General features: G+C 42.7%; 52 protein-coding genes, 1 tRNA gene and 1 pseudogene (1 of these 54 running past the window's edge). 25 read left to right on the top strand and 29 right to left on the bottom strand.

The window, feature by feature from the left end; genetic code table 11:
* Positions 1-756: the 5' end (the start) of a 1-deoxy-D-xylulose-5-phosphate synthase gene (gene dxs / locus UH38_RS02790; RefSeq protein WP_045053107.1), read on the bottom strand. 1155 nt of this gene lie to the left of the window's left edge; the window shows 756 of its 1911 coding nt (coding positions 1-756); the start codon lies at positions 754-756; the stop codon falls past the left edge of the window.
* 231 nt (positions 757-987) lie between these two features.
* Between dxs and UH38_RS02785 the strand changes: the two genes are divergently transcribed.
* Both UH38_RS02785 and UH38_RS02780 read left to right on the top strand, forming a co-directional pair.
* Entirely contained in the window at positions 988-2589 is a 1602-nt protein-coding gene (locus tag UH38_RS02785; protein WP_045053106.1) for a mucoidy inhibitor MuiA family protein, read from the top strand.
* 9 nt (positions 2590-2598) lie between these two features.
* The gene (locus tag UH38_RS02780) at positions 2599-3630 is read left to right on the top strand and encodes a cysteine hydrolase family protein (protein WP_045053105.1); all 1032 of its coding nucleotides are present in this window, start codon (positions 2599-2601) and stop codon (positions 3628-3630) included.
* 280 nt (positions 3631-3910) lie between these two features.
* Here UH38_RS02780 and UH38_RS02775 read toward each other — a convergent pair whose 3' ends face one another.
* Together UH38_RS02775 and UH38_RS28420 are read right to left on the bottom strand one after the other, a co-directional pair.
* Complete coding sequence (locus tag UH38_RS02775) at positions 3911-4858, bottom strand: glutathione S-transferase family protein (RefSeq protein WP_045053104.1); 948 nt, start codon at positions 4856-4858, stop codon at positions 3911-3913.
* A gap of 63 nt (positions 4859-4921) precedes the next feature.
* Positions 4922-5698: a hypothetical protein gene (locus UH38_RS28420; protein ID WP_045053103.1), complete on the bottom strand. Its 777-nt coding sequence runs from the start codon at positions 5696-5698 to the stop codon at positions 4922-4924.
* A gap of 832 nt (positions 5699-6530) precedes the next feature.
* Here UH38_RS28420 and UH38_RS24615 point away from each other — a divergent pair.
* The 14 genes and pseudogenes from UH38_RS24615 (at position 6531) to UH38_RS02700 (ending at position 21372) form a co-directional block, all read left to right on the top strand.
* Positions 6531-7427 (top strand): AraC family transcriptional regulator, encoded by an 897-nt coding sequence (locus UH38_RS24615; RefSeq protein ID WP_052672231.1) that lies wholly within the window; start codon positions 6531-6533, stop codon positions 7425-7427.
* 304 nt (positions 7428-7731) lie between these two features.
* Positions 7732-9720, top strand: a complete 1989-nt coding sequence (locus tag UH38_RS02760) for an AGE family epimerase/isomerase (protein WP_045053102.1) — start codon at positions 7732-7734, stop codon at positions 9718-9720.
* 1 nt (position 9721) lies between these two features.
* Positions 9722-10336 carry a DJ-1/PfpI family protein gene (locus UH38_RS02755; RefSeq protein ID WP_045053101.1) on the top strand — a complete coding sequence of 205 codons (615 nt, stop codon included), beginning with the start codon at positions 9722-9724 and terminating at the stop codon, positions 10334-10336.
* A gap of 174 nt (positions 10337-10510) precedes the next feature.
* On the top strand, positions 10511-10759 hold the full coding sequence (locus UH38_RS02750) for a DUF4278 domain-containing protein (protein ID WP_045053100.1): 249 nt from the start codon (positions 10511-10513) through the stop codon (positions 10757-10759).
* A 35-nt stretch (positions 10760-10794) separates the two neighbouring features.
* Complete coding sequence (locus tag UH38_RS02745) at positions 10795-11646, top strand: type 1 glutamine amidotransferase domain-containing protein (protein ID WP_045053099.1); 852 nt, start codon at positions 10795-10797, stop codon at positions 11644-11646.
* Positions 11647-11775: 129 nt separating this feature from the next.
* The gene (locus tag UH38_RS02740; protein ID WP_045053098.1) at positions 11776-13455 is read left to right on the top strand and encodes a thiamine pyrophosphate-binding protein; all 1680 of its coding nucleotides are present in this window, start codon (positions 11776-11778) and stop codon (positions 13453-13455) included.
* Positions 13456-13466: 11 nt separating this feature from the next.
* On the top strand, positions 13467-13895 hold the full coding sequence (locus UH38_RS02735) for a nuclear transport factor 2 family protein (RefSeq protein WP_045053097.1): 429 nt from the start codon (positions 13467-13469) through the stop codon (positions 13893-13895).
* A gap of 134 nt (positions 13896-14029) precedes the next feature.
* Complete coding sequence (locus UH38_RS02730; protein ID WP_052672230.1) at positions 14030-14665, top strand: nuclear transport factor 2 family protein; 636 nt, start codon at positions 14030-14032, stop codon at positions 14663-14665.
* Between the two features lie 133 nt (positions 14666-14798).
* Positions 14799-15835, top strand: a pseudogene (locus UH38_RS28060) (aldo/keto reductase).
* 5 nt (positions 15836-15840) lie between these two features.
* Complete coding sequence (locus UH38_RS02720) at positions 15841-16284, top strand: hypothetical protein (RefSeq protein ID WP_045053096.1); 444 nt, start codon at positions 15841-15843, stop codon at positions 16282-16284.
* A gap of 12 nt (positions 16285-16296) precedes the next feature.
* On the top strand, positions 16297-16677 hold the full coding sequence (locus UH38_RS02715) for a nuclear transport factor 2 family protein (RefSeq protein WP_045053095.1): 381 nt from the start codon (positions 16297-16299) through the stop codon (positions 16675-16677).
* Positions 16678-16778: 101 nt separating this feature from the next.
* Positions 16779-18299: a GMC family oxidoreductase gene (locus UH38_RS02710; RefSeq protein WP_045053315.1), complete on the top strand. Its 1521-nt coding sequence runs from the start codon at positions 16779-16781 to the stop codon at positions 18297-18299.
* A gap of 67 nt (positions 18300-18366) precedes the next feature.
* Positions 18367-18840: a VOC family protein gene (locus UH38_RS02705; protein WP_045053094.1), complete on the top strand. Its 474-nt coding sequence runs from the start codon at positions 18367-18369 to the stop codon at positions 18838-18840.
* Between the two features lie 99 nt (positions 18841-18939).
* A complete protein-coding gene (locus UH38_RS02700; RefSeq protein ID WP_045053093.1) occupies positions 18940-21372 on the top strand; it encodes an alpha-amylase family glycosyl hydrolase in 2433 nt (810 codons plus the stop codon).
* A gap of 39 nt (positions 21373-21411) precedes the next feature.
* Here the strand turns inward: UH38_RS02700 and UH38_RS02695 are convergent, their stop codons facing one another.
* Positions 21412-23016: a flavin monoamine oxidase family protein gene (locus UH38_RS02695; protein ID WP_045053092.1), complete on the bottom strand. Its 1605-nt coding sequence runs from the start codon at positions 23014-23016 to the stop codon at positions 21412-21414.
* 578 nt (positions 23017-23594) lie between these two features.
* Between UH38_RS02695 and ctpB the strand changes: the two genes are divergently transcribed.
* Positions 23595-24899 (top strand): carboxyl-terminal processing protease CtpB, encoded by a 1305-nt coding sequence (ctpB, locus tag UH38_RS02690; protein WP_045053091.1) that lies wholly within the window; start codon positions 23595-23597, stop codon positions 24897-24899.
* A 12-nt stretch (positions 24900-24911) separates the two neighbouring features.
* On the opposite strand, the gene UH38_RS02685 is transcribed toward ctpB, so the two are convergent.
* The 5 genes from UH38_RS02685 to purN all read right to left on the bottom strand — a co-directional run bounded on the left by UH38_RS02685 (position 24912) and on the right by purN (position 29586).
* Positions 24912-26246, bottom strand: coding sequence for a four-carbon acid sugar kinase family protein (locus UH38_RS02685; RefSeq protein ID WP_045053090.1), 1335 nt, complete (start codon positions 26244-26246; stop codon positions 24912-24914).
* A 278-nt stretch (positions 26247-26524) separates the two neighbouring features.
* Positions 26525-26881, bottom strand: a complete 357-nt coding sequence (locus tag UH38_RS02680; protein ID WP_045053089.1) for a hypothetical protein — start codon at positions 26879-26881, stop codon at positions 26525-26527.
* 77 nt (positions 26882-26958) lie between these two features.
* Positions 26959-28074 (bottom strand): saccharopine dehydrogenase family protein, encoded by a 1116-nt coding sequence (locus UH38_RS02675; protein ID WP_045053088.1) that lies wholly within the window; start codon positions 28072-28074, stop codon positions 26959-26961.
* 110 nt (positions 28075-28184) lie between these two features.
* Positions 28185-28904: a Uma2 family endonuclease gene (locus tag UH38_RS02670; protein WP_045053087.1), complete on the bottom strand. Its 720-nt coding sequence runs from the start codon at positions 28902-28904 to the stop codon at positions 28185-28187.
* A 34-nt stretch (positions 28905-28938) separates the two neighbouring features.
* A complete protein-coding gene (gene purN / locus UH38_RS02665) occupies positions 28939-29586 on the bottom strand; it encodes a phosphoribosylglycinamide formyltransferase (protein WP_045053086.1) in 648 nt (215 codons plus the stop codon).
* 18 nt (positions 29587-29604) lie between these two features.
* Here purN and UH38_RS02660 point away from each other — a divergent pair, with 18 nt between their 5' ends.
* On the top strand, positions 29605-30489 hold the full coding sequence (locus UH38_RS02660; RefSeq protein ID WP_045053085.1) for a carbohydrate ABC transporter permease: 885 nt from the start codon (positions 29605-29607) through the stop codon (positions 30487-30489).
* Here UH38_RS02660 and UH38_RS02655 read toward each other — a convergent pair.
* The 11 genes from UH38_RS02655 to UH38_RS02605 form a co-directional block, all read right to left on the bottom strand.
* Positions 30486-31196, bottom strand: coding sequence for a bacteriorhodopsin (locus tag UH38_RS02655; protein WP_045053084.1), 711 nt, complete (start codon positions 31194-31196; stop codon positions 30486-30488). The two genes, UH38_RS02660 and UH38_RS02655, sit on opposite strands and share 4 nt — an antisense overlap.
* A 68-nt stretch (positions 31197-31264) precedes the next feature.
* Positions 31265-31636 carry a hypothetical protein gene (locus UH38_RS02650; RefSeq protein WP_045053083.1) on the bottom strand — a complete coding sequence of 124 codons (372 nt, stop codon included), beginning with the start codon at positions 31634-31636 and terminating at the stop codon, positions 31265-31267.
* Position 31637: 1 nt separating this feature from the next.
* Positions 31638-32795 carry an ABC transporter permease DevC gene (gene devC, locus UH38_RS02645; protein WP_045053082.1) on the bottom strand — a complete coding sequence of 386 codons (1158 nt, stop codon included), beginning with the start codon at positions 32793-32795 and terminating at the stop codon, positions 31638-31640.
* Positions 32796-32797: 2 nt separating this feature from the next.
* Complete coding sequence (locus UH38_RS02640; RefSeq protein ID WP_045053081.1) at positions 32798-33421, bottom strand: GNAT family N-acetyltransferase; 624 nt, start codon at positions 33419-33421, stop codon at positions 32798-32800.
* Positions 33422-33427: 6 nt separating this feature from the next.
* Positions 33428-33625, bottom strand: coding sequence for a hypothetical protein (locus UH38_RS02635; protein WP_045053080.1), 198 nt, complete (start codon positions 33623-33625; stop codon positions 33428-33430).
* 19 nt (positions 33626-33644) lie between these two features.
* A complete protein-coding gene (locus UH38_RS02630) occupies positions 33645-33977 on the bottom strand; it encodes a DUF2834 domain-containing protein (protein ID WP_045053079.1) in 333 nt (110 codons plus the stop codon).
* Between the two features lie 74 nt (positions 33978-34051).
* On the bottom strand, positions 34052-34744 hold the full coding sequence (locus tag UH38_RS02625; protein WP_045053078.1) for a class I SAM-dependent methyltransferase: 693 nt from the start codon (positions 34742-34744) through the stop codon (positions 34052-34054).
* A gap of 39 nt (positions 34745-34783) precedes the next feature.
* Positions 34784-35959, bottom strand: a complete 1176-nt coding sequence (locus UH38_RS02620; protein WP_045053077.1) for an ABC exporter membrane fusion protein — start codon at positions 35957-35959, stop codon at positions 34784-34786.
* Positions 35956-36528 (bottom strand): TetR/AcrR family transcriptional regulator, encoded by a 573-nt coding sequence (locus UH38_RS02615; RefSeq protein WP_045053076.1) that lies wholly within the window; start codon positions 36526-36528, stop codon positions 35956-35958. The genes UH38_RS02620 and UH38_RS02615 overlap by 4 nt, the downstream gene beginning before the upstream one ends.
* A gap of 92 nt (positions 36529-36620) precedes the next feature.
* Positions 36621-37400: an ABC transporter permease gene (locus UH38_RS02610; RefSeq protein WP_045053075.1), complete on the bottom strand. Its 780-nt coding sequence runs from the start codon at positions 37398-37400 to the stop codon at positions 36621-36623.
* A 146-nt stretch (positions 37401-37546) separates the two neighbouring features.
* Positions 37547-38257 (bottom strand): hypothetical protein, encoded by a 711-nt coding sequence (locus UH38_RS02605; RefSeq protein ID WP_045053074.1) that lies wholly within the window; start codon positions 38255-38257, stop codon positions 37547-37549.
* A 194-nt stretch (positions 38258-38451) separates the two neighbouring features.
* On the opposite strand from UH38_RS02605, the gene UH38_RS02600 reads away from it, so the two are divergent.
* Positions 38452-38524, top strand: a tRNA-Ile gene (locus UH38_RS02600).
* 64 nt (positions 38525-38588) lie between these two features.
* On the opposite strand, the gene UH38_RS02595 is transcribed toward UH38_RS02600, so the two are convergent.
* A complete protein-coding gene (locus tag UH38_RS02595; RefSeq protein ID WP_045053073.1) occupies positions 38589-39008 on the bottom strand; it encodes a hypothetical protein in 420 nt (139 codons plus the stop codon).
* A 95-nt stretch (positions 39009-39103) separates the two neighbouring features.
* Between UH38_RS02595 and pyrE the strand changes: the two genes are divergently transcribed.
* Entirely contained in the window at positions 39104-39727 is a 624-nt protein-coding gene (gene pyrE, locus UH38_RS02590) for an orotate phosphoribosyltransferase (RefSeq protein ID WP_045053072.1), read from the top strand.
* 1 nt (position 39728) lies between these two features.
* Entirely contained in the window at positions 39729-40892 is a 1164-nt protein-coding gene (locus UH38_RS02585; RefSeq protein ID WP_045053071.1) for a hypothetical protein, read from the top strand.
* On the opposite strand, the gene UH38_RS02580 is transcribed toward UH38_RS02585, so the two are convergent.
* Positions 40889-41506, bottom strand: coding sequence for a hypothetical protein (locus tag UH38_RS02580; RefSeq protein ID WP_200892259.1), 618 nt, complete (start codon positions 41504-41506; stop codon positions 40889-40891). The two genes, UH38_RS02585 and UH38_RS02580, sit on opposite strands and share 4 nt — an antisense overlap.
* Positions 41507-41524: 18 nt before the next feature.
* Complete coding sequence (locus tag UH38_RS02575; protein WP_045053070.1) at positions 41525-42733, bottom strand: urease accessory protein UreH domain-containing protein; 1209 nt, start codon at positions 42731-42733, stop codon at positions 41525-41527.
* A gap of 116 nt (positions 42734-42849) precedes the next feature.
* On the opposite strand from UH38_RS02575, the gene UH38_RS02570 reads away from it, so the two are divergent.
* The gene (locus UH38_RS02570) at positions 42850-43827 is read left to right on the top strand and encodes a M20/M25/M40 family metallo-hydrolase (RefSeq protein WP_045053069.1); all 978 of its coding nucleotides are present in this window, start codon (positions 42850-42852) and stop codon (positions 43825-43827) included.
* Between the two features lie 88 nt (positions 43828-43915).
* On the opposite strand, the gene murD is transcribed toward UH38_RS02570, so the two are convergent.
* From murD to UH38_RS02555, 3 genes are all read right to left on the bottom strand, one after another.
* Entirely contained in the window at positions 43916-45274 is a 1359-nt protein-coding gene (murD, locus tag UH38_RS02565; protein WP_045053068.1) for a UDP-N-acetylmuramoyl-L-alanine--D-glutamate ligase, read from the bottom strand.
* Positions 45275-45333: 59 nt separating this feature from the next.
* Entirely contained in the window at positions 45334-47517 is a 2184-nt protein-coding gene (gene glyS, locus UH38_RS02560) for a glycine--tRNA ligase subunit beta (protein WP_045053067.1), read from the bottom strand.
* A 197-nt stretch (positions 47518-47714) separates the two neighbouring features.
* Entirely contained in the window at positions 47715-48038 is a 324-nt protein-coding gene (locus tag UH38_RS02555; protein WP_045053313.1) for a HigA family addiction module antitoxin, read from the bottom strand.
* A 97-nt stretch (positions 48039-48135) separates the two neighbouring features.
* Between UH38_RS02555 and UH38_RS02550 the strand changes: the two genes are divergently transcribed.
* The 3 genes from UH38_RS02550 (at position 48136) to UH38_RS02540 (ending at position 51544) form a co-directional block, all read left to right on the top strand.
* A complete protein-coding gene (locus tag UH38_RS02550; RefSeq protein ID WP_045053066.1) occupies positions 48136-49446 on the top strand; it encodes a HEAT repeat domain-containing protein in 1311 nt (436 codons plus the stop codon).
* A gap of 76 nt (positions 49447-49522) precedes the next feature.
* The gene (locus tag UH38_RS02545; RefSeq protein ID WP_045053312.1) at positions 49523-50455 is read left to right on the top strand and encodes a LysR family transcriptional regulator; all 933 of its coding nucleotides are present in this window, start codon (positions 49523-49525) and stop codon (positions 50453-50455) included.
* Between the two features lie 30 nt (positions 50456-50485).
* The gene (locus tag UH38_RS02540; protein WP_045053065.1) at positions 50486-51544 is read left to right on the top strand and encodes an anthranilate phosphoribosyltransferase family protein; all 1059 of its coding nucleotides are present in this window, start codon (positions 50486-50488) and stop codon (positions 51542-51544) included.
* 14 nt (positions 51545-51558) lie between these two features.
* Here UH38_RS02540 and UH38_RS02535 read toward each other — a convergent pair whose 3' ends face one another.
* The 3 genes from UH38_RS02535 to UH38_RS02525 form a co-directional block, all read right to left on the bottom strand.
* Positions 51559-52386, bottom strand: coding sequence for a carbonic anhydrase (locus UH38_RS02535; RefSeq protein WP_045053064.1), 828 nt, complete (start codon positions 52384-52386; stop codon positions 51559-51561).
* 104 nt (positions 52387-52490) lie between these two features.
* Positions 52491-55124: a CHAT domain-containing protein gene (locus UH38_RS02530; RefSeq protein ID WP_200892258.1), complete on the bottom strand. Its 2634-nt coding sequence runs from the start codon at positions 55122-55124 to the stop codon at positions 52491-52493.
* A 317-nt stretch (positions 55125-55441) separates the two neighbouring features.
* Complete coding sequence (locus UH38_RS02525) at positions 55442-56944, bottom strand: multicopper oxidase family protein (protein ID WP_045053063.1); 1503 nt, start codon at positions 56942-56944, stop codon at positions 55442-55444.
* Between the last annotated feature and the right edge of the window lie 727 nt (positions 56945-57671).

Genomic DNA, 57671 nt, shown 5'->3' with positions numbered 1-57671 from the left:
TGGTCCAATATAGGTAAAGCCGAGTTCTTCAAACACAGCCCCTACTTTCGGCACTGCCAGGCGCTTCATGCCTTCTCTCAAGCGTCCTAATTCTGGAGATAATGAATCGCCAACAAAAGGTAGTTGCTTGACTTGCTCTTTGATATTGTCAGAAATAAACTGTACTGGAGGACTGAGGCGCATTTTATTTAAGTGCCGAGAAATTGCCCCTACATTGGGTGAAATTGACATTTCGTTGTCATTTAGCACCACCAGCAAATTAGTTTTGGGCAAATGTCCGGCATGATTAATTGCTTCTAATGCCATGCCTCCGGTTAAAGCGCCATCGCCGATTACAGCTACAGCTTTAAACTTTTCGCCCTTCATATCTCGCGCTAATGCCATACCTAAAGCCGCTGAGATGCTTGTAGAGGCGTGTCCGGCTCCAAAATGGTCAAATTTGCTTTCGCAGCGCTTCAAATAGCCTGCAACGCCGTCTTTTTGCCGTAAAGTGTTGAAGTTGTGATAGCGATCGGTAATTAGTTTATGGGGATAGGCTTGATGACCCACATCCCAAATAACTTTATCGCAATCTAGATCCAAAGTCTGGTAAAGCGCTAGAGTCAATTCCACCACACCTAAACCTGGACCTAAATGCCCGCCGCTTGTTGCTACAGTTTGTAAATGCTTTTCGCGGATTTGACTGGCAATTTGCTGCAACTGGCGGATAGATAAACCGTGTAATTGGTTAGGATGGGTGATTTCACTCAGGTGCATATTGGGGGTACTCTCGCTCTTAGTGTCTGTTTGTTTCCCCTTGAAATCTCAATCCAAGTGAATTTGGATGAGGTCTTTGAGGCAATTATATTTACATTCCCCACTGTAAAAGATTTTGCGTTCCATCTGTTAGGGGGAAGAGGTGAGGATTACTACATAACTTAACGCCCAGTAATAATGCTTAACAGTTACCTATTACCAGTGAGAGTGTTAAATAGTAATAAACAGCCCATGAATTCAGCAACACCACCGTCAGGTAAACGTACAACTGTAAATACTCAAATTGACGCTGTTACAGTCTACACCGATCGCGCTTTAGTAACGCGGCGCGGTAAGGTGACGCTAACAGGACAAGAACAGGAACTAGAACTTACTTTACCTGCTAGCATTCAAACTGAATCTGTACGAGCTAGCGGTAAAGGAGCAATGCTTGTTAAGTTGCTAGGAGTTAGTACAGAGCGCCTATATGCCAAAGAACCTGTAGAAGAGCGCGTAGCTAATCTAGAGCAGCAATTGCAGCAATTAGAAACCCAAAAACGCAGCGTTCAAGATACATTACAAGCCGCGCAATTGCAGCGTAGTTATGTGCAAAGTATCAGCGAGAAATCGGTAGAACGCCTTGCTCGACATCCGGTAAATTTAGACGATACTACACAATTACTTAATTTTATCGGACAACAGTACAGTCAATTATCAAATGCGATCGCCCAGCAAGAAGAACAACGCCTAGAATTAGATAAGCAGTTAATCGCGTTGCGTAAGCAATTGCAGCAACTAAATAACCCCAAACCCAAAGAAAGATTTAGCGTCATTGTGGGTATAGAATCTCAAGGTGAGGGAGATTTTGAATTAGAAGTATCATATATCGTCAATCGCGCAAGTTGGATTCCCCTGTATGATATGCGCGTCAATCGCAGCAATTTGGTTAATCTCAGCTACTTAGCAGAAGTACAGCAAAGCAGTGGCGAAGATTGGCAAAATGTCGCCCTTACGCTTTCTACTGCAAAACCAGGATTAGGAACTCTACCGCCTAAACTTCACCCTTGGTATATTGACGTGCGATCGCCTCAATATAATACCCGAAAACGCGCTAGGAGGTCTGCTGATACACCGTCGCTAGCAGAAGATGATTTTGATGAAATGGTGATGATGGCAGCAGCACCAGCAGGAGGAGCATTAATCGAGGCGGAAAATGTCGAAACAGCAGTATCTAGAGAGGGTGGTGTAGTTACATTCCAAGTTAGCGGTGGTAGTAATATTCCCAGCGACGGCGCACCGCACAAAATTACTATTTTTAGCGACAATTACCCGTGTCAGCTTCAGTATATTGCAATGCCGCGTTTGGTCAGTTTTGCTTATTTGCAAGCAAAAGTTACTAACAGCGCTACAGGTGCAATCCTACCAGGTAAAGCTAATATTTTCCGTGACAATATGTTTGTCGGCACAACGCAATTAGAAAATATTGCTCCTAACCAAGAATTTGAGCTAAATCTAGGTATAGACGAAGGCTTAAAAATCGAGCGCGATTTAATCGAGCGTCAGGTAGATAAAAAGTTGTTAGTCAATCAACGCCGAATTACTTATGCCTACAGGCTAAAAGTGACAAATTTACTAGAACGAGAAGCAAAGTTAAAATTAATAGAACAACTACCAGTTAGTCGCAACGAGCAGGTTAAAATCCGCCTTAACCGCAGCAATCCCCAAATTCAAATAGGGGAAATGGGCGTGGTAGAATGGGCGATCGCTCTTCCACCTCAAGCACAGCAAGAATTTACATACCAATTTACTATAGAGCATCCGCCAGAAATAACGGTTATTGGTTTAGATATTTAAAACAAGCTTATGAATACACAAACAACAACCCAGCTAACAATTCCTCCCCACTTCCAAGCAGAAAAAGTAGGTGAAGTCTGGCGCGTACCTTATCAAGAAATTGCCGATTTAGCGAGAGATTGGGCAAAAAAACACAATATTTCACCCGCGTCTAAAGATAAAGAGCGCGTTTGTCTGTTACTGATAGACGTGCAAAATACTTTTTGTATTCCTGGCTTTGAATTATTTGTCGGCGGACAATCGGGAAATGGTGCTGTAGATGATAATAAACGGTTGTGTGAGTTTATTTATCGCAACTTAGGGGTAATAAGTGCGATTGTGCCGACATTAGACACGCACACTGCTATGCAGATTTTTCATCCAATATTTTGGCTAAATGCTGATGGCGAACACCCAACTCCCGCAGCTACTAATATCACACCTAGCGATATCGAACAAGGAATTTGGCAAGTTAATCCTGCTGTTGCTGCTAGTTTGAAAGTAGACTACGAAACTTTGCAAAAACACGCTTTGCACTATGTCAATCAATTAAGCCAACATGGGAAATATCCATTGACAGTCTGGTTTTATCATTCCATGCTGGGCGGTATCGGTCATGCTTTAGTTTCTGCTGTAGAAGAATCTGTATTTTTTCATTGCATCGCACGCGACAGCCAAACTCAATTTGAGATTAAGGGTAATAACCCCTTAACGGAAAATTACTCAGTATTGCGCCCTGAAGTATTGGATAGTGTAGGTGGAGCGATCGCTCAAAAAAACTCGCGTTTAATTAGTCAACTGCTAGAATTTGATAAAGTCATTATCGCCGGACAAGCAAAAAGCCATTGTGTAGCTTGGACAATTGACGATTTACTTACAGAAATTCAGCAGATAGATTCAAGTCTTGCTTGTAAAATACACATCCTCGAAGATTGCACTTCGCCTGTAGTTGTGCCAGGAATTGTAGACTATACAGAACAAGCTGATGCAGCTTTTGAAAGATTTACCAAAGCAGGAATGCATCTAATAAATTCAAAATCTTTTGCACTCGATAAGCTATAAATTCTTAAATAGTGGTAAATGGGTAGGGTGCGTTGCAAGTCAACGCACCCTACTTTATGTACTTGCCAACGGCGGCGTTAATGGTTGATTTTTATTGCCATCTCCACAAAAAAAACTGATAAGGCGCAAGCTTCGCGTCAAGCTATGTTGACAACAATGAAACAAACGCCTTCACCCCGCGATTGGGCAGGATTTGGATTAATTGGAGTCTGTTAATAGAGCGATCGCTTCGTTCGCTTTTTTTGGCAATAACAGTAAGAATTTTACCTCAGCGATGCTCCTAGTTCCGTTCTTCAAAATCGATAGCTGGACCTTTCGGGACAATTCGAGTCGGATTAATCTCAGTCATACTCATGTAATAGCTGCGCTTAATATAGTCCAGATTGCACGTCGCTTTAAACTGTGGGTTCTGGTATAGCTGCTTGAGATAATTCCAAAGGTGGGGATAATCGATAATTCGCCGCAAATTGCACTTAAAATGACTGTAATACACGCAGTCGAAACGATATAGCGTTACAAACATACAAATATCAGCTTCGGTGAGGCGATCGCCACATAAGTAGTGCTGCTCGCCTAAAACAGTTTCCCATCGCTCTAAATGCTCGAATAGTTCAGTCACCGCTTCCTCGTAGGCTGCTTGCGAAGTCGCAAAACCAGCGCGATATACACCAACGTTAATTGGCAGATAAATCGCTTCAATCGTTTCATCAATCTGCTGTTGTAAATCTTGCGGGTATAAATCTATTTTCTGGGTTGCTAAGGCAGCAAACTCAACATCAAACATCCGCATAATTTCGCGAGATTCGTTGTTGACGATGGTTGAAGATTGCTTATCCCACAATACCGGAACTGTTACTCGCCCTGTATATTTGGGATCGGCTTTTAAATATATCTCTTGCAGATATTGAGCATGATTCACCCAGTCAGGGCTAGCTCCTTCTACTGGAGCAAACATCCAGCCCTTGTCGCTCATAATCGGAGCAACGATTGAAACTGAGATTGCATCTTGCAGCCTTTTGAGTTCGCGCATAATTAGGGTACGATGCGCCCAAGGACACGCTAAAGAGACATAGAGATGATAGCGTCCTGCTTCTGCTTTAAACCCGCTTTTGCCATCAATAGTCACGCGATCGCGGAATGTAGTCGGTGTCTCGTTAAACTTACCCTCGGAATTTGATTGATTCTTGTTTGTTATCCATTTGCCTGCGAGCATTATTCCTGATGTCATAATTACCTCCTAATCTTGGGGCTTGTCTGCAAACTATGAAATTTATGATTCAAAACTTTTGACTTATATAGGTTTTATGGCGCTCATTTCTGAGTTAGCAGTAGGAAAAAGCCTATTTTGAACGGGATGAAGCTTCGCATAGGTCAACATTTCATCTAACCAAGCTGCGAACAAGTCAAAAACACGCTCGACAACATCCAATGCCTGTTGTTTCATCTCTGCACTTAAGGTAATAGCTCCCAGTTGCACCTCAGCATCGTCATCTTTAACAGCATGACCTGTTTCCACAGCCAAATGAAACTTGCCAAAGTAAATATATTCCTGCTTGGTGATGCTTTCTAACTCTTGAGCAACTTGGGTAGTGTAGCCAAATAAAATATTGCCTGTAGCTTCAACTGCTTCAATGGCTGCCAGCTTAACAATTGGCTCGGCATTTAGGGTATAAGCAGAGAGTCGATAGGATAATTGTCTGGTGATGCAAGTTTCGTTGCTCCACAGCGATCGCAAGGTATCTACGAAGCTTTGAGAACAGTCAAAACCCAATATCTGCAAGTCGCGCAGAAACCAATGCCAATGATGGTCATCTTCATAGGTATGCTTGTCGATCGCACTCTGAATTAGATCGGTGCTAGATTCGTCACGAAATACGTATTTATTTAGATCCCCAAAACTCATGATGAAATGGGCGATACAGGGGGCAAATCCTAGTCGCTGTAGCGGCGAGATGCTACTATCTTGCATAAATTGAAATAGGGAAGCTTGAGCGAACTGAGCCTTTTTGCTGTCAATAACGTTCAAAATATCCTGAAAGGATGCAACTTCAATAACAGGGGGAGACATAAGGGTATGTATTTAGTTTCAAGACTACTTATTTGCTCCTTCTTGTTGATGGCTGTTAGGAGCTAATTGCCTACAATTGCTAAAGTAATTGCAGAAAAGCGTATTTGTCATTACAGAAAATATCTGGATTTAGCATTAAGGTTAGTTGGCAACCCTCAGTTTGACTGCTCTCACCTTCTCTGTTGCGTTATTACTGACATTGGGAAGATTGATACTATCTCTTTACCTCTGGAAATCTCAGGAAATTCTACGCATAGCCAGATATGAAGCATAAAATAGATTTTGAGCCAACTTTTAAAGTATTTAATCCTTTATTGTTTACCTACTTCAGTAGACATTTAACAGATGTGGAAGCGGTAATTTGCTCAAACTCTCTTTTTTAAAGCAAATTACCGCAGCTATTGGCTTAGTTTCCCAAAATTTTAGTCGAGTAGAATCTACCATCGCTCTCAAGTTTTTTGCGGCTTACATCTTGGCTAACTGTGCGAGCAAATGAGAACTTGATGTCATAAAGCCAATAAATCAAGGTAAAAATTGCTCAGAAAGTCTATCTTAGTGAGGATTTATAGAGCATTATTTTACTCACATTTTCAATAAACTAGATATATGCGATCGCGTTCAATCTGCGCTTCGATTGCCACAAAATATACTGCGGATCGACATAATTTTCCTGAGTTTCTATGTATTGACAGCCAATCTTCATAAATGATATGTGTTTTTTATTACACAATATTTAAAAATTGACAAACTTAATAAAAGATTTAGCTAAAAATCCGTAAAGTTACGGTTGTAATGCGTAGAAAGTAAATGTGACTGCATTCATGGAGATTTTATGCAGAAAGCTATCGCTCTTAATCCTACTATATTAAATCTTACTTCTTCATGCCCTGAAACTCCGCGTTTGTCTGTTTTACACATTAAAGGTACGGAGGCTAAACAATCATCACGTCCTCACGCACACAATTTTTTTGAGTTATTTTTTGTGGAAGATGGTGAAGGTTGGTATCGCATGGGCGATCGCCAAATTTGGGCAAAGGCTGGCGATTTATTTGCACTTTCACCTGGTGAAACTCACGATCCAAGTGGTTTAGACAATGCTAATAAATGGATTATTGCTTTTGGGGCTGATGCTTTGAATCCAGCAAGAACCGATGCAGATTTATTTCTCATGCCACCTAATGAATTGTTTTTACTTTCCTTATTTAAAGATCGAGATTTTTCATCTAAGCATTTACATATTCCTTTAGAAAATCGCCAACGTTGGTTAACACAAGTTCAGCAGCTTAAAATGGAGCTAGAAAATAAATATTTAGGTTTTACAGAGGCAGCACGAGCGTTATTGATCTTGTTACTAATTGATACGACAAGACTTGCAGAACCTCAATTAAAAAAACGTCCTGTGGAAAAATCGCCTTTACTAACAAAAGTTTTTAGTTTCATTGAAACTCAATACTGCAACCCAATTAGTTTGCATGAAGTAGCAAAGGCTGTTAACCTTTCTCCGGCATATCTTACCGATTTGGTTAGACGCGAAACAGGTAGAACTGTAAATCGTTGGATTGTAGAACATCGAATCGCCCGCGCCCGTACGTTACTATTAGAAAGCGATCGCTCAGTTGCGGAAATTGCTGAAACAGTAGGCTATTTAGATGCAGGGCATTTTATTCGCTTGTTTCGACGAGTTAACGGTACAACTCCGCAAGCATGGCGACTTCTGCAACGTAATTAAGTAAAACTCCATATTTTGGGATGCATCTTTACTAACTCAAGTTATCAATTTTTAATTAGTAATATCTGTTTGTCTTAATATCAATAAAATCCTCTTCTTTTAAGAATTTAACTGCTCTCTATGTTCTTGCTTGCAAGTTACTAGAGAGCTTTGTTTTATGTGAATAGATAGTTGAACCCAGATCGAAAACTAAAAAATGACCAATGTTACAGAAAAATCATCCCTTGAAGGCAAATATTTTTATAACTAAACTAATAACAACAGTAGAAAAGCGTATGTCAACACAAATTTAAAGGAGAAATAGATGAGGCGATTTACATTAAACACAACTTTGACAGGAAAAGTAGTTAATGAAAATCAAAACGCAAACGAATTTACAATTGAATGTCGCAGTGGCGATGAGTTTCTAGTTTCTGTAGGTAGAGAAACGCAGTTTGGTTTTGTCCAAAATTTAGATGGAGTAAATCGCGATCGCATCCCAAATCCTGAAGGTTTTGCAGGAACGCCACAACAATTAATTGCTAAGTATATCCAGCCAAATCGCTTAGTAATTTTACAAGGTGTTTATTTAGAAGATGGCGAAAAAAAGCGTTTTGATGCGCGAAATGTTAACTTGCTTCAATCAGCAGATGGAGAGTTTTTATTTGAAGAAACTCATTGGTGGTTAACCCAGATTTCTCGGTTTGCTGATACTTGGTTAGGTTTTTTATTTCCCAACAAACAAACTTACGAAATTGATGATTATGCCCTCTACCAAACTAATTTAAATATTATTGGTTTGCCAGCAGACGATAACATTCAAGAATGTGCAACTTTATCTAGATTAATATACGGACTTTCCTCAGCTTATTTATTAACTGGATGCGAACGTTACCTTTCCGCCGCGCGTGCTGGAGTACAGTACCAACGCGAAACTTTTCGCAGCTTGACGCATGATGGCAAGCATTGTTTTTGGGCTTTTGGCAAGCGTAAAACCAAGTTTAGCTATCAATTGTATATGCGATCGCTCAATGAAGATGACCGCGATACAATTCCCCTATACGAACAAATTTATGCTTTAGCAGGACTAACTCAATACTACCGAATTACGCTAGATTGGGAAGTTTTGGATGATATTAAACGGACAGTTTGCGCCTTTAATGATTTCTTTTTAGATCGCGAATCAGAGTATGGCGTAAACGCCTTTGGAGATTATTTCTCGCATCTTGATTATGCCACAATGACTCCAGATAGCAGCGCATTAGGTCATAACCAGGCGCGTAAAAATTGGAACTCGATTGGCGATCATATTCCGGCTTATCTAGTTAACTTAATTTTGGCTTTAGAACCATTGCCGAAAAAAGATGGTGGGTATGAGGAAATTAATGAATTTCTAGAAACTTGTAAAGTAATTCTTTATAACACATCGAGAATTATTTTAGAAAAGTTCCCCGATCCCGATCCCAGCGTTCCTTTTGTGAATGAGAAGTTCTTTAAAGATTGGAAACCAGATAAAAACTGGCGCTGGCAACAAGATCGGGCTGTAGTCGGACACAATTTGAAAATTTCTTGGAATTTGACTCGCGTTGCTAACTATTATTATTCGCAATCTAATGATGAATTAAAGCAGTTAGGCGATCGCTTGATGCAGCTAGCAGATAAATTAGGCAATTCGATGGTAGAGACAGGAATAGATTTATTCCGAGGCGGGCTATTTGATGCCGTAGAACGCAACCCCAAAAACGATATGCCGATAGAATTTCCTTGGAATAATACCAAAGACTTTTGGCAACAGGAGCAAGCAATTTTAGCTTACTTTATCCTCTACGGCTGTACCAATGAAGATAAAGACCAAAAGAACGAGTATTTACAATTGGCAAGAGAAACAGCCTCATTCTGGAACTTATTTTTCCTAGATCGAGAAAACAAAGGTATTTATTTCCGAGTTACAGACTCAGGCGTACCTGTAGTTCAAGGCGAATATGGCAATAAAGGCAGTCACTCAATTTCAGGCTACCATTCCTTTGAACTGAATTACTTGGCTCACGTTTATATCAGTTCTTATGTAACCAAAGAACCTTTCTGCTTATACTTCAAGCCGAATGCAAACTGTCGTCAGCGCTCAATTAACGTGCTACCAGACTTTGTAAAACCAGGTACTTTGGAAGTTACCAGAGTCAGTATAGATGGAAGCGATCGCACTACTCTAGATCCAGATAATTTCCGCATCGAATTAAGCGAAGAAGAACTAAAACTCGGTTCCGAAGCAGAAATCATCGTCCAATTTACTCCTGTAAGTGGAAAGGATAAATAAGATGGTACTACCGCTAGCAGGCAAAAAAATCGCCGTACTCGTAGAAACTGAGTACATTCCCGAAGAAATTGTAGCTTATCAAACAAAATTCCCCGAATTAGGCGCAACAGTGCATTTAATGTCGCGGCTGTGGAACCAACCAAGCGCCCGTTTTGTCAGCGATGTCGATGAAGTAGGCAAAGAACTCCAATATTTAGATGTAAATATGGACTTCCAAAATGCAGACATCAACGAATATGCAGCGGTAATTATGGCGGCTAACTACACCAGCGTACGTCTGCGTTACTTTCAACCGCCAGAGGGACAAGCAATTAGCCCCCAGCAGACGCAAACCGCCCCAGCAGTGCAGTTGTTCGCTAAAGCAATGCACAACCCCCAAATTATCAAAGGTTTCTTGTGTCATGGCTTGTGGATACTCACACCAATCCCAGACTTGCTTAAAGGACGCAAAGTTATTTGTCATGAAGTAGTGCTTGCAGACATCGCTAACGCCGGAGCAATTTACACGCCATCAGCATCAGGAATAGTTGTAGACGGCGATGTAGTAACAGGTAGATCCGGTGCAGATGTAGATAAATTTATTGAAGCGATCGCTCATCTAATTGTCGCTCAATAGCCGCAAGCAAGTATTTCCACTATTTCCTAAATAGGCACATCCAACAAACACGGAGTAGGCAATAACCTACTTAGCAATCCCTCTTTGTCCATTCAAACTTTTCAATCCCAATGGCAGATTCTCATAATTAGGCTGTTTCTTCGCCAAATGACAATAACCTACAAGGAGTAAAAGATGAAACTCTCATATCGCGGCATTGCTTACGAACCCGCCCCCACACGCAGAATCTTGGAAAGCGAAACAACAGCAAAATATCGCGGCGTAGAATACACAATTCAACAATTCGGGCAAGTTCTACCCGCACCCGAACCTAAGTTGAAATATCGCGGCGCGAACTACCGCAATTGCTTAACTGCAACACAAGTCAAATCAAGGTGTTTTCCTGCAACTAACCTGACAGACTCAGATTTTTTCGTTGAATAAGCGATCGCATTTAACAAACCACAGGAGATGAAGTCATGAAAAAAGTTTTAATTATCCTTTCAGAATGGGGTTACTGGGGAGAAGAACTAATTGGTCCTTTAGAAACCTTCGATAACGCCGGATACCAAGTTGATTTTGCCACTCCTACAGGTAAAAGACCAGTAGCTATCTCTGTCAGCATGGACGCTACATACATCGATCCGCCATTAGGACGAACTGTAGTTTCTCAAGATATGGCAGACAAAGTAAAAGCAATAGACGACCCCAACAACCCACGCCTAGATAATCCCAAAAACCTGCGCGAATGGTTGCCAGAACGCCCTTATTGGAGTTCGCCCAAATTCATCCGCGAAATGGAAGAGTATTATCGCCAGCTCGACGGGTTGAAAGCAACAGACTTGCAACAATACGACACGATGTTGATTGTCGGCGGTGCAGGTCCGATGGTGGATTTAGTCAATAACTTTAGAGTCCACGATCTGATTTTGTGCTTTTATCAGATGGGCAAGCCCATCGCTGCAGAGTGTTACGGCGTACCAGCTCTAGCCTTTGCGCGGGATATAGGCGATCGCCAGAGCATTATTTGGGGCAAGCACGTCACAGGTCATTGCTTGGAATACGACTACAAAGACGGGACGGGATTTATGGGCGAAAACATCAATCCCAGTTTAGGCAGCATTAACTTCGGTCCCCCGTTCTATCCCTTAGAGTACATCTTGCGCGATGCTACAGGACCAGAAGGAGGCTATCACGGCAATGTGGGCAAAGAAACATCAGTAATTGTTGATTACCCATTTATCACAGGTCGCTCAACTCCAGATTCTTACATGACTGGGCAAAAGGTTGTGGAAGTTTTAGAGCAAGGGTTGAGACGCTACGGCTGGTAGTAGTTTTGAGTTTTAAGTTTTGAGTTTTGAGTTACGAATGTTTGCTCGATGGTGAGTAGTTTTGAGTCAGTAAGTTAAGAATGCGCAGATCAAGTTAATACTACTTTTTCTGATTAGGATTTAGGAGTTATGGCTGTTAAGACTGGACGGTTTGCGATTATTGAGCAGCTTTTGGCTGATGGCATTAAGTATATGTTTGGCAACCCTGGAACGGTTGAACAGGGATTCCTTGATGCTTTAAGCAATTACCCAGATTTTAAATATATCTTTGCCTTGCAAGAAACGATCGCTGTAGCTTTGGCTGATGGTTATGCCCGCGTTACGAAAAAACCTACTGTTGTGCAACTGCATAGTGGTGTTGGTTTGGGTAATGGCATTGGCATGATGTATCAAGCAATGCGCGGTCATGCACCTTTAGTTGTCATCGCTGGTGAGGCGGGTATCCGGTACGATGCGATGGACTCGCAGATGGCGGCAGATTTAGTAGGCATGGCAAAGCCTGTAACTAAATGGGCGACGCGAGTTGTCGATAGTGCTTCTTTACTGCGGGTACTAAGACGGGCGATTAAGATTGCAGCTACCCCACCAATGGGACCTGTATTTATCTCTTTGCCTGAAGATATCCTAGATGCGCCGATTACGGAAGAAATTGTACCTACTTCTTTGCCGATGACGCAGGTTGCACCATCTGATAGTGCGATCGCCCAAGTTGCAACTATGCTAGCTAATGCTACTAAACCGCTAATTATTGTCGGCGATGGCATAGCGTTTTCCAATGCCCAAGCAGAAGTAACTCGCGTTGCGGAACTGCTTGGCGCACAAGTTTGGGGCGCTGACTTCTCAGAACCAAATATGGATGCTACTCATCCTTTGTTTGGTGGCTTGTTGGGGCATATGTTTGGTAGCAGTAGCCGCCGGATTACATCCCCAGCAGATGTAGTTTTAATCTGCGGTACTTATGTTTTTCCTGAAGTATTTCCAGCTTTGTCGGATGTATTTGCTATTGGTGCAAAAGTAATTCACATTGACTTGAATGCCTATGAAATAGCGAAAAATTTCCCTGTGGATTTGGGATTAGTTAGCGATCCTAAACTCACCTTAGCCAAGGTGGCTGAAGAATTAGAACATAGCATGACATTTGGGCAGCAAACAGCAGCAAGCGAGCGAGTAGTTGAACTGACAGGTGCTAAAAAACAGCAACTTGCCAATCAACTTGCCGCAGATAAAAGAGTCATGGGTTCTGTACCTCTGCATTTATCGCAGTTTGCCCAGGAACTCGCAAGCCAACTACCCTACGATGCGATCGTATTTGATGAAGCGATTACTCATTCCGAAGAACTGTGTCGCTATATTCCGCCCACAACTATCGGACATTACTTTCAGACGCGGGGCGGTTCATTGGGTGTAGGTATTCCTGGCGCAATTGGTATCAAGTTAGCCCAGCCCGATAAGACTGTAATTGGCTTTACAGGCGATGGCGGAGCTATGTACACCATCCAAGCACTGTGGACGGCGGCGCATCACAAGATTAATGCCAAGTTTGTGATTTGCAACAATCGCAGCTATCGCATCTTGAAGATGAATATTTTACAGTTTTGGCGCGATCGCCAAATTCCCGCTCATACTTTTCCCGATTCTTTTGACCTGCATAATCCAGATATCCGTTTTGACAAATTAGCCCAAGCGATGGGAGTGCAAGCGTTGCGCGTGGAAACTCCCGAACAAATTCGCCCAGCTATAGCTTTAGCACTGTCTCACAACGGACCCTTTTTGATCGATTTAGTAATTTCTAACGAACTACCCAATTAAGGAGCAAAACAATGGCAAGCCCTAACGTAGAAATCGTCCAAAGAATGTACGAATGTTTCAATCGCGGCGATATGGATACAATTCGTCAAGAAATCTTTGCCCCAGACTTAGTTTGGCGTTTACCTGGACGACACCCGCTAGCAGGGGTAAAAAACGGCGCAGAAGAAGTAATTGCCTTTTTTACTCAGTTAAATAAAGCAGGTATCCAAGTCGATTTAATTGGTATCGAACCTTTTGGTGCAGACAGCGTTGTTGAAGTCCATCGAGGACACGGACAAACCAACGGCGCAGTTTTAGATGCCAATAATTGCACCCATTACCAAATCCGCGACGGCAAAATTGCCAACGTCCAAGTTTATATCAGCGATCAGCATAGCGTCGATAACTTCTTTTCGGCAGTTTACGCCCTCAAACCTATTCCCGACCGTTTAGCTAGTTAAAAGACCTGTTGCATAAGTCAGTAGTTTGATGGACAAGGGAGAAAGAAATACAGATTGCCAATTTTGGGTTCTATTGCCTACTTTTGCAACAAGTTTAATTTATACGCTTCATTAATTAACAAGGAGAAATTCAAATGCCAGTTATCAGAGTTACCCTTTTAGAAGGCTTCGCCAGTGCAGATCAAAAAGGTGAAATTGCCCAGGAATTGAGTAATAGTTTAGCCTCTGTATTAGGGGATATTGTCCGTCCCTATACCTACGCCCTAGTCGATGAAGTGCAATCAGGCGCTTGGAGTATTCAAGGCGGACAGCTAATGACCGAAGAAATGATGAGGTCAGGAATAGCTACATCCGAAAGACAGCGCAGCCTGCGCGTGAACGAAGACCGCCTCAGAAAAGCCTACGACGCTTTAGCAACTGGTGACAGAAACGTTATTGCCGAATATTGGGCTGAAGACATGGCGTGGCTTGTACCAGGACACAACCAGCTATCCGGTTGGAAAAGAGGCTTAGATGAGTTCCTAACTTTCATGGAAAAAGTAGGCATTCTCACCGACAACAGCTTTCAAATGTCCTGGGAAGGAGTAATTATCACCGGAGACTTATCCGCAGACATCAGACACAACACTGGACACCGCGCTGGAGATCGAAACAAACGCCTAGACATAGACGTAGTTCACATCCTCCGCTGGCGCGACGGCAAAGTAGTAGAAGGTAGAGGAGTCATTTCGGGCGATGGTACAGCCCAATTCGATGAATTTTGGAGTTAGACATAACTAGGGAAGCGATCGCTAAAAACAGCTTCACCCAAAAATCCCAGATTTTTAATTACAAATGCGCGAATTCCCTCACAAATTCCAGCTTTTTTAATTACGAATTACGAATTAATACAAGGTGCAACCAATGCAAGAACTAAATCAATTTCGTTTGCTAGGTAACAGCGGACTGCGCGTTTCGCCACTTTGCTTAGGTACTATGACTTTCGGTACTGATTGGATAATTGGCGCAGATAAAGCAGAAAGCCGCAAAATGTTCGATTTATACATCGAACGCGGCGGTAACTTTATCGACACGGCAAATAACTACGCCAACGGTACAAGCGAAACTTTTTTAGGAGAGTTTATCGGCGATAAAAGAGAGCAATTAGTATTAGCAACTAAGTACAGCTTAAATACGCGCCCAGGCGATCCCAATGCAGGCGGAAATCATCGCAAGAACTTGATTCAATCTGTAGAAGCAAGTTTAAAAAGGTTGCGAACAGATTATATCGATTTGTATTGGTTACACTGTTGGGAATTTCGCACGCCCATCGAAGAAGTAATGCGGGCTTTAGACGACTTAGTTAGAGCCGGAAAAATCCTTTATTTAGGTATTTCTGATACACCTGCTGGAAAATTTCTCAAGCAAATACTCTAGCTAAATTGAGCGGCTGGACACCTTTTGTCGCCCTGCAAACTGAGTACAACTTAGTCGAACGTACTCCCGAAAAAGATTTATTGCCAATGGCAAGAGAGTTCGATATTGCGATTATGCCTTGGTCGCCATTAGCTAGCGGTTTACTAACTGGAAAACATAGTAAAAATCAGCAAACAGAAGTAGATAGCGGACGCGCTATGATGGTTGCATACAAGCAAAGCGATCGCAACACAACTATCAGTCAAGCCGTAGAAAAGGTTGCCCAAGAAATAGGCAAGTCACCTGCCCAAGTTGCCCTAAATTGGCTGCTGCAAAAACCTGGTACTCTAATTCCTATTATCGGCGCTAGAACTATTGGGCAACTTGAAGATAATTTAGGCTGTTTAGACTTTATTCTCACGCCCGAACAAATGGCGTATCTAGATTTAGTCAGTCAAATCGATTTAGGTTTTCCTCATACTTTCATCAGCAGCGATATGGTCAAAAACCTTATCAGTGGCGGAACTACTATCAGGACTAAGTAAATACAATGACTACTTTAACCCGAATTTCTGAAGCAGAAGTTAGGCAATTAGTAACCGATTGGTTTGTAAAACTAGATGTTCATGCACCAGTTGAGGAAATGTTACCTCTACTAGCACCTGAGAATCTAGAAATGCAATTACCAGAAGTAACTTTGCATGGTTTAGATGAATTTAGATCGTGGTATGACGGCGTAATTCACATATTTTTTGACGAAGTGCATACAATGCAGTCTTTAGACATTAATACTGCATCGCAGCAAGCCGAAGTTCAGTTAGTAGTACGTTGGGAAGCTAGCCGTTGGAATGCACCAGCAGCAAATAGCGAACGGTTAGCTTTTGATGCAGCGCAAAGATGGGTAATTAAGCGATCGCCCGACACGCAAAATTTAGTTATCAGCACATATATTGTTGATGCTTTGACACCCCTAGAAGGTTTTCCTAATCTGTAAACAGGAGTTGACATGAACGCTAAAGATGTAATTGAAAAATACTACGAATCTGCTAATGCAGGTGATTGGAATACTTGGCTATCATTGTTTGACAAAAACATAGTTATGGACGAACAACTTGCAGGTCATGTAGAAGGCATTAGCATCTTAGAAGGCGCAATTGGTGGTATAGAAAGAGGTTATTCTAAGTTTCAAAATAATCCTCAACATATTGTCATTAATGGTGATGAAGCTTGCGTTGTTTCGCATATTTCAGCCGCCAATGCTAGTGGCGTACCCATAGAAGCAAATGTTGCTAATTACTTCCGATTTAAAGATGGCAAGATTGCCTATATGGCTAACTTTCACGACACTAGACCTTTCGATCCCTTTGTAAATCAAAGTTTAGGCTAATTATTACTTACCTCTCCCTGCAGGGAGAGGAGTCAAACATGACTATTTCTCATCAATACAACTTCAAAAAAAAACTTTCAAATCGCCCTTATAGAGGCTTTATGAATCAGTATGATTATATAATTGTCGGCGCAGGTTCAGCAGGGTCAGTTGTTGCCAACCGCCTCAGCGAAAACCCCGACTGCAAGGTGTTAGTATTAGAAGCTGGCGGCGCAAATATTCCCCCTACTGTCGATAATCCTTCTGCTTGGTTTAGCCTTCTTGGTTCCAACGTCGATTGGAACTATACCAGCGTCGCCCAACCAGGCTTAGATGGTCGCATTACCCACGAACCACGCGGCAAAATCCCTGGCGGTAGCAGCAACTTGTACATCATGATGCACATTCGCGGGCATACCTCAGACTACGATAACTGGGCATATAACGGTTGTCCTGGCTGGGCGTATACAGATGTTTTGCCCTACTTCCAAAAACTAGAAGACCAAGAAGATGATACCAGTCCTTGGGCGGGTAAAGGCGGAATGTTGCACGTAGCTAATGCCAAATTGCACAACCCCAACCCCACATCATCCGCATTTATCGATGCTTGTTTAGAACTAGGCTATCCTTACACGCCAGACTTTAACGGTCCTACTATGGAAGGTGTGGGCTGGCATCATGTCAACATTAAAGACGGTAAGCGTCATAGCATGGCAGTTGCTTATCTATTTCCCGCCTTACCACGTCCGAATCTAACTTTAAGTACCAACTCTCAAGCGACCAAGATTTTATTTAAAGGCGATCGCGCGATCGGCATAGAATACATCCAAGATGGCACAGCTAAAACCACCTACGCCAACTGTGAGGTCATAGTCTGCGCTGGGGCGCTAGAATCACCCAAACTACTATTACTCTCTGGTATCGGCAACCCCAACTATCTCAAAGAATTCAACATTCCCATCGTTGCAGACGTGCCAGGTGTCGGCGAAAACTTCCACAACCACGTACTTACAGGTGTAATCTGCGAAGCATCCCAACCAGTACCGCCACCAAACTTAAACTTGTCAGAAAGCGCCCTATTTTGCAAGTCAGCACCAGGCTGGATAGGACCAGACCTACAAATTGCCTTTGTCCACGTCCCCTTTGACATCATTGTTGGTCAAGGATATCCCAACTCCGTGAGTATCTTACCTGGAGTTGTGCGCCCCATGTCACGCGGCTGGATTAAGTTAGCTAGCAACAACCCCCTAGACAAGCCATTAGTTAACCCCAACTACCTCAGCGAACAAGCAGATGTAGAAAGACTAATTCAAGGCGTAGAAATTGCCCAGGACATCTTTGCAACCAAAGCTTTCTCTAAGTGGATTAAGCAAGAACTAATCCCTGGACCAAGCGTAAAAACTCACGCACAACTGACAGAATTTGTCAAGCAAAGAGCCGATTCCTACCATCACCAAGCTGGTTCATGCAAAATGGGACAAGATGCGATGGCAGTAGTAGACCCACAATTGCGCGTTTATGGAGTTGAGGGATTGAGAGTAGCTGATGCCAGTGTAATGCCTGTTGTGCCTTCAGGAAACTGCCATACAGGCATAGTCATGATTGGCGAAAAAGTCTCAGACCTAATCAAACAGCGATCGTAAATGCGTTCTCTGCGACTTAGCAGTTCGTTCAAAAAATACAAACACCTTAGATATCACACAAACTCAAATGGGATTACTAACATTCTCACACATAGCGATTAGCTGCACTGATGCGATCGCCACAGAAAAGTTTTACACCAAATATTTCGGCTTTACCAGAGCCAGAGTCGTACCATTAGGCGACCAACAAATAGTATTTATCAAACTAGGACAAATGTACCTAGAACTATTCCAAGCCAGCGCCGAATCTCCTGTTCCTCCACCAACAAATGACGGTCCTCAATATCCTGCATGGCGGCATTTAGCATTTCAAGTTGACAACGTTGATGCCAAACTAGCCGAAATGAAAGACGAAGCAAAAATCGCATTAGGACCGCTCAACTTCGACGACTTTATCCCAGGATGGCGCACAGTCTGGGTAGCAGACCCCAACGGCAACATCGTAGAAATCAGTCAAGGATACGTAGACCAAGAAAACCCGCCGCAACTAGAAGATGCAGACATCAACAGTCGCATCCCCGAAGCCGCAAACGCTCCCTAGCTACAAATTTTCCCCTACCTTTAATTGAGATTTGAGAGACAAGGGGATCTTCCTATTCCAATACGCAAATTACGAATTACGAATTACGAATTAAAAACAATGGCTCTTATTACCGTCCAATTTACCTACATTACAGGACTAAGCAGAAACATCTTTCGCAACGTCCGCTTGACCGGAAGTTGGGATACAAACAACCGCTACTCCAACCAGTGGTCATCTATTCCCATGCAACAAATTACAGGCGCAGATGGTTGTCCTTGCTTCACTGCCACAGTACAGTTAGATGACTCGCAAATAGGCTGGTTATTTCGTTGGGGCGTTATCTTAGACAACGATGTGGGTACTAATGTCTGGGGAATCGTCACAGAAATCGACGACCAAAATTCTCTAGAATGCTACCGTAGCTTTGAGTTAAGAACTCCCAGCACTCAACCCCAGCAAGAAACTTATTATTTAACTCATTGTCGCCGACTAGGCGCTCAAAAATACTATCCTGCTAGCACAACTCAACCAGAAATTCGCTTTACCCTCTGGTCGCCAAATGCAGAAAATGTAGAAGTCGTATTTGGTAACGGTAGCGGATATATTGCTGATGATGGTAATGGAATAGTTACTTCGCCAGCAACTCTACCAATGGCTAGGCAAAGCGGGGGAATTTGGCAAACCAATGGCACAGGAGATTTTACTAATTTCAACCGCGCACCCTATATGTATCGAATCACCAAGCCAGGGGGAAGAGTAGCTTACCGCACCGATTTATACTCCCGCTGCCAAATGGGTAGAGGTAACACAAACCCGCGAGGAAATAGCTATACAGGAAGCTACACCGAGCTTGACGGATCTGTAAGCTGTTCTGTAGTCATCGATTTTGAGCAAGTATCTAGAGACTTTGCCGAACAGGGATGGAATCAAAACCAGTTTATCCCAGAAGCAGAATTTTGGCGTAATGAGTATAGAAGCGATCGCCCAATTCCCACCCGCGTTGAAGATTTAGTCATCTACGAACTACATATCGGCGCTCTTGGTAATGGCAATAATAGACCAGGAAACTTTGCCGATGCAATGGAGTTGCTGCCTTATTTAGTAGATTTGGGCATCAACGCCGTTGAACTACTACCAATGGCAGAATTTCGCGACGAGCAAAATTGGGGCTACGAAACTTCCCACTATTTTGCCTTAGAATACAGCGCTGGCGGTCGAGATCAACTCAAACATTTTGTTAGAGAATGTCACCGCAACGGTATTGCAGTAATTTTAGATGTAGTTTACAACCATTATTCCCCAGATGCCGAACGGGCAGAATGGCTGTACGATGCTGATAATCCGCAGCAAAATATCTATTACTGGTACGAAGGCAACTCTAGTAATTATCCGCAGCCAGACGGCGGCTATGTCGACAATATGTCTACAGGTTTTGCCCCCCGCTTTCACGAACAAATGGTGCGGCAGATGTTTATTAGCAGTGCTGCCGAACTTGTAGAAGAGTTCCACATTGACGGCTTTAGAGTCGATCAAACTACTTCTATGCATTTATACAACGTGCTACACGCCGATGGTAGACCGTTAGGTAATGTCAATGCTTTTGGCGCTAAATTTTTAAGAGAATGGACGCGGACTTTAAAGTTAATCAAACCGTCTGTAATGCTGATGGCTGAAGATCATTCCGATTGGGAGCGAGTTACCCAATCTCCCGATGTCGGTGGATTGGGTTTTGATGCAACTTGGTACTCTAATTTTTACCATCATTTGATCGGCGATGCTAGGCAAGGAAATGAATACGCGAAACTTATTCCTACTGCTGGTTACGGACAAGACCAACCTTTAGCAATGGATTATTTTGCTGGAGCGTTGGCAGCATCCGGTCACAACAAAGTGGTATATCATGAATCCCACGATGAGGCTGGTAATTCATACTACAACGAGGCAGGAAATCGAGTGGAGTCTAGACGGACGATCGCATCAGCTGTAAATTCTGCCCCCTTAATTGGTGAAACCCGCCGCGTAGCTGAATCTCGTTGTCGTTTTGCTGTTGGTATGTCTGTGCTGTCGGCTGGTACGCCGATGTTCTTGATGGGTGAGGAAATTGGCGCGCAAAGGCAATATCGCTACGGTGACTTTATCAACAACCGCGAAAACTTGCAGCAGGAACGGGCTACTAATAGCGCTCGATTGTTTATATTTTATCAAGATTTGATTCAGTTTCGGCTCAATCATTCTGCCGTGAAGTCGCACCAAATCGATATTGTCCACGTCCACAACGCTAATCGAGTTATTGCTTTTAGGCGTTGGGATGATACAGAAGAGTTGCTAGTTGTTGCTAGTCTTAACAACTACTATTTTGGTGACGGTTATACGATTTGGGCTTCGCATATACCGACAGCTAGGTGGCGAGAAGTTTTTAACAGCGACGCACAAATCTACGGCGGTAACAATATCGGTAATTCTGGCGCAACTATTTCTGCTAGCAACGGCAATATTCGGGTTATTATTCCTGCCAACGGATTTATCGTCTTGCAAAGAACTTTTAGCTAACTTGCGGCGATCGCTTCTCAATATAGCGATCGCTCTATCCTATACTTTTGCGCTAATCTTCCTGACTACTAATTCAGCCGCTAGCCGACCAGTTTGTGCAGCACCATTCATGAATCCATAGAATTCATCGCTCAAATGTTCGCCAGCAAACACCAAATTACCTACATTGACATCTTGGCGCTCTTGAGGGTCGTCTGATTCAATATACAGAAATTCTCCAAATTCTGTAAGCTGTCCTGGTTTGAAATTAGTGTATGCCCCCTTGATAAAGGGATCTTTGTACCATTGTGTCAGTAGAAATTTATTATTAGCGGCGTTTTTTGCTCCTGGGATAATGCTATCAAATTGGTTAACAAACTCCTTGCCTACAGATTGAGGACTCCTTGACCTAATGGCTTTGACTCGATCGCCACCGCATAAGAATGTCAGCGCACCATCGGTTCTATCTGTTTGCCTTTGGGTTTCGTCCCAAGCTTCAGAAAATTCTAGATCTGTCCAAATTTCTGCAACAAACCCTGTTGCTTGTCGCCAGATTTTCTTATCAAAACCTGATATAAGCTTTTCATTCGAGCCAAGATTGACTTCATTGATAAAACGTCTGAATTTTGGCTTTAAGTTTACTTGCAAATCCACATTGCGGAGAACCTGGAAAGGAATGGCAATAATTACGTAATCTGCATTGACTTCATAATTGTTGTTAAAGGTTAAGCAAAAGCCTCTAGATTGCGATTGAATCTTGGTAAGTTTCTTTGCAGTGTAAATGCGATCGCTAAGAGTTGATGCTAATTGGTCGATAATCTTGCCACTACCCTCCTGGAACACGAATGCTTCATCGCTATTCCCTAAAACTTCTACTTGTTGTCCATCGACAGTAGGCAAGTTAAATAGCAGTTGCAACAAGGAAGAATCTTTTGCTTCAACACCGTATTCGGTACGAATCGAGGCTTCAATCAATTCGCGAATATAGGGTTCGGGAATTTTGTCAGCGTGCTTGTCTAGATACTGAGCAACCGATAGGCGATCGAACTTGGGTGCAAAACGCTCGAAATCTTCGTCTATTAGAGCGGCATCTTGACTAATTTGTTGGGCAAGCGATCGCAGTAAATTGGCAATTTCGCCTTCAGAGCGAATCTTACCATCAAAAAAGTATCCCACTGCAGGAAATGGCGATCGCTCTGCATCTTGATTGCGATCGAATAATTTCAGCCCAAATTCTCTAGCTAGGGTAAGTATATCTTCATGTTCGCTATTAATCAGCGAACCGCCCAAATCTGTCACTAAACCCGTACCAACAACTCCTGTAAATGACTGGATGCGTCCTCCCAATCGCCCGCTAGCTTCATAAACGGTTGCTTTTATCCCAGCTTTTTTCAGTTGGTATGCAGCATTAAGTCCAGCAATCCCGCCACCGACGATCGCAATAGTAGGCTGACGACTTTTATTTTGCGCTCCTGCGGCACGAGATAATGTACTGGTAGCAACAGCAGCACCTCCAGCTAAGGTTGCGTAGCGGAGCAAGCGCCGTCGCGTCCATTTATACTGCTCTTTTGTCAGTGGTAGGGGTTTGCCTTCCGCTTTGAGGTTTTCCCGGCGCGCTTGCTGCAGCGCATAGATCAGTTTTTGAAACAGTAAAGTACGTGGCATATTGTTTTGTTAAGCTTTAGAAGCCAGAATTGTAGATGTTGCTCATGGGCAAACTGCTTAAATTACTGCTCTTTTTAGTTAACGAGCTTATTGTTGCGCGATCGCCAGTAGAATATGTTTTACTTTACACCTTCACCTCACACTATCCTTTTTCCAGGTAGCGCTGGAAAAACTTCTAACATGAGCGATCGCTTGCTGCAAAAGAAACCTTAAATCTTGTCTCGATATTAAGTTTTGTAAAAATATTAATAGTGAATTCTACCGTTGCGCTCTTGACAGTTGAGCCAACATAGTGTGCGATAGCTGCAGTTAAGGCATCAAACCTAGATGCAGTAGTAGAGACAGATAGTTGTGTAGGACTAGAGAGGACAAAAAACTGCCATGAAATACAATTTCTCAGACAAAAAGCGAGATTATAGTAATAGAGATTTCGCGGTTAAAATAGAGCGTAAACTCTGTTTACCCCCACAAAACCGTTAGTCGGGTGTATATTCGATCCAATTACTACCACATTTTTAAAGTGGTAGTTATGCCTGAGTGAATTAGCTTTTAACCAATCCTTCCAAAAGCCAATCTCAATGCTGCAATCCTCAAGACGCTTCTCACCATTCCAAATTGCCCTAGTTAGTGGAGCGATCGCTACTACTGCTACTTTGTCCGTATATGCTCCAGTTTCCAGTCGCTCCATTCGCACTTCATTACAAGACAATAGCCCGAAAATTTTAGTCGATGAAGTCTGGCAACTCGTAAACACAGAGTACGTAGACGGCACGTTCAACAAAATTAACTGGCAAACAGTTAGACAAGACTTATTGAGCCGAAACTACACGTCAAAAGAACAAGCTTATACAGCAGTCAAACAAGCTTTAGAAAAGCTGAACGATCCCTATACGCGCTTTCTCGATCCCAAACAGTTTGAAGCGCTTACAGATCAAACATCAGGTGAACTCTCTGGTGTAGGAATTCGTTTGGAACTCAACGAAAAAACCAATAAACTTACTGTTGTAGAAGCGATCGCCAATTCTCCGGCGCTGGCTGCTGGAATTAAAGCTGGTGATGAGATTTTAGCTATCAATGGCAAACCAACTAGAGGGCTAGACGTACAACAAGCATCTAGTCTGATTCGCGGTAAGGCTGGAACGTTAATTACTTTAAGAATTGGACGTTCGGGCAAAACTACTGACTTGAGGTTGACACGCGCCACAATTGAAGTGCCAACAGTTCGATACACTCTCAAGCAAGAAGGCAAAAGGCGGGTTGGCTATATTAGCTTAAGAGAATTTAGTTCTCATGCTGCCGAGCAAATGCAAAGAGCAATTCAAGACTTAAATCGCCAACAAGTTGATGCGTACGTGCTAGATTTGCGTGGTAATCCAGGCGGATTATTGCAGGCAAGTATTGAGATTGCGCGGATGTGGATGGAAAACGGTGCTATTGTCAAGACAGTAGATCGAGCAGGTGCTAGCGACCAATCTATTGCCAATCGCACATCTTTAACTAATCGTCCTTTAGCTGTATTGGTAGATGGCAATTCAGCTAGTGCCAGCGAGATTTTAGCTGGGGCGTTGCAAGACAACAATCGAGCCGTAATTGTTGGCAGTCAAACTTTTGGCAAAGCTTTAGTACAGTCGGTACATTCACTTTCTGACGGTTCTGGTTTAGCAGTGACAATTGCTCACTACTACACCCCCAAAGGTACTGACATTAGCCACAAGGGAATTACACCCAACATCAAACTCGATTTAACAGAAGCACAAGCACAGACATTAAGTTCTAACCCCGCATTGGTCGCAACTCCCAACGATCCGCAGTACGCTAGAGCGATCGCGGCTTTATCGACTAACTCGTTTGCGTCATCATCGCCCAATCAATCGTTCAAGTAGCAGATAATTGAGCTACTTGTCTAACTCACGATTGCTGCTGAGGCGATTGTAAACCGTTACCAAAGCCTCAGCATCGCCTACATTTCCTGGAAATAATACTACAGGTAAATTGGGAAAACGCGGATGGTCGGCGGGAGTGCGAACCATCGAGCAACCAGCTAGAATTTGCCCTAACAACCGCGCTGAAGTCAAAGCTAGTCCTGTACTCAGGACATCATTGGAGGTAATACCACCTTTACTGACTAAATATCCCAACTCAGGAGGCAAACCGCGCACGATATCCATCAGCAAAGCTGAAACATCTGCGCCAAACTGCAACCGCGCTTGCACATCTGCAAATACTAATTCTTGGCGGCTGGTATAAACTACAGGAGTTCTACCAGCTTTTATTACTTGCTGTATTTGTTCGAGAATTTGCGTTAGTAAAGAAGGCGGTTGGATAGAATCATCAAGTAATTGGGCAACATCTACCTCAATGCCGACTATACCAGGCGCTTGCAGCAATTGTTGCAACTGTTCGGTAGTTTTTTTGACGTGAGAACCGACAATAAACGCCCCTGGTTTACCACCGCGCACGTATTGAGACATTTCTGCGGCTGCTATAGGTTGGGGCGGTAAAGCTGCTAAAGCAGTTAAAATACTAGCAGCGCTGCGAAACAAAAAGCGTTTTCCTCTACTAGCTGCGGTGAGAATATCTTGAGCAAAGCGATTCAAATCCTCTTGATTTTCGCCATCAACAGCGACGCATTTATTCCCTGACAGCGCTAGCAAACGATCTAAAGTAGCATTCCCGCCACGAATATCTGCTAATAAAAATCTTTCCACATCATTAGCCGCAATGCGTCCTTGAGTCTTTTCGGCTACATAGTCGGGTAAGTAGCTATGACTGTAACTAAACACTGAATCGCGGGCAAATTCTGTCTCGTGGACTGGTGTAGGTACGCCATCCACAATTAAATAATGGATGCTATCACGAGTAAATCGTCCGCCTTCAAAGAAAGCTGGAACCAGAAAATGAGCGTCAAAAGGTCCTAACTCTTGGGCAATTACGTCTGTTTCGATGGGATAATGTCCGCGCAAAGTAGAGTCGGAACGACTGACGATTAAAAAATCTTGGATGTTTTCTGCAGCTATAGCTGCTTTTAGATTGTGGCAAACTTCTCTAGTAACTTTTGTAGCCTGCGCGGGAGTAAGCGATCGCGTATTTGTCAAAATAAAAAATATTGGCGATTCATCTTGCAAACCTAGCCGGAGAGTATCTACATCCCACAGAGTTAGCAGCAAACAGCTATGCACAGTTTGGGAACCTGTAGGATCGTCGTCTAGGACAATAATTTTAGGTTTCATCTTGAATATCTCTCCTGCTCTATCTTATTAGTACAGGCAAGTGGCAAAGACTACAAGAAGGTAGCGAACGCAGATACACGAGGCAGTACGCTCAAAGCAGCTTTGCCGACTTGTAGCACCTGCCGTGCGGATAAACGCAGATGAAAGCCTGGTTTTCTTTGCTACAGGTGAGGAAAATGAAAATATATTAACTTGTGGAAAAATTTTATAAGTCCGCGTAGGCGGACTTTGTCTATGGAGGCGCGAATAGAATTCGCCCCATACTACACCACCAAGGCTTATTTATTACCCGTTACTTTTTCTAGCAACTCTTTACCTTGCTCTACTAAACTTTTTTCAGAGTCAGTAGCTTGAGACTCTTTTACGCTTTTCAAATTTGCTTTGTCTTCAGGCTTAAAAATTTGGTTAGCACTGGGTGAATCTTGTTTTTCCTCTTCTAAAACACCCGTACCTACCCTATATTGATAAGCGCGATCGATCTTGTCTTCGCTCTTAAGCTTATCTCTAGAAGAAGTTACTGCAAAACTAGGATCTGCAACTACAAATAAGCCAGATAAAACAAGCAACAGCATCAACCCTAAAGCCATAACTTTGCGAGTAAATGTTTGTCCTAAACTAAATAAATTTCTGGGCATAAATATGTATCTCAATTAACAGTACCAGAGGAATCCTACTTTTACAGCTATATCTGTGCCTTCTGCCGCAGGATATATTAGTCTTGTTGTTCGAGCCATTCTTGATGCAGAGTTATGCCGCGACTGATTAAAGTTTGCTCGAATAAATCGGTAGGTAATGCTTGCTCTTGCGCCCAAACGCCAGGTTTTTTAAACTTACCTTCTAACAACAATTGAGCAATACTACCAGTACCGCAGCCAGATGCGATCGCTGTATTGTCATGTACTAAGGTCGAGCAAAAGCCAGCTTTTTGCCCTTGTTTGCGCCCTGTAACTTCCGAACGTATTGCTACCCCAATGCCGCTAAAAGGATTGGTTACATCGGTCATCAAGTGGCTGACACGCGCTAAAAATTCCACACTATTGCGGTTTTGTATCAACCGTTTGGGAAACCAATGAGCGGCAATCCAAGTTAAATGATTGTAAAAGTCGGGAACAGAACCAAATTTAGTAATTACTGTCTTGACTGGGAAAGTATCGGGGAGGGTAAAAGCTTCTGGCATATCAAACCAGTAAACGCCCGCACGACCGTATGGTGGAGGAAACTGGATGACTTCGCGATCGCTATACGGCTCGATCTTTTGCCATTTGCCATCAATTAAAGCCTCAAAAGGGTGTTGCAAGCCTAAAAATGTCGTCCGCATCACCGTTAAACCCGCACCACCAGAACCCGATACCAAATAGCTGAGGTGGATACGTTCTGGCTCGTCTAGTTGTTCTACGCCTTGGCGCACCATACTATTGGAAATACCAGGAAAAATCCCTGTATTTACAATTGCCGTCACGCCTGCACTTTGGGCTTGGGAACTATACGCCAATGCTTTGCGCGTAAAAGATGGGTGATCGCTAACATCAAGATAATTTACGCCTTGCTCGATACATAGTTGCAGTACACTCGCATCGCGGTAGTGGAAAGGACCTGCACAATGGATGACAAGATTGGTACGAGCGATCGCATCTTCTAGCTTGCCAACATCTGCCAAATCCAAAGCCAAAAACTGAACTTGAGGTCCGAGTTGGTCGCTTACAGCCATTCCCGCAGCAGGTTTTCTACTGGTGATGGTAATTTGTGCTTGTGTATGGGTAGCTATATCTTGGGCAACACTGCTGCCAATCCGCCCCCGACCTCCAAGAATTAAAACCTGGTCTGTCATTGCTTAGAATTGGTAACGCTTACTTAATAGTCCACCAGTTTTTAGTGGCTTACGTCCTCAGTAGCAGGTATGACATTCTGCTTATATTTGGGCAGAATTTAGCGCAGAAGTTATAAATTATCTGTATCTATACCTTGGGCTTTTAACTTAGCAACTAAATTTTGTAGCTGTTGTTCGGCTAGATCTGCTCTTTGACGTTCCTGCTGTGCTAATTCTTCTGGAGTAAGATATCTATTTCCTTGTTCGTCGTACCAATACAAAACTTCACGTTCTAAACCACCACTCCAGCTTGTAGCGCGTCCAATTCCTAGCCCTATTTCGCTCATCCAAAATGGTTCGCCACTTTGCAACTGATATTTCCCATCTACTAAAAGGTAAACTTCAAACGGCTGGTGTTTGTCTCGCTGATAAAAGAAGGGGTTGTAAATTACGTAATATAAAACTCCTAATTTGGCATAAATTGCCATTTTGGTAGTATATTCGCCGCCTGGAGTCTGCGATACAGTTTCTATAACAAAAATAGGTGGGGTATAGTTTTCCTCCCACATCACATAACTATTGCGGGACTTATTCCCTGGCTTGCGGCGTTCTACTCCTATACTCAAAAAGCCGTCAGGTATTACAGGAATGGAGGGACTAACGCCTGTTGTATGATATAAACCCATATCAACTGCAAAAAACCAGTCTTGACGCTCTGCCCAAATAAACTCTAATAAAAATAGTAAAAAGTTGGGAATAAAGTTTTGATTTTCGTTATCCACAGGAGCATCGTCCGAACATGGCAGTTCATCACTACTTGGTAAGTTGAGCTTGGCATCAAATTTTACCATTGGTTTTCCCGTATAACTTGCTTTAATTTTAGCTTTAAACTAGATTTGCACTCGCAAGAGCGATCGCTTGGGGCAAAATCCGGTGTTCTTGAACTTGAATGCGATCGTGCAATGTTTCAACTGTATCGTTTGCTAATACTGGTACGGCAGCTTGCAGCAAAATCTTTCCCGTGTCTACTTCTTCACACACCACATGAACGGTACAACCAGTTATTTTCACACCCGCAGCTAACGCTTGTTCTACTGCTTTTGCACCCCGAAAACTAGGCAACAAGCTAGGGTGAATATTGATGATTTTGTCAGGAAAAGCATCGATCAAAACTGGCGTTACTATTCGCATCCAACCAGCCATAATTACCCAATCGACACTATATTGCTGCAACGAGTGGATAATTTGCGTGTCTAACTCTTCACGGCTATTAAAATCGCGGTGATTGTATAGAACTGCGGGTACATTCCATTTAGCAGCACGTTCTACAACTTTTGCTTGGGGATTGTTGTAAATTAATACCTGTAATTGAGCATTTAGTTGTCCATTTTCGATAGATTTAGCGATCGCCTCAAAATTGCTACCGCTACCAGAAGCTAGAATTCCTAATTTTAAGGGTGAGTTTTGAGTTGAGATCGGTGCAAGACTAGGAGAAACTAGACTAGGGGTAGAATCATCTAAAGGCAGCGTCATATAGGAAAACGACTATACATGGCAAAACTCTATAGTAAGATGTGGCTGGATAATGAGGAAGTCGCAGCTTGGATCTTTTTGACTCCAGCATTTATCTTTCTAGGTGTCTTCCTGCTTTACCCGATCGCTTACCTGTTTTACCTCAGCTTTACTGCTGGTAGTTTTACCTCGACTGGGGTTGAGTGGATAGGTTTTCGCAACTATTGGCGCTTGCTATTCAACCCTGATTTTTGGCAAGTTTTGGGCAATACAATTTATTTTACTGTTGCCACAGTTATTCTTAGTTTAGTCATTCCTTTAGGACTTGCTGTACTGTTAAACCGTTCTCTTAGCCTGAGAGGGTTGTTACGTAGTGCTTATTTTTTGCCGTCAATTACATCGCTAGTTGCAGCGGGTTTAGGTTTTCGCTGGCTGTTTCAAACTGAAGGACCTATCAATCAATTACTAGATTTATTTGGTATTGCACCGATTTCCTGGCTAGGTAGCAGTATTTGGGCTATGCCTGTACTGATTTTATTAAGTATCTGGAAACAGTTAGGTTTTAATATGGTGGTATTTTTGGCAGGATTGCAAGCAATTCCGCCTAGTCGTTATGAAGCAGCAGAATTAGACGGTGCTAACTCTTGGCAGCAGTTTCGCCATATTACCTTACCAGGCTTGCGTCCTACACTGGTATTTGCAGCAATTACGACAGCAATTTTTACTTTACGCAGTTTCGAGCAAGTTTATGTAGTTACTGGCGGCGGACCGTTAAATTCTACTAATTTGCTCGTATATTACATATACCAAGAAGCTTTCGGGCAATTTGACTTCGGTTATGCCGCCGCCGCTGCTACTATATTGTTGGCGATCGCTCTATTATTGGTATATCTGCAACTAAGAACGTGGGGTGAAGAAACTTAAATAGCCGAAGATTCGTATCCTTGCACTGGCTGCACTTCCCCAGCTTGTTCTAAATTATGCATGGAATTTAAGGACAAAAAGCCAAAGCCGACTTTAGAAGTAATATCCAACAAAGTATAAAACATTGTTTCTACACCTTGATTAATAGCATTTAAGCCAGTGTTACCCAACAGCCAAACAATCGGGTAAAGAGTCCACAATACCAAATGAACTGCTAACAACTTGCGAAATACTTTTTTGCTTCTAGGATGTTTGCGTTCGGCTTCCTTGCGGTATTGATTCACCAATAGGTAAACAGTAGCCAGAAAAGCAAAGCAGCTAACTACATACCAAATATGCCCTATCGTTCGATCTGCAGAAATAGTTGCGACAAAGCCAGTTACAATCATGTATGCATTTGCGCCGATTAGGCTAGCTGTAATTGGCAAACTGGTTTTACCCAAAAATGTTAAGTCAAGTAATAATAAGGGCGTTGATAAAAACCAAGTAATGTATCTTACCCATACAGTCGGACGACCTTCAATGACGCTTCTACCTTGTCCTAACGCCATTGATAAATATAGCCCAGCAGCGATCGCGCAAATAAAAAAGTTAAGCGTAAATAGTATTCTCCATCGCTCATTTTTAGCATTGTGTGCGCCAACACCAAAAAAAACCGAACCCAGCGCCATGCTAATGACACCAATCCACAACCAAATTTGACCCATAATAAATCTTGAGATGAGAAATTAAGGTTAATTTAGCTGGGATTTTAATATCTAGCTTCCCCACAAAGTCAGAAATGAGAGTTTATTTCAGAATCTTTTGACATCTCTCGGATATGTTCTAGTGCCTGTTTAGCAATTTGGGCAATCTCACATCTTACTTTTGAGTCAGTCCAAATTGTTTCCCAGTTAAATAGCCAACGAGTCAAAGTACGCCCCAAATCGACAAGTAATGCTGCACTATCAACGTTAATATCTACAAGCTGTGGTACAGTCCATTCGATATAATACCTACTTTCGCACATAAGACTAATAATTTTGTCTTCGTCCTTTGCATTGGTAGCAAGGAATTGAATTTGAGCTAAGTGTGCTGACAAGTGGCTTAACCGCGTGGGGATATCGTTTTGTTGAAAGCGTTCTTGAGTTAGCGTTGCTTTAGTCATACTACGAAAAAACATCAGCAGGATCGGCAGAACTTAATTTCCGCATGGCGATCGCTCCTGATACGCTACACATAACAATAGTTAGCAACAATACTGTTATGGCTCGTTCTATAGTCATCGCCACAGGTAAAAGCGTAGCGGCATAAGTAACTTGATACAATCCGAAGGAAAGAATAAACGCGGGAATAAAACCTGATATTGCTAGTATCAGTGCTTCTTGGGTCAAAACTCCTAGTAGATACAGATTTGTATAACCCATTGCCTTTAATGTGGCATATTCTGGCAAGTGGTCGGAGACATCCGAATAAAGGATCTGATAGACAATCACTATCCCGACGATAAACCCTACTCCTACACCCAAACCAAATATAAAGCCAATACCCGTACCGCTTGCCCAATAATTTTTTTCAACTTCAGCAAAACCTTCAGGAGTTAATACTCTCACATCTTTGGGTAAATTTGCGGCAAGCTGCGATCGCACTTGTTCTACATCTACTCCTGGTTTTAAGTCAATTAACCCAACTTCAATTTGGTCTGGTTGGCGATCGGGAAATAGTTGCAAAAAGGTGGAATCGCTAGTAATTACATTACCATCAGCAGCAAAGGAAGATCCATTAGTAAATAAGCCTTTGACGCTGATAATTTTGTCATTTAGTTCCGTTTCTACTGTACCTGTTTGTTTAAAGCGATCGCTAATATTACCGTACTCAGGACGACCTGCGCGATCGTATAAAACCTGATTTAATAGCTTTAGTTGGTCTAAGTTCTGGTTTACTTCAGGAAACTTGAAAACAGGACTTGCTGGATCTACTCCCCAGACTAAAATAGCGCGGCTAATGCGAGTTTCAGGATTTTGCCATTGTCCAGTAGCAATATACAAGGGACTAACGCTATTAACCCCTTCATAACTCAACGTTTGGTACAATCGCTCTCTAGAAAAGCTTTTGACTGAAAATAAAGTCTGAAATTGGGGATTAATCAACACCAAATCTGCTTGTAAGCTGCGATGGGGTTTTACAGCAGAATCATACAAAGCACCTTCAAACCCCATTTGAATAAATATCAGCAAATCGGCGAAAGCTATTCCAGCTATAGCTACAGCTAGACGGGTTTTCTCTCTAGTTACTTGCAACCATGCTAAAGGAGTTTTACGAAACATAATTACTTTTCCTGTTGTGGCGAGCGCATCATTGTCCAAAATTTAAGGTTAGCTTCTGGTAAACTACCTATTCGCACGACTTCAAAACCAAGTCTTTGATAGAAGCGAACCCCGCCTTCGGTAGAAGTTTCTAAGTAGCAAGGCAATCTTTCTCTATCTGCCTGGTTAAGAATTGGTTGCAGCAATAAACTTCCTATCCCCTGGCTTTGATAGGTGGGAGAAACACCCAGCATAAATAAATACCAATGAGGCTGAGATAAGTCTTGCTTATGATGTTTTTCAATCGTCAAAAATAGCGATATTAATTGCCTGATTCTACTCAAACGCAGTTTGAAAGGTAAAGCATATAAACCTAATTGCACTAAGCGCAAGTCGTTAAGCGGATATTCACCTGGAGGTATCCAGACTGCTACGCCTTTTAACTCATTTGTTGTTGTATAAACATGATTATATGGCTGGCTGTAACGTAATGCCGTTTTAGCGAGTAACTTAATTGCATTGATTCTTGCTTGTTCTTGTTCGGGGGTAAAATAACGAAAAGTTGGGTCGTTATTGAAGGCATGAGCGAGTGTTTCACTGGCTGCGTCAATCTGAGATATTTCTAAACAAACAACTTCTGTACTCATTTTTATTTACCACAGTAGATCGTTGATAAAAGCATAAAATTTGACAAAATCAATCTTTGCTAGAGCCACCATCAAACGAATTTTCTCTTTATCTTGTTGGGTTCCACACAAGTAAATGACTTTACAAGCAGCGAGCGCTAAAATAGTCCAAGGATAAGTTTTGCGGCGAAATAAGCGCAACCAAACAGATGTTTTGCCTAGCATACTTTATTGTTAAATAAATTTAGATGTATGTGCGATCGCTTTCTCCTAGCTTGCGCTGTCTCATGAGCAGAAATAGAGGTAATCCAAGTGAAACGCCAACTAGCAAGTTACTAACTACATAAACCCATAAATTTTTCATTTCCAGCCGCGAACCTTCCCAAGATACAAAAACCCAAAAAACTAGAGATGAAATAATTAAATCCATGCCGAAAAAGCTAGAAACACGATTAGCAAATAACTGTTCAACAAATAGTTGTATGTTTAACCCATGTTCTACTAAAAACGGTACAAATTGGGAATAAGGCAGAATAATTCCTAGAATGCAAAGAGTTAAGTATGTAATTTGCAGCATGAAGTTTTCCTTATATCAAACGTTCGTTATAAATTAACAAGTAAAAAACTGTAATCGATTAATTTCTGCCAAAGCTATTGAACTTTCACTCCTTGAGCGTAAACAAAATAAGTATTTGTAAGCTTTGCTTCTGCTTGGAACCCAGCTTGAGTTAGTTTATTTGTCAAATCATCAGGCTGATAGTAAATTTTGAATATTTGAAATTCTCGCTCGTCATTAAGCTTGCGCTTTTGATAAATTTCGTTTTTGTCTTGCAGCAGATGATCTTTAGCTGAGGAGGTTATTTCAAAGTAAGAATCGATAATCAGAACTTTACCGCCTGGTAAAACTGAGTCATAAACCTTACTCAAAAATTCGGCAACTTTTGTCGGCGGGATGTGAGACAGCCAAAAAGAAAAGAAAACTAAATCGTATTGTTTGTCCGGTTTCCAGGAAAATAAATCTAGCTGCTTATATTCCACATGGGGATTATTTAGTTTATGATGATTAATTTCAATCATTTCTAGGGAAGCATCTATCGCTGTAATTCGCTTACCAATCTTTGCTAGTTCTTGCGTCCATATTCCAGTACCACAAGCTAACTCTAATACCGAATCAACAGTTCCTACTTGCTGAACCACATTTTTGAGTGCAGCAGTTTCATCAAACCAACGCTGATTTATTTCTGCACCGCGATCGTAACGTCCAATCCGATAAAACCACTCATCATATTCTTTAGCTCTAGCTTTGTAGTAAGCTATTTGTTCTTGGATTGTTGCTTGAATCACGTTGTCTTCCTCCCAATACGCAGAATGTACGTTCAGAAACTAAAGATTAATAGCTGTTTGTACTTGCAAATTAGTCAAACCTGCAACTTTCTTACTACCTTCAGGGTTGAGGAGAATTTTTACTTCAACTACGCGGCGATCTAGGTTTTCCCCTGGTTGGTTGCTAAATACTTTTTGGCGCTCTACTTGCATTCCAATTTGCGCCACTTTCCCTTTAATTTCCCCATCAAAGGCTTGACTGGTGATTATCGCTTGCTGTCCGACTTGAACTTTACCAATATCAGTTTGATAAACTTCTGCTACTGCAATCATGCGATCGGTTTTGCCCATATCAACAATACCGTCATCGCTCAGTTTTTCTCCAGGTCTGGTATGGATCTTGAGAATTTGCCCTGCTATCGGTGCGCGGATATAAGCTCGATCTAATGATGTTTGAGCGCGTTTGACAGATGCGATCGCACTATCTACTTCTGTTTGCGCTGTCTCAACGTCTACTGGGCGCACTTCGGCTATCCGATTTAATGTTGCTTTAGCGGCGTTAATTTGGGCTTGCAAGCTATCTAAATTGCGGTTTTTAGCTGCAAGTGCTTCTTGCAATTGCGCTGCGGCTGTTTCTGCTGCTAGGCGCTTAGTATCTAGGTTAGACGCGGCGATCGCTCCTTGTCTATACAACTGCACAAAACGGTTATACTCAGCTTGGGCAGTACGAACTTCCGATTGCCAACGGGCAATTGTAGCATTTTGAGTTTCCCTGCTACCGCTTAATTCTGCCTCTAATTGGACGATTGTTGCCTGTTGCGCTTGAATTTCTCCAGATTTTGCCCCAGCTTTAACTTGATTGAGTTTTGCCCTGGCATTCTTTACTTGTTCTTGCGCTTGTAATAGTTCATCTTGCAAGCGACCTTGAGCATCTAAAATTGCTACTACTTGCCCTTGTTTGACTATGTCACCTTCTGCAACTAATAATTGCGCTAGGCGATCGCCATCTAAATCTACAGGTGCAGCCAAACTAATTATTTCTGCTTCTGGTTCTAATCTCCCTAACGCGGTTACTTTCTTGACTGGAGGAGGCGTTGCTACAGGCTCAGTAGCAGGTTGAGTTAATAATCCTGACTGAGAAATGCCATAGTAAGCGATCGCACTTGTAGCTCCTATAGCTGCTAAAACTAAGCCAACCAAGCGTCTATTTAAGGTTTTAGGAAGTACGGCTTTCATGTGTCCTCTCCCAGATGATGTGCTAACATCTTGCCTACTAAAGCTCCTTGTTGGCTGTAAGAAATAGTTTCTTCGCCAAACAACCGCCGCAATATTAAGCCATAAAGCAAGTTAAAAACAAAATCGACGATCGCGCGATCGGTAATTTGCATATACTTAGCAAGCTCTGAAATAGTCTGCTCGTCTAATTCCTGCAGCTTTTCTTTGATGCCACTATTAGACCAATCTTGGTGTTGGTTAAACTCAATCCACAGCAGAGTTTGTTTCCCTATATGGTCTTCGTGTTTGGCAACAAATTGAAACAAGCTTTCAATCCGCTCTTTTAAAGTTGGTGGATTTCCTGCCTCTGCCAGAAAATTCATTACGTTCTGGCGCTCTAACTCGGCGCTTAACTGTAAAAATAAAGCTTCCTTGCTAGGAAAATAGTGATACAGAGTTCCTGTAGAAACTCCTATTTCCTGCGCCAATTGACGCATGGTAATTGAGCTATATCCTTTCTGAGCAAATAAGTCAAAACTTTTCATCAGTAGTTCTTGACGGTACTTGTCTCGGTCAACAATCTTGGGCATATACGGGCAGTCACGCTTAAAGCAATACGTGCTTTTTATATCGAACGTAAGTTATAAAATAGCACGAGACAAATTGAAGAGCAAGGAGCAATTTAAAACTCGCGGCGGAGGAAAACTAAGATCGCGATCGCCAGTAATAATACTGTGTAAAATACGCCGTAGCCAGCATTAGCAAGTAAAGTTAGCGGATCGGGTAATAGTTCTGCGCCGTACACAGCCTGATTTTTTAAGTCCAAACGCGACAAATCGGGTAAAATCAAATATAAGCCTTGAGTTAAGCGTTCAAAACCAGGACTTTTGCTAATCCGACCGAGATTCACTAAGTCTTGACTAAAATTGCCCAGTAAATAAACAGCAAAAGTAAGCAGCGTAGCCAAGACAGAACTTGTAAACACACCTAAAGCTAAAGCAACAGCAGTAATTAGACTTAGCTGTAAAAACAAGTAAAAAGCTGCCAGTAAAATACTGCCCAAAGGGTAAGCAATACCTTGAAACTGCAATAGGGCAAGATAAATAATAGTCATTGCCGTAACTAGCAAAGCCAGTACGGAGACTAAGCCGAGATGCTTGGCGACGATAAATTCTGCGCGACTAATTGGTTTAGCAATCAAAACCAACACAGTGCGTTTTTCAATTTCCTTGCTGACAAGTCCCGTACCGACAAATACAGCCACAATTAAGCCTAAGATGCTCATAGCAGCAAGACCAAAATCGAGAAAGATTTTATCTTCTGTAGTAGCAGCAATTTGGGGAAGTAGCAGCATTACAACTACCATCAGCAGGGCATAAAAGCCGATAATGTACAAAATGCGATCGCGGATGACTTCCCGAAACACATTTGTCGCCATCACGTAAACTCTGCCCAGATTCACGAATTTCTCCATTTGACCAAAATAATTCGCGCATTACAGACGGTCGCTAGCGACCGATGCGTTGGCTTATTGCCCTAGTATTCACGTACTACCTCTTTAATTACGAATTACGAATTACGAATTACGAATTAAAGCGAAGCGTTCGTCTAGCGTACTAGCGATGAGACGGGAACGTTGGCTACTTGCAACTGCAATTTTTGATCGGGATAATCTGTAAGTTCTAGCGACAACTTTTTTACATCATCGAGCAAAGCTGTGGGAATACTGACTGTACCTGCAAAAGTTTTGCCATCTGGGGGGATTTCTGCTGGTAAGCCCTCGGTATTAGCGCTGAGTACCCGTCCGCGATCGTCTGTGACATCCATAAAACTATAGAGGAACTTGACAGTGCGATCGCCTTCATTTTTAAAATTCACCTTGAGTAGCAAAGCGCCGCCTGTATAACGCGCAGATTGGACGTTTAGGGTTACGCCTTCATCTTTGTTACTACTAATTGGAAATCCTGGTTGCAGGGGTTCGGTAGCAGCTACTAACTGGGTTTTGGGTGCTGCTGCGTCCTTATTGCTTTGCTTGTCTTGCGATTGGCGCTTTTGGGGTCTTGCTTTTTTCCCTTTACCAGAAATTCTTTCTTTGACGGTAGCAACTATATCTTGCTCTTTCAAGAATACTAATGTTCCGTCTTTTTGAGAGGTGGGCTTTTTAGCTTTGATTTTTGTTGCTGGGCGAGCATCCGGCTTGGTTACGCTTTTGAGTGCTTCATGCCCCACCCCATAGGCAAATATGGCACTTGCATAACCCGCTCCTACCATGACTGTTAGTAAAATTAAAGTCAGAATTACTGTTGAGTTTAATTTCATCTGATGTTCTATATATGCTTGAGGCTATCAAAGATTTTTGGCTTTAGCTTAGATAATAGACTACATCATCTAACCTAAACGGCATTTGTTATGATAATATATTCAAGCTGAGGCAGGATCGGGCGATCGCACATAGCGACTTTGGCACTATATAAAGCCTAATGATTTGAGCTTCAGAATATCAGCATAATTAACGGCAGTTGGCCGAGCGGTTTAGGCAACGAACTCATAATTCGTGTTAGGCAGGTTCAACTCCTGCACTGCCGACTCTTTTACAGTGACCAGTGACCAGTGACCAGTAACCAGTGACCAGTTAAGAATCAGTAGCTAGTTACTGTTGATTTCGTAGCCTTTGAATGAGATCGCGATCGCTATTGGATTGCAAGATAGAGGAATCGTAAGGATTGGGCAAATCTCTAGTGCGAATAACAGGATCGCTAGAAACTTGACGGGCAAATGCTTCTACATAAAGGTTGTGAACTGCTTCGGTGTCGGCATTCATTTCATTTTCCACAAATGAAGTTTTGAAAGAACCCCAACCTACAATCATGTCTAGTTGGCGGAAGAAAGAGCGATTTTCAAAATAGTTTTTATCGTGAGAATAGAAAGCTTCCTCAAAGCGATCGGCAAGCGTTGGAGAAGGCTGAAACTTGATATCTGCGGCAGTTTGGGCTGTTGCCGCCGAGCCAAAAATAGAGACAGTGGTACTTGTCGCGATCGCGATCGCCAAACTAATAACCTTAAAACTCATAGTGTCACCCTCAATAAGAGATAATTTTTAGTTTATGTATGCATCTAGAATCAGTGTTAACCTATTTTTTGCCCTCCTACAAGTATTAAATTTTAATGACGAGCTATGAAACTCAAAACCAGGCAAATACAATCTGGTTAACAACCGCCGATCTTGGCAGCGTGCGTCAATATCTGCTCGATTTATTTTGTCAGCTTGCTTACAAACAAGGGGATTTTGTTCTATCTTCGGGGCAACGTAGTTCTTACTACATCAATGGCAAGCAGGTAACGCTGCATCCTCAAGGTGCTGTAGCGATCGCTCGTCTGCTGATGTCTCAGTTAGCAACAGATACGCAAGCAGTGGCAGGTTTGACTTTGGGAGCAGATCCAATTGTTTCAGCAGTAAGTGTCATATCTGTTTATGAAAATAGACCAATCCCAGCCCTAATTATTCGCAAAGAAGCTAAAGGGCATGGGACAATGGCATACATTGAAGGTCCTAGCTTGCCTGCGGGTGCATCTGTTGTAGTGTTAGAAGATGTCGTAACTACTGGGCAATCTGCCTTAAAAGCAGTAGAACGATTAACTGGGGTAGGTTACAGCGTTAATGAAGTAATAGCGATTGTAGATAGGCAGCAAGGAGGAAGCGAGTTATACCAGTCAGCAGGGTTAAAGTTTCAGTCGCTATTTTCGATTGTGGATATTCAACAGCGCTGGCAACAGTTACAGAGTAAGTAAAATGTCAAAATTTAAAATTAGTAGCCTTATTATTGGTTTAGTTAGCTTAACTTTGGTTGCAGTAGTAAGTTTTGCTCAGACTGGGCGATCGCAACTTATACAACTGACAACGAACCCACCAATCGGGCAGTTTTACCCCTTTGAAGCAGAAGCCCAATCGCCGCAATCGCCCGTAAAATTAACTTTAGCAGCGCGAAACCCAGATGGGCAATTGCTAGAAAATAGCAAGTTTAAATTACAAATATTTACACCGTCCGCAAATCCATTTTTGTCTACAGATTTTCCTGTAGTTGAAGGAACTAAGTTGCTAGAGATGGAAGCGACTGCGCCTCAAGGCAAGTTAGAAATCGAGCAAATGCTGCCGATTCGCGGCAAATATCAATTATTAGTAGATGTTGCACCAATTGCAGGCGACTCATTTACACCCATTCACCAAACTTTAACGCTCGATGTACCGGAAGCCCCTGTAAAATACCGCAATTATGGGATTTTATTGATAGTTTTACTCGCAGTTGGCATTGGTGGGGGTTGGGTAATAGGCAAGCAGCAATCGCCTCAACCAGGAGAAATTGCCCCAGCGCGGGTGCGGTTGTTGTTAAGTGGGGCGATAATAGTAGCGATCGCCAGCTTGCTAGTAGTTAATATCAGCGCGGAAATGGTAGAATCTCACAGTCACGCCCATCAAGCTACAGCAGAAAAACCAGCCGTCATTAATGATTCGCAAATCAAGCTGCAAATAACTGGTGACAAGTACGCTACTGTCGGAGAAGTAGCAAATTTTCAAGTGCAAGCGATCGATACTAAAACCAACTTACCTGTTAAAGATGTAGTTTTTAAGATTGCCACAACTCAACTAGAACACAATTGGACAGCATTTGCTTACCAAGGTATTGCAGATGATAACGGACAATTTACATGGCAACAACAGTTTTTTGATGGTGCAACTCATAACCTATCAGTAGAAGTTGCACCCAGCCAAAATTCAGAGCGTCAGTTTCAACCTGTAGTAGCTGTTCAAGAAATTGAAGTTGCAGGCGTAGCAACACCTTTATTTACGCGGTTGATTAGCTTGGCTTATTTGGTAGGAGCGATCGCAACTGGGCTAGCAATTGCTTTGTGGTTGAGACGAAGAGGAACTCCAAAGCGAGAATTTAGGCAAGTTTAATTTTTTTGGTTGGCGTTTAAGTTGCGCCATACTAACCAGGCGATCGCTGGAGTAAGGATAACAGCAATAGCGATCGCTGGAGTTAGCCAAGTGGGTTGGCGATCGCTAGATTCTGCTACTGGTGTAGTTGCTGCGGGAACTGGCGCTGCGCTTGCAGAGGGTGCAGCCGCTCCTGGTGCTACATTTACGTCAAACTCTAGTTTAAAAGCAGGAAAGTTTGCGCCAGCTTTAGGCGCTCCTGTTAGCTCTAGTTCGTAAGCACCAGCAGCAGGAAAGGTAATATCGGCTCCAGGAATATTTTCATAGCGAGATACTGAAACTGCTTTTAGTTGTGGCTGTTGTAAAGGCGCTGTACCTTCTTGATGAGGTTTGGGGTAGAGTGCTAGCTGACAGTTGCATTGTTCCAGAGGAATAATTTTACCTCCTCTTTGAGTCAAGGCAAACCAAGTTAAAGCAGTTTCACCAGCGCGGGGAGAGTCATCTGGTTCGATGTGTAATGTAGCACCTACATTACCTGTCCTTTCTGTTTCATGAGCATTAACTGGTAGAGAAATTGAGGCACACAGAAATAATACCCAGCCCAAACTTGTGATTTTGCTTGAATTTAATTGCATAAATACTTTCATAGTTAATTAAGACTTTTGCCGCGCTGCTTGGGGTGGGTTTTGCCAGCGCAATATCAGTATTCCTAGTGTCGCTAGCCCTAACACAGTCACCATAAGCTGATTTAGCCAAGTTGCCTCTATAGTACCTAAGTAATGAGGACCGATGAGGATGATGTGAATTGTAGCTAGGAGTAAAGCTGGAATGCTTAGTAAATGAATTGTGCGCCAACGCTTGCCCAAATAGCGCTGGATGCGATCGCTGCTAGTTAAAGCTGCGGGAAGTAGAAGTAAAAAAGCGATCGCGCCTGCACCGATTGCATATTGGTATTTGGGAATGAGAAATAAGATTGATTCTAAATCCCAGCCATAATTATGCTGCATAGTTATAGAGACGTGAGCGATCGCCAAAACAAAACTACCCACGCCCAAAGTGCGACGATATTTAAGTAGTTGCGCCCATAAGCCGCGTAGTGGACGAGCAACCAAAGCTAGCATTAAACAAAGTATTGCTCCATGTCCTGTCGCGTACACTAGCATCTCCTCGCCCATCGAGCGGAAAAGAGTTAGTACGCCGACAATAATTGTTACCCAACCTGCTAGACGATAAAGTTGGCTGCGCCGATCTTTGCTAATAAAAGAAGTAGAAACCCCTAAGCCTAACATCATTGGTAGCGTTCCTATGCCAAAAGCTAGCATTGTTGCTGTACCTTGCCAAACACTGCCAGTTCCCGCCGCTTTAATTTGAGCAGTGTATAAAAAACCACAAGGCATCAGACCCCAAACGATACCCAAGCAAGCTGGAGTCCACCAATGGTTATGCAAGGAAAGTTTAGTCATTGCCGTACTGAGACGAGTATGCCAAGTACCGCTAATTAGAGGGTGTAAAAATGGGATAGGCGGTAAAAACTTAGCGTCAATTTGACTAATGCCAAACCAAATCAACAAAATACTCGTGAATATAGATATGGCTTGCCTAAAGTCGCTTTGGCTACCTGCTAATTGCCCTGATGCGATCGCCACTGAACTGACAGCCCCAATACCCGCCCCCACTAGAGCGTAACTTAGGAGCCTGCCTGCATTCAGTAATAGATGAAACAAAATTTGCGATCGCATTTTAGGTATCGCATCTTGTTTTTGGGATAGAGAAAACGCTGCTGCCAAAGGACCGCACATTCCCATGCAGTGACCAAAACTACCAAAAAATCCCACAGCGAGGATCAATTCTAAATGCAGCATTCTACCTATCGTGCTTCAACTTCCTGAGACTATCTACCCTTGTTGCTATTCTAGGCTTTACCAGCCCTTAGTGTTGCCGATTATTAATGCAAAAATTATGCAGATTTTTCTCAAAAATGCGTAGATTAATTCTTTTGGTATTGCTAATAGTAGTTGGCGTTAGTGCAGTTATTAGTAATAGATTTTTTGCTCGTCCTCCCGCGCCCGCACAGCCGCAGATAGTAGAGACTCCTAAAGCAATACCACAACGCCAGAACGCTCCAAAAGTAGCGGCTAATAAGCTATTTGAGCGCGTACAGCAGTTGAGTTTTGAGCGCTATACCCAAAGCGATCGCGATCGCGCCCGTAAGTATATTACCCAGTCTCTTGAGAATCTTGGTTGGTCGCCTACTTTACAAACTTTTGCTGAGGGAGTGAATATAGTTGCCGAGCGATCGGGCAAAGATCCGCAAGCTGGAACTATATTGGTTGCGGCTCATTACGATACTGTGCCTGGTTCTCCTGGCGCAGATGATAATGCTAGTGGTGTGGCAACGATGTTAGAAATTGCCCGAATTTTTCGTTTACCTACACGCCAGACATTGAAATTAGCTTTTTTTGATGCCGAGGAAATTGGCTTGCGCGGTAGTTTGGCTTTTGCTGCTGACAAGGCTAATTTGGAAAATCTGCAAGGTGTTGTGGTGATGGATATGATTGGATTTGCTTGCTATAGTGCTGGTTGTCAGAAATATCCGCCTAGTTTGCCCGTTGCTGCGCCTAGCGATAAGGGTGATTTTTTGGTTGTGGTTGGCGATGCGGAACATTTGTCTTTGCTGAATGCTTTTGCTCATAGGGGAGAGAAGTTGCCAATGGTATTGACTTTGCCTGTGCCTTTAAAGGGAATATTTACGCCAGATGTTTTGCGAAGCGATCATGCGCCTTTTTGGTATCAAGGAATTGGGGCTGTGTTGGTAACAGATACGGCGAATTTGCGATCGCCTTTTTATCATCAGCCCAGCGATACGTTTGGGGAAATTGAGCAGGATTTTTTTAAAGGGGCGGCTCAGGTGGTTGTTGATGCTGTTGAGGAGCTTTTAGAAGAATCGCCCAGTTAGTAGTCCTAAGCGCTTCCCCAGCATCATGTAAGCTGCTATCTGCGTTTATCTGCGTTTATCTGCGTTTATCTGCGTTCCTAAAATAAATCTATTTAAGGGCTAAACAATGTTGCCGAAAATCTTCGCCTCTTTGCTCGAAGTTTGGGTATTGATCGAAACTGGCGCAAGCGGGGGAGAGTAAAACTATGTTGGCTTTGTGTTGTGGTGCAAGTTCAGCAGCTTTGGTCACTGCTTTGTCCATTGTTTCTAGTATCTGGTAGTTGATGTAACCTATTTGCTCTAGACGTTGGGCAAATTGCTCTGCTGCGCTACCAATTAGTAGTACGGCGGCGGCTTTGGTTTGGATGGTTGCTAGCCAAGAGGTATCGTCTCCTGCTTTGGCTTCTCCTCCAGCTATCAGAATTGCTTTGCCTTCGATTGCTGATAAGCCTACTTGGGCTGCATCGTAGTTGGTGGCTTTGCTGTCGTTAATGAAGTCTATGCCTTGCCAAGTGCAAATGTGTTCTAAGCGGTGAGGAACTCCTGGGAAGTTGGCGATCGCTTGGGCGATCGCTTCTTTATCAATTCCTGCTAGTCTTGCTGTTGCTACTGCCATAAGTAGGTTTTGTTGATTGTGGTTGCCTACCATGCGTAACGCTGCGACTTCAACAATTGGTTCGCCTTGGACTATTACCCATCCGCCCTCTATATAAGCTCCAAGGGCTGGGTTGCCGATAATGTAATCTTTACCTTTTACGCTCGTCCAACAAGCGTTAGGCGACCAATAATTAGCTCCTAGCTTGCTTAAATACTCATCATCGCCATTAAAAATTTGTTGTTCGGATTGTTGCAGCAAATGAGCTTTTATTTCAAAGTAGCGCTCCAATGTTTTGTGACGGCTGAGGTGATCTGGAGTAAAAGTCGTCCATACGCCGATTTTGGGAGCAATACTAGCAGATGATTCAATTTGATAGCTACTAAGTTCAGCAATTACCCAGTCAGGAGCATGATTACTTCTTGCCTCTAGTGCCAATTCACAAGCCGCATAACCGATATTGCCACAAGCAGGAGCATTAAGCCCAGCCGCCTGAAAAATAGCTGCAATCAAAGCTGTAGTAGTAGTTTTGCCATTAGTACCTGTAATTCCCACCCAAGGAAAAGATTTAAGATAGCGCCAAGCCAATTCCATCTCGCCAATAGTCTCAATCCCTCGACTCCGCGCATCCACCAAAACAGGCAAATCCCAAGGAACACCAGGGCTAACAACAATTAACTGGGGCAAATCTTCTAAACTCATAGAATGCCCTAATTTAACAGCAATTCCCTCCTTTGCTAACTCCGCCTTTTGCTGACAAAGACTTTCCGAAGTTTGGCGATCGCTAATCATCACCTCCCACCCATCACCCTGCAACAATCGAGCCGCCGCCACCCCCGACTTACCCAACCCAATCACCGAAGCTTTACCCATAAATCCCCTCTCTTTCTCTCTTCCTCTGCGCCCTCAGCGTCTCTGCGCTTCATTATCTCCTAACCCTTCACAATCGCCCCAAAATCACCCAAAACACGAGCATGATTCCGCAACAACCCCAACAACTCCAACCGATTCCGCCTCACTGCCAAATCCGCATCCATCACCAACACACTATCTTCCCCATCAAAAAACCTACTCACCACCGGAGCAATTTCCCCCATTGACTCCACCAACAGCCGATAATTGCGCTCCGCCTTCGCCCTTTGAGTTTGAGGAACCAATTGGAATAAACCATCATAAAAAGCCCGTTCCGAAGCCTTCTGAAACAACTCAGGATTTACTACCCCTTCCGGCTGCAACTGACTTGTATCCAAATCTCCCTGCGCCGCCAAACGAGTAGAACGATTCACAGTCTCGTAAATCTGCTCTAAAGTGCGATCGCTACGAATACTCTGCAAAAACAAAGCGCGATCGCGTACGTCCAATAAATCTGTCAAAGCCCGCAATCTATATTCTGGATCGTCACCACAAACAGCATTTACCAAATCGTAATCAATCTCGCGTTCGTCTTGTAATTGATTGCGGATGCGTTGCATAAAGAAATCTTGCAATTGCGGAAACAAAATCTCAAATGGTATTTTTTGCTCCTTAGCTGCTTGTTCGAGCAATGCATACAAATTAATTGGTAAATCTGCCATCCAAGTAATATTAATAATCGCATTAGCAGCCCGACGCAAAGCAAAAGGATCGGATGAACCTGTAGGTAACATTCCTAATCCAAATATACTAACTAAAGTATCAAGTCTATCTGCTATGCCGACAATTTGACCTGTCAAAGTTTGTGGCATAACATCATTTGCACCGCGCGGCAAGTAATGCTCAAATATTGCTGTTGCTACCTCTTCTGATTCCCCGCTAGCTAAAGCATATTTCTGCCCCATTATGCCCTGCAATTCCGGAAATTCGTACACCATCTGAGTAACAAGATCCGCTTTGCACAATAAGGCTGCTCGCTCAATTTCTTTACTTTGCTTTGCATCTAATCGCAACTGATTGTTAATTAACTTTGCAATCTTTTCTATCCGTTCAACTTTTGCTCTAACTGACCCTAAATCTTCTTGAAAGGTGACTTTTTCTAACTTTGGGAGATAGCTTTCTAATGGTTGTGCTAAATCGGATTTGTAGAAAAATTGACCGTCAGCTAAACGAGCGCGAATTACTCTTTCATTACCAGCAGCAATAATATCTGACTTTACAGGATCGCCATTAGAAACTGTAATGAAATAAGGTAATAAAGTATTAATAGATTCAGTGCGTTCGGCAGATGGGCGATCGCTAACTCCTGGTAAATTTCCGCTTTCGGCTTTAAATATAGGAAAATAGCGCTGATGTGTCACCATCACTGTAGTAATAACTTCTGGCGGTAAATTTAAAAATTCCTCATCAAAGTTACCCACAACGGCTGAAGACCATTCCACCAAATTTGTTACTTCATCTAGCAATTCTGGATAAGTAGCCAAATTTCCGCCCAGAGTTTGCGCCGCAGCTTGGACTTGTTCTTGAATTTTGATTCTGCGTTCTTGGGTATCCACATCTACAAAAGCAGCACGCAAGCTGGTAACGTAATCTTGAGCGCGATCTAAAGTTACAGGTGCGGGATGCAAAATGCGATGACCAACAGTAATGCGATCGCTCTTTATCGTCTCGGAACCATTTATAAGTTCAATCGGCAATACTGCATCATCAAATAAAGCAACTAACCTTTCAATGCGACGGGCAAATTTGAGATCGCCATCTCCCCACCGCATAAACCTTTTGCCTTCTAGTTTCAAAATCCACCTAGTTGCTAGTTCTGCCAATATTTCCGCAGTCAATCGTCCAACAATAGTTTGGCGCACAAAGACAAATTCACCTTTATCAGTAGTGCGAAGTTCTAAAGCATCTACTGATACGCCGCGCGATCTGGCAAATCCCTCAGCGGCTTTTGTTGGTTTACCTTCTTTATACGCTGCTTGGGCTGCGGGACCTTTAAATTCTTCTTCCCTGTCTGGTTGTTTGGTTGGTAAACCTGTAATTAAAACTGCCAAACGGCGGGGAGTTCCGTAGACTTGGATAGATTTAGTAGTTAGATTATTGTCGCTTAGGCTGTGGGGAATAAGCGATCGCCATTGCTGCAAAGCATCAGCAACAAAACTTGCAGGTAGTTCTTCAGTACCAACTTCCAATAAAAACTCAGACATATAAAAATAATCTATAAGTGTAGGCGCTAGTTAAAACAGTTTACCGTTTCGGAACAATCAAGAGCGCATTACACTCAAAGTTATCTCTAAGTTTTTGCCCAAATAAGTACGACTGTGTGGAAAGCATTATATAGTTGCAGCTAAATCTCCTGCGATCGCTGCAATTCCCCATTTTCATACTAATGCTGTCTTGACGACTAATTTGGCGATCGCTCTAGATAGATTTTGAGCGGTTCAATTTTTTCGATTTCAGCAGATTCCTTCTTCTGTGCGTGGTACAAATCCCATCGCAGTTGAAGATTTAGCCAAAAGTCGGGTGACATTTCAAAAAATTTAGCCAAGCGCAGTGCAGTTGCAGCACTGATTCCCCTTTTACCGTTAACGATCTCATTAATTCGCTGGTAGGAGACACCAATCGATTGAGCAAGAGTGACCTGTGTTATGTTTAGAGGCTCTAGAAACTCCTCTTTCAACATTTCTCCAGGATGTGTCGGAACTCTATGGGTGGGAATGCGAACCATGTTAGTCTCCTTATAAAAGTTAAAAATGTACATCAATGTGGAAGACTGAGCATTAAAGTAAAGTAATGTTTGCCTTGCCCTTGTCAATCCTTGATTCATGCGTATAGATTCACAACTTGAGCTATTACAGCAGGCGCAGTCAGCGCGAAATATAGGTAATTGGACAGTAGTTATTCAATGCTTGCAGCAATTGGTAGCAGAGAAAAATGCCCAGATAGAGCGCGATCGCTTACTAGATTTAGCTATAGATGCTTTAATTGCTGGCGATTTTCAGCAGCGTTGGGATGTAGCAAAGTTATTTCCTAAGTTAGCAGTTGGGAATGTAGAACAAGCGATCGCCCCTTTAATTGAAATTGCCCAAGATGAAGAGGAAGATGAGGAATTACGTTGGTACGCGGCGCGGATTTTGGGAGAATTTGACAATCCAAATGCGATCGCGGCTTTGGTCGAACTACTCAAAACAGCCGATAATGAAGAACTAACAGCAATAGCTGCAACTGCTTTAGGACAAATTGGCAATTCGGCTGTAGCAGAACTAAGTAAGTTGTTAGCTAATAAGGAAACACGATTGTTAGCAGTGCGATCGCTTGGATCGATCCGTCGTTCGGAAATTATTGCTCCTTTACTTAGCATCGTCAAAGATCCAGATGCGACAATCAGAGCGGTAGCGATCGAGGCTTTAAGTAGTTTTCATAATGCTGATATCCCGCCAGTTTTGCTGCAAGCTTTAGACGATATTGCTGCACCAGTGAGACGCGAAGCTGTTATCGGTTTAGGTTTTCGCGCCGATTTAAAAGCAGAACTAGATTTAGTAAATAAGTTAGTACCGAAGTTATATGACTTCAATATCGGCGTTTGTTGTTCCTCTGCAAGCGCTTTAAGCAGGTTGGGGACTGATGAGGCGGCAAAAGCATTAGATCGGGTTTTACAGTCTCCGCATACGCCGCTAAATCTACAATTGGAATGCATCCGCGCTCTGGGTAGGATAGAAACTTATGCTTGCTTGCAACATTTAAATTTTTACTTACACGAACAGTCATCTTTGCCATTGTGGCAAGAAATTGTCAAGGTTCTCGGACAAATAGAACAATTAGATTTAACGCAGGTAGCTGCACAAATACTTATAGAAGCTCTACAATCGCCACAAATAAGCAATTTACCAGAAAGTATTAAAGGTGCGATCGCTCTGTCTTTAGGGCTTTTAGGCGATCTTCGGGCAATAGATCCCTTAATAAATTTACTCGCTACTACCGATACAAGTGTTAGGTTGCACGTTATCGCTGCATTGCAGCAACTAGCACCTGTAAAGGCATACCAACAATTACAGCAAATACATCATGACGGTAGAATTTCTCCAGAATTAAAACAAGGAATAGCGATCGCTCTTAGCGAATGGTCACTACGGTAACAATTTCTACTAAAAAATAGTCGCAAATCGGGTAATTTAAAATTTAGCCAATAATGTGATTCAGGCTACCAATAAAATGCGGCTAGAACAGTTGCAAGCTTTTTTGGCGATCGCAGAAACGGGCAGTTTTCAACAAGCAGCACGTAAATGTGGCGTTACTCAATCAACTATTAGCAGACAAATCCAAGCTTTAGAGGCAGATTTGGGTTTGTCTTTATTTCACCGCAATGCGGCTACAACTTTGACGTTGGGGGGCGAACGTTTTTTGCCGCGCGTGCGGAAAATTTGCCAAGAATGGCGCAATGCTACAGCAGAATTATCAGACTTAATTGCAGGTAAGCAGCCGGAGTTATGTGTTGCAGCCATACATTCGATTTGTTCTCACTATTTACCGCCGATTTTGCAGCAATTTTGTCGAGATTACCCTGAAGTACAATTGCGGGTGACTTCCTTGGGTAGCGATCGCGCTTTGAAGGTGCTAAAAGATGGCATGGTAGATTTGGCGATCGTCATGAACAATCGCTTTTTGCTAGCAAGTCCAGAAATGGTCGTGCAAGTGCTATACGATGAACCAATAGAGGTTTTAATGGGTGCAAATCACCCACTGACTCAGTATGAATCGATACCTTGGCTGGAATTAACTTGCTATCCCCAAGTAGTATTTAAAGATGGCTACGGGATGCAACGTTTGGTACAAGATCGGTTTGAGCGCTTGGGAGCAACTTTGCAAGCAGTGTTAGAAGTAAACACTCTTGATGCTTTTCGTGGTGTAGTGCGTCAAGGAGAAATGGTTGCTTTACTGCCGCAATCTGCATTAGTAGAAGCACGCCACGATCCAACTCTTGTCGTTCGTGCTTTGGATAACGAACACCCTAGTTTGACTCGTCGGGTTGTGATGGTGACGACTCAAGACAGACTAAATATTCCACCGATTCGCCGCTTCTGGGATTTGGTGCAAGCATCTTTATCTACAGAATCTCAAATCAAAGTAGAAAAGATTTCTGTATGATAGATATCCGCTATTCGCGCAGTAACATTTATGAGTAATGCATTTAGAGATTTACTAAAAAAAGTAGGTAGCGGAGTTCATACAGGCGAGGATTTGACTCGCGCTGAGGCAATGGCAGCAGCAAAAATGATGCTATTGCAAGAAGCGACTCCAGCGCAAATTGGTGCGTTTTTGATTGCTCACAGAATTAAGCGTCCAACTGGGGAAGAATTAGCAGGAATGCTAGATGCTTATGACGAGTTAGGACCAAAGCTAACAGCAATTGACTCGGCTTTACAACCAATCGTTTTAGGCATCCCTTACGATGGCAGGTTGCGGACTGCACCAATTAGTCCGATAATTGTTTTATTGCTAGCTACTGTGGGGCAACCTGTAATTATGCATGGTAGCGATCGCATGCCGACTAAGTACGGAGTACCATTAATCGATTTGTGGCAAGGCTTAGGAGTAGATTTTAGCAAGCTATCTCTAGCTGAAACGCAAAGGGTATTTGCAACAACTGGGATCGGATTTGTCTATTTACCCCAACACTTTCCTCAAGCGCAAACTATATTCGATTACCGCGATCAAATTGGCAAGCGTCCGCCGTTGGCGACGATGGAATTAATTTGGTGTCCTTATGCTGAGGATGCCCGTATAGTTGCAGGTTTTGTTCATCCGCCCACAGAAGGAATGTTTCAAGGCGCTTTATCGCTGCGGGGAATCAGTAGTTTTACAACGGTTAAGGGATTAGAAGGAAGTTGTGAGTTACCGCGCGATCGCACGGCGATTGTGGGCGTATTTGCCGATAATACTTTGGTAGAACACTTACACCTGAGCGCCCGCGATTACGACTTTGCCAGCAAAAATGTCCCTTTTGAGTCTACTGCTCAGACAGTAGCAGATATGCAAGCAATCTTGCAAGGTAAACCATCAGAATTGATGCAAACTGCTTTGTGGAACGGCGGGTTTTATCTGTGGCGTAGCGGTATTTGCGAAGATATGCGATCGGGGATAGCGATGACAGAAGAGTTATTAACTAACGGCAAAGTCGCCCAAAAACTCCAGGAAGTTAGTCAATCTCTATCTTCTACAATGTTAGCGGGCTAGATGGGCGATCGCTTTTATCTATTACCGTTAGAACCTCTGTAGATCCGTTCTGCTTGTTGTGGTGATAGCCACATATCTGGTAAGGTATCGCCATCATTATTGGCTGTATTGTGGGCGACTTGGCGCTGTTTGTGACGGCTGGGAAATTCACACGCAACTATAGGAGCGCTGGTATTGGCGATTCTAGTTTCAATTGACTCTGTTGTATCGCCATTCATTAGTTGGCTTTGAGGAGCTACATAGGCGTGACTTTGAGGATCGTAAGCTAACACTTCGCCTGTTTCTAAGTGATAAATCCAGGCATAAATTTGTAGTTTACCTTGATACAGCTTAGAACGAACCACGGGGTAAGTTTTAAGGTTTTCAATTTGCGTTAGTACGTTCTCAGCTACAGCAATTTCTACCAATTCCTCTTCTGAGTAGCTGTTGTAGTTTTCTTGTACCAGCCTCCGAGTAGATTCTGCATATTGCAGCCAGTTGTAGACAAGGGGCATATCCTGTTGCAACTTATTTAATTTCAGCAGCCCTTTCATCGCGCCGCAGTGCGAATGTCCGCAAACAACGATTTGCTCGATACCTAAAGCATGAACGGCATATTCGACAGTTGCACCTTCGCCACCATTAGTCGCGCCAAATGGGGGAATGATATTCCCTGCATTGCGAATAACGAAAAGTTCCCCTACAGCAGCTTGAGTAATTAAGTTAGGATCGATTCTTGAATCCGAGCAAGTAATGAATAAGACTCTAGGCTTTTGAGCGTGAGTTAGCTTTTCAAATAGTTCTAGGTGGTTGGAATAGTAATTGTCTTTGAAGGCGCGCAGCCCTTTAATTAGCTTCCGCATAAGATAAATTTATGGTTTTTGCATAAGTAAATAGATTGTCTCTCAAGTTGCTGTCTTTTGGCTAAGTTTTTTCTACTGAATCCAAGAACGTTAGCCAGTTGTAGTTAACGTGCATCTCCAATTAAGATGAATGACGACCAATATAAAGGATGTTTATCAATTAAACTCAACTTTGCTTGACGCAATGCTTCGCCTTTAGTCGTACCCTTTTGCAGATTTTGGTAGAAGTTAATCATTAATTCCTTGGTTTCCTTATCTTTAACTAACCACAGGCTAGCAATTACAGAACGCGCACCAGCACGTTCAAATAGGTAGGCAATACCAGCAAATTCTTCCCCATTAGAGTTGGCTTGGACAGCAGTTTGACAAGCGCTTAATACCACTAAATTAGTATTTTTGAGTCCAAGTATTGCAGCATCGGCGATTTGAAAGTTGCGATCGCGAAATAAGATAGTATTAGCTTCTAACTTCAAGTCAGGACAGCCACCAGGACGAAAACAGCCGTGAGTCGCTAGGTGCAAAATCGGGAATCGAGGAGCAACAGTAGTAAAAGTATTGAGTTTAGCCTCAACACCTAAATGAGCCTCACTACCTGGTAGAACTGAAGTAATACTTTTGATTTCATCTTCTGCTCCTGGCAAGCTGCGTCTATCATTGGGAAAAGGATTGCCTAGAGCAAGCATTGTTGACTTTTGTTTGTTTGGTGGCAAAGGACGACTTGAAAGGCGAGTGAGATTATTGATGGGGTATTTTTGAATCAAATACTTGCCCGTTTGGCGATCGAGTAGCGTTTCAAAAGGAATATAGCGCAGTTTGCCTGTAGCAATAATACTTAGTTGTTTGGTAGAGGCGACTTGAATTTGGGCTTTTATAGGGCGAATCAGGATGTCATAAAGCTTGGTGCTAGTAGCGCGGTACTTCTTGAATCTGCCATCGGTTAGTTCTTGGCGGTATCGAGTAACTAACTCATCAAAAGCTTGAGGAGCGATTTTTTGTTGCGTAACTGTTAATTTATCTTTGGTGAGGACAAATAGAGCGATCGTATCTGGAACTTTATTGACTCTGGTGAGTAATACAGGTTGAATAACAACTGTTCCTGCAGGAATATTAGCTCTTAACTTAGCAATATCAGTAGGTTTAGTTTCAAATAGTTCAGCAACTTCTGGGAACTGGCGGGAGATAATTTCAGCTTGTTGATTAACTTCAGCCTGCAAAGCATTGATTTGCGCTGATAGATCGGGAGAAAATTGTTCTTGCAATTGCTGGCGCAAGCTTTCTAAGCGGCGGTTAGATTGATTCCATTTTGCAATTGCTTGTTGTGCTTGGGGATTGGCAACTTTAGCATCGATCAAACGAGAGTAATCAACAAGATCGGCTGTAGTAATTAGGTTTACCCATTGGTATGCACGTTCTGGTTGTTTTTGATTTATAAGTAAGTCAACTAAACCAACTCCCGTTCCTCGGATGCTCTGCAAAAATGCTTGGCGATTCTCTCGCTTTAGCCCTGCACGAATTTGTAAGGCGATTTCCAAAGATTGTTGAGAGTTTTCGATCGCTTTTGTCGGTTGGTTATTATCTCGGTAGGCTGCGCCGATATTACTTAGGGTAGCTACTTCTCCTATGCGATCGCCTACTTTTCTCCGAATTGGTAAAGCGGCGTTGTAATATTCCAAGGCTTTTTGAGGTTGATTGAGGGCATCATAGGCTGCACCAATGTTACTTAAAGTAGTAGCTTCTTGAAGGCTATTTCCTGCTTCTCTAGCAATTGGTAAAGCAGCTTCGTAAGATGCTAACGCTTGTCGAGGCTCTCCGATGTTGTCGTTAGCTAAACCAATATTATTTAGAATGATGGCTTCTTTAGACCTGTTGCCTACTTCTTGGGCAATTGGTAAGGCGGCGTTGTAATGTTTTAGGGCTTGCTGGGGTTGCTTTAGAGCATCGTAAGCCAAACCGATATTATTCAAAATGCTGGCAACGCCTGAGCGATCGCCTAGTTCTCTAGCGATGGGCAAAGCAGCATCGTAATATTCTAAGGCTTTTTGAGTTTGCCCAAGGGTATCGTAGACAGAGCCAATATTATTTAAAGTAGTATACTCCTGCTCGCGATCGCTTACTTCTTTGGCAATTGGTAAAGCCGAGTCGTAATATTCTAAGGCTTTTTGGGGTTGTCCGATGTTGTCGTAAACTAAACCGATATTATTTAGGGTAGTAGCAACTCTTGGGCGATCGCCTGCTGTTTTAGCGATCGATAAGGCTGCGATCAAATACTCTAGGGCTTTTTGAGGTTGCCCCAAGGTATTGTAAACTAAACCAATATTGCTCAAGGTGACAGCCTCTTGCTCGCGATTGTTAATTGCTCGCAAAAAAGGAAGAGCTTGATTATAAAATTCTAACGATTGGCGCGGCTGTCCAATATTTTGATAAACAAAACCAAGGCTTTGCAGGGCAATAGCTTCAGCCTCTCGATCTTTGAATTGCCTTGCTAGTGTGAGAACTTGTTGGTATGTAGCAATCTCCGCTTGAGATTCACCTTGCTCTCTTTGTTGCGATGCTTGCTCTAGCAGTTGTTGTATTTGCTGCTGCGATTGTGTCTGCGCTTGAGTAGATTGAGCAATTGGCAGCGCGATGCCTTCGGCGGTATGCTCTACGACCATGCTTCGCAAACGCTCTGCGACCATCGCAATTAAACTAATACTTACTACCAGCAACCCACCAAAAAACTTGTTCGCGCTTAACACTATAGTTCCACCTTTACGCTGCGTTATTCAAATATCACATCGCAGTCAAAAATTTAACTTCACTTGTTTGAGTGCTATTTGCAGATGATATTCAACTTTTGAGGTGACAACTAAAGCTGTTTTCGGCGGTGCATTAACTTGCGTTTGCGATCTGTATTAGAGCAATCTAGAACTTAATCTACCATTACCTTGGAAAAAATACCCTAGTTTTGTCGGCTGCGCTTATACTCGCAATTTTCTCAATGATAGTTATGAATAAAGCACCGCTACTTATTGAGTCTGTAGCGGTTCTTTTGATGTAGTTATGTAGTAGTAATTTATAGCGGTGGTGCTGGTAGTGGTTGCGCTGGAGCGGTAGTAATTGGATCGGGACCGCCTGTGCCTACCATAAATTGGTTCATCATGTCGTGGTCTTCATGAACTGTATTATGGCAGTGGCTCATATATGCACCAGTATTCGGTCCAAACCTGCCAATCACCCGCAAAGACTCATTTTCACCAACATAAAATACATCCTTCCAACCTCTTTCATAAGCAAATGGCGGCTTGCCATCGCGATCGAGAAGTTGCATATCTATTAAATGTATATGGATGGGGTGGAACCAGCCGCCTGAATTGTTGAAGATTCTCCAGATTTCTACATCGCCAAGTTGCGGATTAGCATCAAATCGCTGTATGTCCCATGTTTTGCCATTAATTACCCACAAACCATTAGAGCGCTCGTACCTAAATTCACGAGTCCTTACTGCTAATGATTCGGCAATAGGTTGATAGTCGCGCAGGTTTGGAGGAATAGAGCTAGGGTCGCTTTCTGTCCGCACAACCTCAAACTGCATAATTCGATCTGTGCCGTCGTACTCTATGTTGTTATCTGGATGATCGTTATGAACAACGATCTTAGTGCCGACTTTATACTTAGAAAAGTCAATAATCACCTCGTAGCGTTCAGCCATACCAATGCGAAAATTGCTCACTTGAACTGGCGCACCGACTAACCCTGCATCTGTACCAATGATAGTAAAAGGTTCACTCGTACTAAGAGAAAGATTATAAGAACGCGAAGCCGAGCCGTTTAAGATGCGGAAGCGATACTTGCGGTTGGCTACTTTCATATTGGGCCAAGGTACGCCATTGACGAGAATTACATCGCCCATTTGACTCTTTTCGCCTTGGTCATCAAAGATTAAACTACCCCTAGAGCTAAACTGCTTATCTTGAATAACTAGCGGCACGTCGTACTCGTTTTTTGGTAAAGGTAAGCCAAGTTCAAGGTCATCATAAACCAAATACAAACCTGCTAAACCCATATATACGTTGCGGGCAGTGTTATGCAGTGCATGGTCGTGATACCACAAGGTAGCAGGACGGTTATTGGGATAGATATAGTCTTTGTACTGACCTGGGTTAGTAAAGTCTTCAGCATAGCCGTCATACTGAGGCAGCGATGCCATCCCGTGCAAGTGTACTGAAGTTGGCGTGCCTACGCTATTATTGATGAATCTAACTACTGATTGCCGATCTCTGCGTTGTTTAATTGTCGGACCAGGAGCTATACCGTTATATCCCCAAATCTCTGTTTTTAGCCCTGGTAGAATCTCGACCGTAGCTCTCCTCATCGTAACTTCGTAGTAATCGGTAGTATCATCGCTACGAACAGGACTAAGCACTGGTGGAATGCGTAGTTGCTGGGTGAAAGGTCTAACTTGAGGACTGCCAGCATCTTTTGCATAACTGCGACTTTGACAGGATATAGGCAGCAGTAATGAGCCGCTAGCTAGCGCTCCTAGCTTCAGTGCATCCCGTCTATTTAGATTCGCCATTAGAGTAGTTCGCTTTATAGTAGTGTGAAGTTTTTAAGCGTGCGTACGTAGGTAGATGCTTGAAATAAAGTTTTAGGTTCAGTCGGGTATCGTAACTAATTAGCTAATATAGCAAGTTTTTAAAAATAACTTATGTGTTTAATTTAACTATATTTATTAATGTAAAAAATTTGTTTGTTGCTTGTCCAGCAAGGGTTAAATAGTTTGTTAATTATATTTTTAAAGAGCGATGTTTTTAATAACTGTGAATTTTTACTCTTACAGATATCTAAAATAAATAGAATAAATCAGGAAAAATTATCATGAATCTTAACCGCAAGTAGTATACTTTGTACAAATGCAAATTCATATTTAACGGTTGGTCCCGTTGCCACTATTAACAAAGTCCGCGACTGTACAGAAGCATTGCAGGTTGCAATATTGAGCTTCCCCAAACTACTACAATTGAGCTTGACCCTACGAATAAAACTCACTCTCCAAGATTTCTGATGCAGTATGCAGGAATTTTTGCTGACGATCCTAGTTTTGAAGATTGGGAAGAAAAACTAGCATTGATTCGCCGCCAAGAGAATGCACGTATAGATGAGTAATGCGACCCTCTATGAACCTATCCCACTAACTTTGGAAACCAAATATAGGAACAGGCTAGGAGGAGGAAAGCATCAAAACACACCTTCAAACGTTCCCATCGGACAACGAGTCTTCTGTACTTGCGTTGAAACCAAGA

It is taken from the genome of Aliterella atlantica CENA595 (assembly GCF_000952155.1).
GTDB lineage: Bacteria > Cyanobacteriota > Cyanobacteriia > Cyanobacteriales > Chroococcidiopsidaceae > Aliterella > Aliterella atlantica.
This window is presented reverse-complemented; position numbering and strand designations above follow the sequence as displayed.

Coding starts and splice junctions, on each gene's coding strand:
- UH38_RS02785 (WP_045053106.1), top strand. CDS start 988: ATGAATTCAGCAACACCACCGTCAGGTAAACGTACAACTGTAAATACT.
- UH38_RS02780 (WP_045053105.1), top strand. CDS start 2,599: ATGAATACACAAACAACAACCCAGCTAACAATTCCTCCCCACTTCCAA.
- UH38_RS02775 (WP_045053104.1), bottom strand. CDS start 4,858: ATGACATCAGGAATAATGCTCGCAGGCAAATGGATAACAAACAAGAAT.
- UH38_RS28420 (WP_045053103.1), bottom strand. CDS start 5,698: ATGTCTCCCCCTGTTATTGAAGTTGCATCCTTTCAGGATATTTTGAAC.
- UH38_RS24615 (WP_052672231.1), top strand. CDS start 6,531: ATGCAGAAAGCTATCGCTCTTAATCCTACTATATTAAATCTTACTTCT.
- UH38_RS02760 (WP_045053102.1), top strand. CDS start 7,732: ATGAGGCGATTTACATTAAACACAACTTTGACAGGAAAAGTAGTTAAT.
- UH38_RS02755 (WP_045053101.1), top strand. CDS start 9,722: ATGGTACTACCGCTAGCAGGCAAAAAAATCGCCGTACTCGTAGAAACT.
- UH38_RS02750 (WP_045053100.1), top strand. CDS start 10,511: ATGAAACTCTCATATCGCGGCATTGCTTACGAACCCGCCCCCACACGC.
- UH38_RS02745 (WP_045053099.1), top strand. CDS start 10,795: ATGAAAAAAGTTTTAATTATCCTTTCAGAATGGGGTTACTGGGGAGAA.
- UH38_RS02740 (WP_045053098.1), top strand. CDS start 11,776: ATGGCTGTTAAGACTGGACGGTTTGCGATTATTGAGCAGCTTTTGGCT.
- UH38_RS02735 (WP_045053097.1), top strand. CDS start 13,467: ATGGCAAGCCCTAACGTAGAAATCGTCCAAAGAATGTACGAATGTTTC.
- UH38_RS02730 (WP_052672230.1), top strand. CDS start 14,030: ATGCCAGTTATCAGAGTTACCCTTTTAGAAGGCTTCGCCAGTGCAGAT.
- UH38_RS02720 (WP_045053096.1), top strand. CDS start 15,841: ATGACTACTTTAACCCGAATTTCTGAAGCAGAAGTTAGGCAATTAGTA.
- UH38_RS02715 (WP_045053095.1), top strand. CDS start 16,297: ATGAACGCTAAAGATGTAATTGAAAAATACTACGAATCTGCTAATGCA.
- UH38_RS02710 (WP_045053315.1), top strand. CDS start 16,779: ATGAATCAGTATGATTATATAATTGTCGGCGCAGGTTCAGCAGGGTCA.
- UH38_RS02705 (WP_045053094.1), top strand. CDS start 18,367: ATGGGATTACTAACATTCTCACACATAGCGATTAGCTGCACTGATGCG.
- UH38_RS02700 (WP_045053093.1), top strand. CDS start 18,940: ATGGCTCTTATTACCGTCCAATTTACCTACATTACAGGACTAAGCAGA.
- UH38_RS02695 (WP_045053092.1), bottom strand. CDS start 23,016: ATGCCACGTACTTTACTGTTTCAAAAACTGATCTATGCGCTGCAGCAA.
- ctpB (WP_045053091.1), top strand. CDS start 23,595: ATGCTGCAATCCTCAAGACGCTTCTCACCATTCCAAATTGCCCTAGTT.
- UH38_RS02685 (WP_045053090.1), bottom strand. CDS start 26,246: ATGAAACCTAAAATTATTGTCCTAGACGACGATCCTACAGGTTCCCAA.
- UH38_RS02680 (WP_045053089.1), bottom strand. CDS start 26,881: ATGCCCAGAAATTTATTTAGTTTAGGACAAACATTTACTCGCAAAGTT.
- UH38_RS02675 (WP_045053088.1), bottom strand. CDS start 28,074: ATGACAGACCAGGTTTTAATTCTTGGAGGTCGGGGGCGGATTGGCAGC.
- UH38_RS02670 (WP_045053087.1), bottom strand. CDS start 28,904: ATGGTAAAATTTGATGCCAAGCTCAACTTACCAAGTAGTGATGAACTG.
- purN (WP_045053086.1), bottom strand. CDS start 29,586: ATGACGCTGCCTTTAGATGATTCTACCCCTAGTCTAGTTTCTCCTAGT.
- UH38_RS02660 (WP_045053085.1), top strand. CDS start 29,605: ATGGCAAAACTCTATAGTAAGATGTGGCTGGATAATGAGGAAGTCGCA.
- UH38_RS02655 (WP_045053084.1), bottom strand. CDS start 31,196: ATGGGTCAAATTTGGTTGTGGATTGGTGTCATTAGCATGGCGCTGGGT.
- UH38_RS02650 (WP_045053083.1), bottom strand. CDS start 31,636: ATGACTAAAGCAACGCTAACTCAAGAACGCTTTCAACAAAACGATATC.
- devC (WP_045053082.1), bottom strand. CDS start 32,795: ATGTTTCGTAAAACTCCTTTAGCATGGTTGCAAGTAACTAGAGAGAAA.
- UH38_RS02640 (WP_045053081.1), bottom strand. CDS start 33,421: ATGAGTACAGAAGTTGTTTGTTTAGAAATATCTCAGATTGACGCAGCC.
- UH38_RS02635 (WP_045053080.1), bottom strand. CDS start 33,625: ATGCTAGGCAAAACATCTGTTTGGTTGCGCTTATTTCGCCGCAAAACT.
- UH38_RS02630 (WP_045053079.1), bottom strand. CDS start 33,977: ATGCTGCAAATTACATACTTAACTCTTTGCATTCTAGGAATTATTCTG.
- UH38_RS02620 (WP_045053077.1), bottom strand. CDS start 35,959: ATGAAAGCCGTACTTCCTAAAACCTTAAATAGACGCTTGGTTGGCTTA.
- UH38_RS02615 (WP_045053076.1), bottom strand. CDS start 36,528: ATGCCCAAGATTGTTGACCGAGACAAGTACCGTCAAGAACTACTGATG.
- UH38_RS02605 (WP_045053074.1), bottom strand. CDS start 38,257: ATGAAATTAAACTCAACAGTAATTCTGACTTTAATTTTACTAACAGTC.
- UH38_RS02595 (WP_045053073.1), bottom strand. CDS start 39,008: ATGAGTTTTAAGGTTATTAGTTTGGCGATCGCGATCGCGACAAGTACC.
- pyrE (WP_045053072.1), top strand. CDS start 39,104: ATGACGAGCTATGAAACTCAAAACCAGGCAAATACAATCTGGTTAACA.
- UH38_RS02585 (WP_045053071.1), top strand. CDS start 39,729: ATGTCAAAATTTAAAATTAGTAGCCTTATTATTGGTTTAGTTAGCTTA.
- UH38_RS02580 (WP_200892259.1), bottom strand. CDS start 41,506: ATGCAATTAAATTCAAGCAAAATCACAAGTTTGGGCTGGGTATTATTT.
- UH38_RS02575 (WP_045053070.1), bottom strand. CDS start 42,733: ATGCTGCATTTAGAATTGATCCTCGCTGTGGGATTTTTTGGTAGTTTT.
- UH38_RS02570 (WP_045053069.1), top strand. CDS start 42,850: ATGCGTAGATTAATTCTTTTGGTATTGCTAATAGTAGTTGGCGTTAGT.
- murD (WP_045053068.1), bottom strand. CDS start 45,274: ATGGGTAAAGCTTCGGTGATTGGGTTGGGTAAGTCGGGGGTGGCGGCG.
- glyS (WP_045053067.1), bottom strand. CDS start 47,517: ATGTCTGAGTTTTTATTGGAAGTTGGTACTGAAGAACTACCTGCAAGT.
- UH38_RS02555 (WP_045053313.1), bottom strand. CDS start 48,038: ATGGTTCGCATTCCCACCCATAGAGTTCCGACACATCCTGGAGAAATG.
- UH38_RS02550 (WP_045053066.1), top strand. CDS start 48,136: ATGCGTATAGATTCACAACTTGAGCTATTACAGCAGGCGCAGTCAGCG.
- UH38_RS02545 (WP_045053312.1), top strand. CDS start 49,523: ATGCGGCTAGAACAGTTGCAAGCTTTTTTGGCGATCGCAGAAACGGGC.
- UH38_RS02540 (WP_045053065.1), top strand. CDS start 50,486: ATGAGTAATGCATTTAGAGATTTACTAAAAAAAGTAGGTAGCGGAGTT.
- UH38_RS02535 (WP_045053064.1), bottom strand. CDS start 52,386: ATGCGGAAGCTAATTAAAGGGCTGCGCGCCTTCAAAGACAATTACTAT.
- UH38_RS02525 (WP_045053063.1), bottom strand. CDS start 56,944: ATGGCGAATCTAAATAGACGGGATGCACTGAAGCTAGGAGCGCTAGCT.